This window comes from Bacillus sp. 2B09 (assembly GCF_003946835.1).
In the GTDB taxonomy this organism is placed as follows: Bacteria; Bacillota; Bacilli; order Bacillales; family Bacillaceae; genus Bacillus; species Bacillus altitudinis.
This window is the reverse complement of record NZ_RPSG01000003.1, coordinates 57,672-115,342: the sequence shown is the minus strand read 5'-3', so window position 1 is coordinate 115,342 and position 57,671 is coordinate 57,672. Positions and strand designations below refer to the sequence as shown.

56 protein-coding genes and 1 other RNA gene (1 of these 57 only partly in view) are annotated in these 57,671 nt (G+C 41.1%); 12 read left to right on the top strand and 45 right to left on the bottom strand.

Going from position 1 to position 57,671, the window contains the following annotated elements; all coding sequences use genetic code 11:
• Positions 1-49: 49 nt before the first annotated feature.
• The 6 genes from EBQ12_RS08090 to EBQ12_RS08065 all read right to left on the bottom strand — a co-directional run bounded on the left by EBQ12_RS08090 (position 50) and on the right by EBQ12_RS08065 (position 7,618).
• Positions 50-919: an ROK family protein gene (locus tag EBQ12_RS08090; protein ID WP_008347123.1), complete on the bottom strand. Its 870-nt coding sequence runs from the start codon at positions 917-919 to the stop codon at positions 50-52.
• Positions 920-982: 63 nt separating this feature from the next.
• Entirely contained in the window at positions 983-2,998 is a 2,016-nt protein-coding gene (locus EBQ12_RS08085; RefSeq protein ID WP_017359242.1) for a Na+/H+ antiporter, read from the bottom strand.
• A gap of 320 nt (positions 2,999-3,318) precedes the next feature.
• Positions 3,319-3,930 (bottom strand): trimeric intracellular cation channel family protein, encoded by a 612-nt coding sequence (locus EBQ12_RS08080; protein WP_007500242.1) that lies wholly within the window; start codon positions 3,928-3,930, stop codon positions 3,319-3,321.
• A 345-nt stretch (positions 3,931-4,275) separates the two neighbouring features.
• Complete coding sequence (locus tag EBQ12_RS08075; protein ID WP_007500241.1) at positions 4,276-4,689, bottom strand: disulfide oxidoreductase; 414 nt, start codon at positions 4,687-4,689, stop codon at positions 4,276-4,278.
• Entirely contained in the window at positions 4,686-5,402 is a 717-nt protein-coding gene (locus EBQ12_RS08070; RefSeq protein WP_008347618.1) for a DsbA family protein, read from the bottom strand. The genes EBQ12_RS08075 and EBQ12_RS08070 overlap by 4 nt, the downstream gene beginning before the upstream one ends.
• Before the next feature lie 116 nt (positions 5,403-5,518).
• A complete protein-coding gene (locus EBQ12_RS08065; protein WP_039168260.1) occupies positions 5,519-7,618 on the bottom strand; it encodes a heavy metal translocating P-type ATPase in 2,100 nt (699 codons plus the stop codon).
• 423 nt (positions 7,619-8,041) lie between these two features.
• Here EBQ12_RS08065 and EBQ12_RS08060 point away from each other — a divergent pair, with 423 nt between their 5' ends.
• Genes EBQ12_RS08060 through EBQ12_RS08050 form a run of 3 tightly spaced genes read left to right on the top strand, consistent with a single transcriptional unit; the run spans position 8,042 to position 10,609 of the window.
• Positions 8,042-8,785, top strand: coding sequence for a metal ABC transporter ATP-binding protein (locus tag EBQ12_RS08060; RefSeq protein WP_125589650.1), 744 nt, complete (start codon positions 8,042-8,044; stop codon positions 8,783-8,785).
• Positions 8,785-9,657: a metal ABC transporter permease gene (locus tag EBQ12_RS08055; protein WP_007500236.1), complete on the top strand. Its 873-nt coding sequence runs from the start codon at positions 8,785-8,787 to the stop codon at positions 9,655-9,657. The genes EBQ12_RS08060 and EBQ12_RS08055 overlap by 1 nt, the downstream gene beginning before the upstream one ends.
• Before the next feature lie 13 nt (positions 9,658-9,670).
• The gene (locus tag EBQ12_RS08050; protein WP_125589648.1) at positions 9,671-10,609 is read left to right on the top strand and encodes a metal ABC transporter substrate-binding protein; all 939 of its coding nucleotides are present in this window, start codon (positions 9,671-9,673) and stop codon (positions 10,607-10,609) included.
• 37 nt (positions 10,610-10,646) lie between these two features.
• Here EBQ12_RS08050 and EBQ12_RS08045 read toward each other — a convergent pair whose 3' ends face one another.
• A complete protein-coding gene (locus EBQ12_RS08045) occupies positions 10,647-11,195 on the bottom strand; it encodes a hypothetical protein (RefSeq protein ID WP_047945414.1) in 549 nt (182 codons plus the stop codon).
• 89 nt (positions 11,196-11,284) lie between these two features.
• Between EBQ12_RS08045 and EBQ12_RS08040 the strand changes: the two genes are divergently transcribed.
• On the top strand, positions 11,285-11,893 hold the full coding sequence (locus EBQ12_RS08040) for a TetR/AcrR family transcriptional regulator (RefSeq protein ID WP_125589645.1): 609 nt from the start codon (positions 11,285-11,287) through the stop codon (positions 11,891-11,893).
• Between the two features lie 13 nt (positions 11,894-11,906).
• On the opposite strand, the gene EBQ12_RS08035 is transcribed toward EBQ12_RS08040, so the two are convergent.
• The 10 genes from EBQ12_RS08035 to EBQ12_RS07990 form a co-directional block, all read right to left on the bottom strand.
• A complete protein-coding gene (locus EBQ12_RS08035; protein ID WP_024719819.1) occupies positions 11,907-12,839 on the bottom strand; it encodes a response regulator in 933 nt (310 codons plus the stop codon).
• Positions 12,836-14,152: an ATP-binding protein gene (locus EBQ12_RS08030; RefSeq protein ID WP_024719820.1), complete on the bottom strand. Its 1,317-nt coding sequence runs from the start codon at positions 14,150-14,152 to the stop codon at positions 12,836-12,838. The genes EBQ12_RS08035 and EBQ12_RS08030 overlap by 4 nt, the downstream gene beginning before the upstream one ends.
• Before the next feature lie 117 nt (positions 14,153-14,269).
• The gene (gene aspA / locus EBQ12_RS08025; RefSeq protein WP_024719821.1) at positions 14,270-15,715 is read right to left on the bottom strand and encodes an aspartate ammonia-lyase; all 1,446 of its coding nucleotides are present in this window, start codon (positions 15,713-15,715) and stop codon (positions 14,270-14,272) included.
• 16 nt (positions 15,716-15,731) lie between these two features.
• Entirely contained in the window at positions 15,732-17,009 is a 1,278-nt protein-coding gene (locus EBQ12_RS08020; protein WP_007500222.1) for a cation:dicarboxylate symporter family transporter, read from the bottom strand.
• Positions 17,010-17,251: 242 nt separating this feature from the next.
• Complete coding sequence (locus EBQ12_RS08015) at positions 17,252-17,449, bottom strand: hypothetical protein (RefSeq protein ID WP_024719822.1); 198 nt, start codon at positions 17,447-17,449, stop codon at positions 17,252-17,254.
• The gene (locus EBQ12_RS08010; RefSeq protein WP_125589643.1) at positions 17,446-19,881 is read right to left on the bottom strand and encodes a heavy metal translocating P-type ATPase; all 2,436 of its coding nucleotides are present in this window, start codon (positions 19,879-19,881) and stop codon (positions 17,446-17,448) included. Before EBQ12_RS08010 ends, EBQ12_RS08015 begins: the two co-directional genes overlap by 4 nt.
• Positions 19,882-19,965: 84 nt before the next feature.
• Positions 19,966-20,172: a copper chaperone CopZ gene (copZ, locus tag EBQ12_RS08005; protein WP_008347645.1), complete on the bottom strand. Its 207-nt coding sequence runs from the start codon at positions 20,170-20,172 to the stop codon at positions 19,966-19,968.
• A gap of 83 nt (positions 20,173-20,255) precedes the next feature.
• The gene (locus EBQ12_RS08000) at positions 20,256-20,561 is read right to left on the bottom strand and encodes a metal-sensing transcriptional repressor (protein ID WP_008347647.1); all 306 of its coding nucleotides are present in this window, start codon (positions 20,559-20,561) and stop codon (positions 20,256-20,258) included.
• Between the two features lie 97 nt (positions 20,562-20,658).
• Positions 20,659-21,114 carry a DUF6376 family protein gene (locus EBQ12_RS07995; RefSeq protein ID WP_017368061.1) on the bottom strand — a complete coding sequence of 152 codons (456 nt, stop codon included), beginning with the start codon at positions 21,112-21,114 and terminating at the stop codon, positions 20,659-20,661.
• Between the two features lie 255 nt (positions 21,115-21,369).
• Complete coding sequence (locus EBQ12_RS07990; RefSeq protein WP_125589641.1) at positions 21,370-22,968, bottom strand: histidine kinase N-terminal 7TM domain-containing diguanylate cyclase; 1,599 nt, start codon at positions 22,966-22,968, stop codon at positions 21,370-21,372.
• A gap of 308 nt (positions 22,969-23,276) precedes the next feature.
• On the opposite strand from EBQ12_RS07990, the gene EBQ12_RS07985 reads away from it, so the two are divergent.
• Complete coding sequence (locus tag EBQ12_RS07985; protein WP_241215625.1) at positions 23,277-24,011, top strand: hypothetical protein; 735 nt, start codon at positions 23,277-23,279, stop codon at positions 24,009-24,011.
• 332 nt (positions 24,012-24,343) lie between these two features.
• Here the strand turns inward: EBQ12_RS07985 and EBQ12_RS07975 are convergent, their stop codons facing one another.
• From EBQ12_RS07975 to EBQ12_RS07930, 10 genes are all read right to left on the bottom strand, one after another.
• On the bottom strand, positions 24,344-27,334 hold the full coding sequence (locus EBQ12_RS07975; protein WP_096881862.1) for a type I restriction endonuclease subunit R: 2,991 nt from the start codon (positions 27,332-27,334) through the stop codon (positions 24,344-24,346).
• 6 nt (positions 27,335-27,340) lie between these two features.
• On the bottom strand, positions 27,341-28,666 hold the full coding sequence (locus EBQ12_RS07970) for a restriction endonuclease subunit S (protein ID WP_096881863.1): 1,326 nt from the start codon (positions 28,664-28,666) through the stop codon (positions 27,341-27,343).
• A complete protein-coding gene (locus tag EBQ12_RS07965) occupies positions 28,663-30,675 on the bottom strand; it encodes a type I restriction-modification system subunit M (RefSeq protein ID WP_096881864.1) in 2,013 nt (670 codons plus the stop codon). The genes EBQ12_RS07970 and EBQ12_RS07965 overlap by 4 nt, the downstream gene beginning before the upstream one ends.
• A gap of 287 nt (positions 30,676-30,962) precedes the next feature.
• Positions 30,963-31,326, bottom strand: a transfer-messenger RNA (tmRNA) gene (gene ssrA / locus EBQ12_RS07960).
• Between the two features lie 181 nt (positions 31,327-31,507).
• Entirely contained in the window at positions 31,508-31,978 is a 471-nt protein-coding gene (smpB, locus tag EBQ12_RS07955) for an SsrA-binding protein SmpB (protein ID WP_008347658.1), read from the bottom strand.
• A gap of 139 nt (positions 31,979-32,117) precedes the next feature.
• Positions 32,118-34,457 carry a ribonuclease R gene (rnr, locus tag EBQ12_RS07950; protein WP_125589640.1) on the bottom strand — a complete coding sequence of 780 codons (2,340 nt, stop codon included), beginning with the start codon at positions 34,455-34,457 and terminating at the stop codon, positions 32,118-32,120.
• 19 nt (positions 34,458-34,476) lie between these two features.
• Positions 34,477-35,223 (bottom strand): alpha/beta hydrolase, encoded by a 747-nt coding sequence (locus EBQ12_RS07945; RefSeq protein WP_039963774.1) that lies wholly within the window; start codon positions 35,221-35,223, stop codon positions 34,477-34,479.
• Between the two features lie 123 nt (positions 35,224-35,346).
• A complete protein-coding gene (secG, locus tag EBQ12_RS07940) occupies positions 35,347-35,580 on the bottom strand; it encodes a preprotein translocase subunit SecG (RefSeq protein WP_003212746.1) in 234 nt (77 codons plus the stop codon).
• Between the two features lie 187 nt (positions 35,581-35,767).
• Positions 35,768-36,058: an AbrB/MazE/SpoVT family DNA-binding domain-containing protein gene (locus EBQ12_RS07935; protein WP_008347666.1), complete on the bottom strand. Its 291-nt coding sequence runs from the start codon at positions 36,056-36,058 to the stop codon at positions 35,768-35,770.
• Positions 36,059-36,095: 37 nt separating this feature from the next.
• Entirely contained in the window at positions 36,096-36,329 is a 234-nt protein-coding gene (locus EBQ12_RS07930) for a helix-turn-helix domain-containing protein (protein ID WP_008347669.1), read from the bottom strand.
• 154 nt (positions 36,330-36,483) lie between these two features.
• On the opposite strand from EBQ12_RS07930, the gene EBQ12_RS07925 reads away from it, so the two are divergent.
• The 3 genes from EBQ12_RS07925 to EBQ12_RS07915 all read left to right on the top strand — a co-directional run bounded on the left by EBQ12_RS07925 (position 36,484) and on the right by EBQ12_RS07915 (position 37,823).
• Positions 36,484-36,888: a helix-turn-helix domain-containing protein gene (locus EBQ12_RS07925; protein ID WP_007500204.1), complete on the top strand. Its 405-nt coding sequence runs from the start codon at positions 36,484-36,486 to the stop codon at positions 36,886-36,888.
• 130 nt (positions 36,889-37,018) lie between these two features.
• Entirely contained in the window at positions 37,019-37,420 is a 402-nt protein-coding gene (locus EBQ12_RS07920; protein WP_008347673.1) for a helix-turn-helix domain-containing protein, read from the top strand.
• Between the two features lie 82 nt (positions 37,421-37,502).
• The gene (locus EBQ12_RS07915) at positions 37,503-37,823 is read left to right on the top strand and encodes a winged helix-turn-helix transcriptional regulator (protein ID WP_007500199.1); all 321 of its coding nucleotides are present in this window, start codon (positions 37,503-37,505) and stop codon (positions 37,821-37,823) included.
• A gap of 81 nt (positions 37,824-37,904) precedes the next feature.
• Here EBQ12_RS07915 and EBQ12_RS07910 read toward each other — a convergent pair whose 3' ends face one another.
• The 4 genes from EBQ12_RS07910 to EBQ12_RS07895 are packed head-to-tail and all read right to left on the bottom strand — an operon-like array spanning position 37,905 to position 41,362.
• Entirely contained in the window at positions 37,905-38,594 is a 690-nt protein-coding gene (locus tag EBQ12_RS07910; protein ID WP_008347676.1) for an ABC transporter permease, read from the bottom strand.
• Positions 38,595-38,615: 21 nt separating this feature from the next.
• On the bottom strand, positions 38,616-39,533 hold the full coding sequence (locus EBQ12_RS07905; protein WP_008347678.1) for an osmoprotectant ABC transporter substrate-binding protein: 918 nt from the start codon (positions 39,531-39,533) through the stop codon (positions 38,616-38,618).
• Positions 39,534-39,546: 13 nt separating this feature from the next.
• Complete coding sequence (locus EBQ12_RS07900) at positions 39,547-40,200, bottom strand: ABC transporter permease (RefSeq protein WP_024719832.1); 654 nt, start codon at positions 40,198-40,200, stop codon at positions 39,547-39,549.
• A gap of 13 nt (positions 40,201-40,213) precedes the next feature.
• Positions 40,214-41,362 (bottom strand): betaine/proline/choline family ABC transporter ATP-binding protein, encoded by a 1,149-nt coding sequence (locus EBQ12_RS07895; protein WP_079920175.1) that lies wholly within the window; start codon positions 41,360-41,362, stop codon positions 40,214-40,216.
• A 269-nt stretch (positions 41,363-41,631) separates the two neighbouring features.
• Here EBQ12_RS07895 and EBQ12_RS07890 point away from each other — a divergent pair, with 269 nt between their 5' ends.
• Entirely contained in the window at positions 41,632-42,168 is a 537-nt protein-coding gene (locus EBQ12_RS07890) for a GbsR/MarR family transcriptional regulator (protein ID WP_017359221.1), read from the top strand.
• A 55-nt stretch (positions 42,169-42,223) separates the two neighbouring features.
• Here the strand turns inward: EBQ12_RS07890 and EBQ12_RS07885 are convergent, their stop codons facing one another.
• Entirely contained in the window at positions 42,224-42,859 is a 636-nt protein-coding gene (locus tag EBQ12_RS07885; RefSeq protein WP_024719834.1) for a MarC family protein, read from the bottom strand.
• Positions 42,860-42,977: 118 nt separating this feature from the next.
• On the opposite strand from EBQ12_RS07885, the gene EBQ12_RS07880 reads away from it, so the two are divergent.
• A complete protein-coding gene (locus EBQ12_RS07880; protein WP_096881867.1) occupies positions 42,978-43,442 on the top strand; it encodes a hypothetical protein in 465 nt (154 codons plus the stop codon).
• Positions 43,443-43,457: 15 nt separating this feature from the next.
• Entirely contained in the window at positions 43,458-43,922 is a 465-nt protein-coding gene (locus tag EBQ12_RS07875; protein WP_017359218.1) for a GNAT family N-acetyltransferase, read from the top strand.
• A 20-nt stretch (positions 43,923-43,942) separates the two neighbouring features.
• On the opposite strand, the gene EBQ12_RS07870 is transcribed toward EBQ12_RS07875, so the two are convergent.
• The 13 genes from EBQ12_RS07870 to EBQ12_RS07810 all read right to left on the bottom strand — a co-directional run bounded on the left by EBQ12_RS07870 (position 43,943) and on the right by EBQ12_RS07810 (position 57,456).
• Positions 43,943-44,224: a hypothetical protein gene (locus tag EBQ12_RS07870; protein WP_008347692.1), complete on the bottom strand. Its 282-nt coding sequence runs from the start codon at positions 44,222-44,224 to the stop codon at positions 43,943-43,945.
• Complete coding sequence (locus tag EBQ12_RS07865) at positions 44,225-44,590, bottom strand: zinc metalloprotease (RefSeq protein ID WP_125589639.1); 366 nt, start codon at positions 44,588-44,590, stop codon at positions 44,225-44,227.
• Positions 44,587-45,984 carry a hypothetical protein gene (locus EBQ12_RS07860; RefSeq protein ID WP_125589638.1) on the bottom strand — a complete coding sequence of 466 codons (1,398 nt, stop codon included), beginning with the start codon at positions 45,982-45,984 and terminating at the stop codon, positions 44,587-44,589. Before EBQ12_RS07860 ends, EBQ12_RS07865 begins: the two co-directional genes overlap by 4 nt.
• Complete coding sequence (locus tag EBQ12_RS07855) at positions 45,956-46,723, bottom strand: ATP-binding cassette domain-containing protein (protein WP_125589636.1); 768 nt, start codon at positions 46,721-46,723, stop codon at positions 45,956-45,958. The genes EBQ12_RS07860 and EBQ12_RS07855 overlap by 29 nt, the downstream gene beginning before the upstream one ends.
• A gap of 60 nt (positions 46,724-46,783) precedes the next feature.
• A complete protein-coding gene (locus tag EBQ12_RS07850) occupies positions 46,784-47,053 on the bottom strand; it encodes a hypothetical protein (protein ID WP_008347702.1) in 270 nt (89 codons plus the stop codon).
• A gap of 281 nt (positions 47,054-47,334) precedes the next feature.
• Positions 47,335-48,627: a phosphopyruvate hydratase gene (gene eno, locus EBQ12_RS07845; RefSeq protein WP_003212752.1), complete on the bottom strand. Its 1,293-nt coding sequence runs from the start codon at positions 48,625-48,627 to the stop codon at positions 47,335-47,337.
• A gap of 29 nt (positions 48,628-48,656) precedes the next feature.
• Positions 48,657-50,192, bottom strand: a complete 1,536-nt coding sequence (gpmI, locus tag EBQ12_RS07840) for a 2,3-bisphosphoglycerate-independent phosphoglycerate mutase (RefSeq protein WP_017359214.1) — start codon at positions 50,190-50,192, stop codon at positions 48,657-48,659.
• Complete coding sequence (tpiA, locus tag EBQ12_RS07835; protein ID WP_060832658.1) at positions 50,185-50,946, bottom strand: triose-phosphate isomerase; 762 nt, start codon at positions 50,944-50,946, stop codon at positions 50,185-50,187. Before tpiA ends, gpmI begins: the two co-directional genes overlap by 8 nt.
• A 30-nt stretch (positions 50,947-50,976) precedes the next feature.
• Complete coding sequence (locus EBQ12_RS07830; RefSeq protein WP_017359212.1) at positions 50,977-52,161, bottom strand: phosphoglycerate kinase; 1,185 nt, start codon at positions 52,159-52,161, stop codon at positions 50,977-50,979.
• 213 nt (positions 52,162-52,374) lie between these two features.
• Complete coding sequence (gap, locus tag EBQ12_RS07825) at positions 52,375-53,382, bottom strand: type I glyceraldehyde-3-phosphate dehydrogenase (protein ID WP_007500174.1); 1,008 nt, start codon at positions 53,380-53,382, stop codon at positions 52,375-52,377.
• Between the two features lie 31 nt (positions 53,383-53,413).
• Positions 53,414-54,451: a sugar-binding transcriptional regulator gene (locus EBQ12_RS07820; RefSeq protein ID WP_008347711.1), complete on the bottom strand. Its 1,038-nt coding sequence runs from the start codon at positions 54,449-54,451 to the stop codon at positions 53,414-53,416.
• 288 nt (positions 54,452-54,739) lie between these two features.
• On the bottom strand, positions 54,740-56,125 hold the full coding sequence (locus EBQ12_RS07815; RefSeq protein ID WP_051632367.1) for an amino acid permease: 1,386 nt from the start codon (positions 56,123-56,125) through the stop codon (positions 54,740-54,742).
• Between the two features lie 137 nt (positions 56,126-56,262).
• The gene (locus tag EBQ12_RS07810; RefSeq protein ID WP_125589634.1) at positions 56,263-57,456 is read right to left on the bottom strand and encodes an ornithine--oxo-acid transaminase; all 1,194 of its coding nucleotides are present in this window, start codon (positions 57,454-57,456) and stop codon (positions 56,263-56,265) included.
• Positions 57,457-57,665: 209 nt separating this feature from the next.
• Here EBQ12_RS07810 and EBQ12_RS07805 point away from each other — a divergent pair, with 209 nt between their 5' ends.
• A protein-coding gene (locus tag EBQ12_RS07805; RefSeq protein WP_125589632.1) for a sigma-54 interaction domain-containing protein crosses the window boundary here: on the top strand, positions 57,666-57,671 show its 5' portion. Its footprint extends 1,437 nt past the window's final position; only the first 6 of its 1,443 coding nucleotides appear in the window; its start codon is at positions 57,666-57,668; its stop codon lies beyond the right edge, outside the window.

Sequence of the window (57,671 nt, the reverse complement as noted above, 5' to 3'; positions counted from 1 at the left end):
TAGATTCCATCTTTTTCATTATCTCATGTTGCGTTTGAAAACTCTATTATCAGGCGTTTCTCTTCGCTTCAATCGCTAACAGCAAAGCACCTGTCATACCTGCCTTGTCCTCAAGTCCAGGAGAGACAATGTATGTATCAAGCGGCGGCATGTCGACATAATCATTGACATACGCAGCCAGCTTCTCTCGAATGAGCGGAAATAGCTGTTTTTGCTTCATGACGCCTCCACCCATTATGATTCGCTCTGGGCTTAATATCAGCGTGTATTGCATTAATGCCTGTGCTAAATAATCTGCTTCAAGAGACCAAACTTCTTCTTCTTCGGTAAGCTCTTTAGCCGGCTTCCCCCACCTTGCCTCAATAGCTGGTCCTGCCGCCAGTCCTTCTAAGCAAGTACCATGCGCCGGGCAGACACCTGCAAACTGATCTGATTCATGCTGCCTGACCAGGATGTGTCCCATCTCTGGATGTGAGTGACCGTGGAGAAGCTCATTTTTCACAACAGCCCCGGCACCAATCCCCGTACCGACCGTGATATACAGACAGCTGCTTAGCCCTTTGGCGGCCCCTTTTGTCAGTTCACCTAATGCTGCGGCATTGACATCTGTCGTAAAGGACACCGGTACGCCTAATTGTTTCTCCAGCTCAGGTATAAACGGGTAATGTTTCCATTCAACTTTCGGCGTATTCATGATGTAACCGTAAGAAGGATCGTCTTTCTGGACACAAATCGGTCCAAAGGAACCAACCCCTAATGCTGCAATTTCATGTTGCTGAAAAAATGGAATAAGTGATTGGATGGTTTTTTCCGGGTGCTCTGTTGGAATGGTCAATTCCTCTATGATATCACCATGTTCATTGCCAATGGCACAACAGAACTTTGTTCCCCCAGCTTCAATCGCTCCGTAATATGTCATCCTGCCTCTCCCCCTGCTCGTCTCTTTTTTTCATCATAAAACATAGGCGAGAAGATGACAACATCATGTATTGGTCAGTAAGACTGCTTCCATGTCGTTGATATACTCCCTTAAATGATGGGCAATATCACGATTGATTTCGCCATTTTCATATAAGGTTTGGATTTCATTACGAATCGTCTGTACGGCTTGGAAGTTAAGCTCTTTCTTCTTCCGGTCAAACGTACGATCCTTTTGCTGAAAGAAAGAAGGACCATGTTCACAGCGGAATATCACTTGATTGTAAAACCCAATGACTTGATGACACGTTTGTTGATTGTCTTCGGTCATATGGTGCTTAATAGAATCCACCGCAGCTTCAGCCGTTTTCTTACGGATTTGTTTATACGATTCCTCGTTTTCTAATATGCCGCTTGAAATACGCTGATTCGGACGCCATAGTTGAAGCCATTGTAGTAAGCGCAGAAACTTCACTTTTGAGAAACGAATTTTAAAGGAGTTGGAATAGAGCATTTCCAGCTCATGAAATCTCTCTTGCAGCTCATACGCTTCTTCTTTGTCGATTTTCTCTTCCTCAATCAACTGCTGAAGTTTCATCTGTTCTGCTTTAATGCCGTGTAGTCTGATTTTTCTCTCTTGTTTTCTCATACCAAACTGATACGGTTCCCGCTGAATATTTCTCAGCTTCATTCGGTAATCATTGATGAGTGCAAGGGAGACTTCTCGATTGTCTTCATTCATTCCTTCTTTTAGAGTTTTAATGGCACTTCTCAGCAGCTTCCGTTTCGCGTGCTGAATCTTTGTATCTAAGTCCACATCCACTTGCTTATCTTTTTTCTCCGATAAAATAGGCAGCAGCACACTCGCTAAAATGAGTGTACATAAAATGACGCCTGCTGCGAGGAAAATAATTAAATGACGCTCAGGAAATGGTGATCCGTCTGCAAGCGTAAATGGGATGGAGAAAGCACCTGCTAATGTAACAGCACCACGAACACCAGAGAATGTCATCAGCATGGAAGCACGCAGCTTCGGTTTTTTCGCGTTCTTCTTTTTCGATACACTCCAGTTTCCTGCCCAGAACAGCCATACCCATAGAAATCTGAGAATCATTAGACAGAATGTAATGATTAAAATGTAACTGATGACCTGCATATTATTAAAGGCTTCATCTTGGAAAATGACGGTCGATACATCAGGAATTTGTAACCCAAGTAAAACGAAAACAAGGCCATTTAAAATAAATAAAATAATATTCCACGTGTTTGAAGAAGCAATTTGCAGTTTTGCTAAATTCGCTTCCATTCGGTCTTGCTCGATGGCATGTGTCACACCACCGGCAACAACGGCTAAAATGCCGGATACGCCAATTTCTTCCGCTGCTAAATAAATCACAAACGGCGTGAGGATTTGCAGGATGATGTGCATTGTGACATCGTCCATGCCTAAACGGCGGAGAAAGTAGCGAAAACGAATGATAAAAAACGACAGAATAAATCCAGTCAATAATCCGCCAGCAGCAATAAGAACAAAGCTAAAGGATGCCTCTGCAATGGAAAATGCCCCTGTAACCGTTGCTGCAATAGCAAATTTAAAGGCAACAAGTCCTGACGCATCGTTCATCAGCCCTTCGCCTTCCAGCAGTCTCATGATCCCCTTTGGCATATTCACACGGCTGGAAAGTGCACTTACAGCAACCACATCTGTCGGTGATAAAATCGCTGCAAGCGCAAATGCAGCTGGAAGTGGTATGCTTGGAATCATCCAATGGATGGTATATCCTGCGACAATGACTGTCGCAAATACGAGCCCTAAAGCTAATAGAAGAATGGGCGCTCTTAATTTCCACAGCTCGTCCCTTGGGGTACGCTTCCCATCATTAAATAACAGCGGTGCAATAAATAAAACGAAGAATAGCTCAGGATTTAAAGAAATATGTAAACCTGAAGGAAAAGCTGCGACCAATATCCCTAAACCCACTTGGATTAATGGAACTGGAATAAAGGGCAGAAAACGATTGATAATATTAGATGATGCAATGAGTGCTAGTAGTACGAGCACTGCCAAAAAAATCTCCACTAGTACATGTCCCTCCCATTTCATTTTTTCCGTCATGTTTTGCTTACATGCAAAGATGTGTTCATTTCTTTCAGATCCATCCGTTCGGTCATGAGCGTTTCTTTAGTATCCCGCAAAAAGCGAAACCAACACATAACAATCCATCTAGGCAAAAAAAGACTGAATCTACATATTCAGTCAAATGACAACATTTTCATCTCGTGTATTGTTCCAATGATGAATAAAGAACCTACTTTTATTTTACACGAAAACAGCTTGACCTGCTGACATCAAGCTCGAATAACACATAAAAAAAAGAGCGACATCGCCCTTTTTTCGTTTTACCCTTTATTTAAAAAATAAGACCTTGCGGGAAGCCGCCATTTGAATAAGTAGGAACAAACCCTGCATATGACGAGGATGACAAACAGCAGATATAAAGCAAGCTCTCCTTGCGCTAAGCCGAGTCCGACGAGTAAGCCGCCTAGGGCTGCCCATACTGCGTAAATCTCTGCTTTTAGCACAAGTGGCTTTCGTCCTGCTAATAAATCACGCACAATGCCGCCGCCGCTTCCAGTCAAAATGGCTGCCACAATGACCGCACTGAGCGGGAGCTCTCTTTGTACAGCAAATAATGCACCTTGAATCGCAAAGGCTGCTAAACCGATCGCATCCGAGAAATTCCCCCACGTGCTCCAGTGCTTGAGCAAAAGCTTTGGAAATAGGAACACGATCGTAATGGATACAAGGGCAATGGTAAACATTTTGCCCTGCGACCATAAAGCAGACACCGGAAGACCAATTAATAGATTCCGAATCGCTCCACCGCCAAATGCTGTGACAATCCCTAAAATGTACACACCAAGAATATCGTACTCTTCCTCCATTGCGACAATCGCACCACTAATGGCGAATGCCACAATGCCTATAATACTTAAGACTTCCCATGCCATTTTCCGCTTATCTCCTTACCATTGTCTGATCATCTAACACTCTCCCCTTAATGTATATCTGACACAAATGAAAAGCAATACAAATTTTCTTTAAATTTTATCTTTTTGCAAAAATAAAAAATAGCCTGCTTAAAAGCAGGCTCAGATTGTTGACAAAGGGCTAAAATGAACTTGATTTTATCCCTTTGTCTTCATTTCAGCGTGATAGAAAACCTTTGCAGTCTAGGAAGGACGAGTACTGGCGCGGAGCGAATTTGACATTCGTGAGCACCAGCACGCAGGACTGACAACGAATGCGAGGGTTTGTCTACACGCTGATAGCCTGCTTAAAAGCAGGCTATCTCCTCAATCTTCTTTTGCATTTAAAAGTAGCATACTAATGATGATCAGAATAAATGCAATAAGAGCTAAGAGTGGAATGGTGATAAAACCAAACCAGTTCAGATAATCAACGGAACAAGGAATACCGCTTAGACAAGGACGAATCGATGCAAAGCCTGGAATCTTTTGTTCCATATAATGATAGATGGAAAAGCAAGCACCAATTCCGGCCAAAGGGAGAACGTAGTACTTCACTTTGACATCGCCACGGAATGTAGCAATTCCAAGTAAAAGCACAAGCGGATACATGAAAATGCGCTGAAACCAGCACATATCACATGGAATAAACTTCTTTACTTCGCTTAAATACAGGCTGCTCATCGTCGCCACAATCGACACGATCCAAGCGCTGTATAAGTAAATCAGTTTATTCTTCATGATTTTTTCCCTTTCAGCTCTTGATCAATTAATTCTTTGATTTCATCATAGTCATAAAAGTTTTGGACTTGTTTATTGTTAATGAAAATAGTTGGTGTTGCATTTACTTTGTATTGATTCACCAGCTGATCATCTGTGTTCAACTGTGGCTGATATGTTTTCTTTGATAGGTTATCTTTCAGCTTGTCCGTATCAATTTTCGTTGTCTTCTTCGCCAATTCGGTGAGCTTTGCTGGCGTTACCCATTCTGCTTCACTATCTGGTTGTGCGTTGTAGACCGCTTCATGAAATGCCCAGAAGTTTTTCGGATCTTCTTTCCACACTTCTTCAGAAGCCAGTGCTGCTAATACCGCACCGTCCCCATGAACAGGCAGTGGTAAGTTAATAAATGAGAAGGATACATCGCCATTATCTATGTAGTCTGCTTTCAATTTTGGGAAAATGTCTGTCTCAAATGATTTACATGATGGACATTTGTAGTCCCCAAACTCAACAACTTGCACTTTTGCCTTTTGATCTCCCATGACAGGCTGTCCTTTAATAGACGGCTTACTGTCGACTGTTTGTGCTTCTTGGCTGTTGTTGTTACCGATCACAACGAAAATACCGATGAGAAGAGCTGCAATGATGGTTAATATAACTGCAAACTTGATGGATGAAGATTGATTATTTTTTTTACTCACAAAAGCACCTACCTTATCTTTTTCATTCATTCCTTCACAAAGAAAAAGGATAACAGCTCAGGAAAATGCCATTATCCAACTTCTTCTATTTTAACAAGAGGGGGTCTATTATGAAAGACGCTATTCATGAATTTTTCCTTACAATTTTATTTCATGACCCTCATCGCATTTAAAACAGCCAGTACAGTGACACCAACATCCGAGAAGACGGCTTCCCACATCGTTGCAATACCGAATGCACCAAGTATGAGAAAGACGGCTTTCACCCCAAGAGCAAACGCAATATTCTGCCATACGATGGCTCTCGTTCTTTTAGCGACAGCAATAGCTTCCGCTACCTTCGATGGCTGATCTGTCATAATCACAATATCAGCCGCTTCAACTGCTGCATCTGAACCAAGTCCACCCATGGCAATACCTATATCCGCTCTTGCCAAAACCGGCGTATCGTTTATGCCATCACCAACAAACAATAATTTGTCTTGAGATGCTTTTTTCTCATACATGTCTTCGATTTTGGCGACTTTATCCTGTGGCAATAATTCAGTGTGAACTTCGTCAATGCCGATCTGCTGTGCGACTGCATTTCCTACTTGCGAAGCATCCCCTGTAAGCATCACGGTTTGAATGCCCGCAGCTTTTAGAGAAGATATCGCTTCAACTGCATCGTCTTTTACTTCATCTGCAATCAAGATCGATCCCGCAAACTCACCGTCTATTGCTAAATACACAACCGTTCCGCTTCGTTTTTCTTTTTCAAAAGCAATGCCCTCTCGTTCCATAAGGCGATGGTTACCTGCCAATACATGAGCTCCGCGAATTGTCGCTTTGATCCCATGACCCGCAATATCCTCGTAAGATTCGATCTGGCTCTCATCAAGAGACGCTCCGTAAGCCGCCTTAATCGATTCTGCAATCGGATGCGAAGAATGCGCTTCTGCCAGCGCTGCAAAAGAAAGCAATTCCTCTTCTGACCATTTCTCATTCGCTGCTTCGATATGAGTGACTGTAAAGTTCCCTTTTGTCAAAGTACCTGTTTTATCAAACACCGCATAGCGGACAGAGTTTAAGGCTTCTAAGTAATTACTGCCTTTCACTAAAATACCTCGTTTTGATGCGGCACCAATTCCGCCAAAGAAACCTAATGGAATGGATACAACGAGAGCACATGGACACGAAATGACAAGAAAGACAAGTGCCCGGTACACCCAATCAGACAATTGAGCTGATGGGATGAGAAGCGGTGGTACAAAGGCAAGCAATAAAGCTAGCACGACCACAGCAGGTGTATAATATTTAGCGAACTTTGTGATAAAGTTTTCTGTCTGCGCTTTACGGCTGCTTGCATTTTCGACTAAATCCAAAATCTTCGTAACCGCTGACTCACTGAGCTCTTTTTGCACTTCAATTTCAAGAATGCCGTTTTGGTTCACAAATCCAGCAAGCACTTCTTTTCCTGCTTCCACATCTCTTGGAACAGACTCCCCAGTTAGTGCAGAGGTATCCACAAGAGAATAACCGTCTATCACACGTCCATCCAAAGGAATTTTTTCACCTGGTTTGACGACAATACGGTCACCAGCTTTGACTTCTTCCGGCTTTACCTTTTTTGTTTCTTGCCCCACTTTGAGGTTTGCGTATTCTGGACGGATATTCATTAATTCGCTAATTGATTTTCTAGAGCGGTTCACAGCTGCCCCTTGGAACAGTTCTCCAATTTGGTAAAACAGCATGACTGCCAGTGCCTCAGGATACTGCTGAATCACAAAAGCACCAACTGTAGCTATGGTCATTAAGAAGTTCTCATCAAATACTTGACCACGCACAATATTTTTCAGTGCTTTCAAGACAACATCTCCGCCAACTAGTAAATACGCGGCGAAAAACATGATGAACTTCAGTAAGCCATTGTCAGGTATAAAATAAGCCGCCGTTCCAATGACTGCACCACCAATTAATTTCAGTACAATCGTTTTTAAATTCTTTGTTCCATGATCGTGATCGTGGTGATGTCCTTCTTCTTTTGGTGATACACTCACATGAGGTTCAATGGACTGAACGGTTTTTTCAATACGCTTTGACATCGTTTCTTGTGCATCAGCATGTGTCACAGTTAATGTACCCGTCGCAAAATTAATTGAGCAAGCTTCCACTCCTTCGAGTTTGCTGACACCTGTTTCAATTTTACGTGCACAGTTTCCACAATCGAGACCGCTTAATACGTATTCATCCTTCATCTTTTTCATGTTCTCACCTTTTTCTATATAAGTAGCCTTCCCTGATTCAATCAAACCTATCAGCTGCTGCAGATATTATATATGAGCACATATTCATATATTGAATTACCCTTATTATATGAGGAGTTCTTACAAACTGTCAATCATTTATAAGCAAATGTTTGAGATTTTTCGTAATCAAGGATGTCACGTGAATTTTCAATAATCCATGCTCATGTCCCCTCTTCGTTGCATAACATAAAAACGATCGCTTGATGGGAATATTTCAGCATTTCTCTTTACAAAAGAAGGACATACGATTAGAATAAGATAAAAGTTTCCTTAAGGAAACAAATTAGCGTTAGAGAATCATTTCATCCTTTAGTCAAAATTATTAAATGTATGCATATATTTTTAGGAAACGCAATTGATGATCGAAAGGGGCCTTAAGAGATGTCATATGCTTTAACAATCGACCGCCTGTATGTCTCATACCACGGACAGGATGCACTAGAAAACGTCTCTCTTTCCATACAGGAAGGAACGATGACTGGAATCATTGGTCCAAATGGTGCTGGTAAATCGACTTTATTGAAAGCATGTTTGGATTTAATTGAAAAGGATCAAGGCGACATTCGTTTTTTTGAACAACCCTTTAAACAAGTGAGAAAACAGATCGCCTATGTACCGCAAAGAAATGACCTAGACTGGACGTTTCCTATCCATGTACTGGATACCGTACTGCTTGGCACATACCCAAAGCTCGGATTGATCAAACGACCGAAAAAAGAAGACCGTGCCTATGCGTACCATTGCTTAGAAAAGGTCGGGATGCAGGACTTTGCCAAAAGACAGATTGGGGAATTATCCGGCGGTCAGCAGCAGCGTGTCTTCCTTGCGCGAGCACTCGCTCAAAACGCACAGCTCTTTTGTTTAGATGAACCATTTGTCGGAATTGATATGGCAAGTGAAGAAACGATGATCGGCATTTTGAAGGAATTACGAGATGAAGGAAAAACCATTCTGGTCGTCCACCATGACTTAAGTAAAGCCGATGATTACTTCAGCCATCTCGTTCTTCTAAATAAGAGGCTGGTCAAAGCAGGGCCTGTCGATGATATTCTTCGTCCTGAGGTCATGCTCCAAGCATACGAAACACAGCTGCCATTTTTAAAATCAGCAGGAGGAGACGCGTAATGGAATTCTTAACCGGACTTTTTGAATATGCGTTTTTACAAAAAGCTTTATTTACATCCGTTATGGTAGGGATCATCTGCGGCGTCATTGGCTGCTTTATCATTTTACGGGGAATGGCTTTGATGGGAGATGCGATTTCACACGCTGTACTTCCAGGTGTCGCCATCTCTTATATGCTCGGCATTAACTTTTTCTTTGGTGCGGTTCTAACTGGTGTACTGACAGCCATCGGCATCGGATATGTCAGTCAAAACAGCCGCATTAAAAATGATTCTGCCATCGGGATCGTATTCACTGCTTTTTTTTCCATTGGGATCATTTTGATTACATTTTTAAAAAGTTCCAGCGATTTATATCATATCTTGTTTGGAAACGTACTAGCCGTTCGTTCATCTGATATGTGGATCACGCTTGGCATCGGCATTTTCATTTTACTGGCTGTCATTGTTTTCTACAAAGAACTGCTCATTAGTTCATTTGATCCAGTGATTTCTTCCGTTTACGGTTTACCAAATCGCATGATCCATTATTTCCTCATGACCTTATTAACCTTAGTGACCGTGGCATCCCTGCAAACTGTAGGTATTATTCTTGTTGTTGCAATGCTTATTACACCAGCTGCCACCGCTTATTTATTGACAGACCGGCTATGGATCATGATTTATTTATCTGCTTTTTTTGGAGCAGTTTCAGCCGTCGTAGGACTTGGGCTCAGCTTTACGTATAACTTGTCGTCTGGTGCTTCCATTGTGCTGGTCGCGACCATATTATTCGGCAGTGCCTTTATCTTTTCACCGAAACAAGGGATATTGTGGAGATCCTTAAAATCGAAGCGAAAACGAACACAGTTAAAAAAGGAAGCGTCTATGTAAAAGGAGGACATATATGAAGAAGGTATTAGCAATCCGTTTGACCGCAATATGTATTGCCCTTTTGGTCATCGCAGGCTGTTCTACTCAGCAAAAAAGTTCCGGAAAAGATGACGGTAAATTAAAAGTTGTCACGACCTACTCCATTCTTTATGACATTGTGAAGGAAGTAGGAGGACAGCATGTCTCTATTCACAGCATTGTTCCCATTGGTACAGACCCACATGAATTTGACCCACTGCCAAAGGATGTTCAGTATACGACGGATGCAGACCTTGTTCTATCTAATGGCTTGAACCTTGAAACAGGGAATGGCTGGTTTCAAAAACTGCTTGAATCGAGCGGCAAGGACGGGGATGATGCACCTGTAGCCGAACTGAGTAAAGGTGTCAAAGTGAAGCATTTGTCTTCAAAAGGGCTTGAAAGCCAGCAGGACCCACACGCATGGCTGAATGTCGAGAATGGGATTCTTTATGCGCAAAATGCCAGAGATGCGCTCATTCAAGCAGATCCTGAGCATAAAGAGGATTACGAGAAAAATGCTGAAACCTATATCAAAAAGCTTCAAACGCTTCACGATGAAGCAAAAGACAAGTTTGATCAACTGCCAAAAGACAAAAAACTCCTTGTCACAAGCGAAGGGGCATTCAAATATTTTGCGGATGCGTATGGACTGAAAGCCGGCTACATTTGGGAAATCAACACAGAAAGTGAAGGAACACCTGGACAAATGAAGCGCATCATTCATTTTGTCAAAGACCATCAAGTTCCTGCCCTTTTTCTTGAAACAAGTGTAGATAAGCGCAGCCTTGAAAGCCTATCTGAGGAAACCGGAGTTCCGATTAAGGGGAAAGTATTTACGGATTCTATTGGCAAAGAAGGTGAAGATGGGGACAGCTACTATAAGATGATGAAATGGAATATTGACACCATTTATAAAGGACTGTCATCATAAGAAAAGACAGGTGGAGTAAATCCGCCTGTCTTTTTTGTCATCCTGCTATATTCTCCGGGTGTTTTTTCGGCCAAATGACGTAGCTGATGCTAATGATGAAATCAATGGTTAAGACCATCCCCCACACACTGACAAGCTGCATCAGAGATTCCGTTCGTTCTGGTGCTTGGATGAGATAGGTCAATCCATATAATAGCCCCGCTCCGATGACATAAGAGATGAAATGACGCGTCCAGCCCACCATTTCATACAAAGACCGCTCCTTCCCGTACTTTGGTTTTCCCTTCGGCTTAGGGCCTCCTGCAAAACGATAAGCAAACTTAGCATCCGCCCATTTCACCATTTGATGTCCAAAGGCCAGACTCACACCAATATAAACAGCCGCAAGCCCGTGAATGACGCTCGCCACAGCCCCTTGCTTTAAATCTATATAAGTAGCCGCAAGAAGGATGAGATCTAAAACCGGCGTACAGACAAGAAAGAAAGCACCCCATTTTTTCTGTTTAAACACATAACGCAGTGTTAAGCCCATAAGAATAAACAGCCAAAAACCAATTTCACATGCCACAATCAATAAACCGACCAATTTTCCCCACATCCTTTTTAATACGATTGTATTAAATAAAAAATAACACAACTGTGTTAAAAAAACAATAGCTGTGCTAAAATCAAGGTATGCCAAAAATCGTCGATCACCATAAACAAAAACAAAAGGTCGCTCAAGCTGCTATGAGAGTGATTAAACAAGAGGGATTGGAAAGCGCTTCTGTACGAAAAATAGCCGTAGAAGCTGGCATTTCAGCCGGCTCTATGCGTCATTATTTTTCCACACAGCAAGAATTATTTCTATTCTCCATGAATTTAATTCAGGAAAGAGTGAAGGAGCGAATTGCTAAGCTTCCATTAAACGGTTCAACAGAGGAAAATGTATTCACTTTATTGGAGCAGGTTCTTCCACTAGACGAAGAACGAATATTTGAAATGGAGGTGTGGCAGGCTTTTACAGTCAAAGCACTGACTGAACCAGATTTACAGCCGCTCAATGCAAAGATGTATGACGAGCTTTTTCAAACCGTTCAATTTTGCATAATGAAATTGAAAGAGGATGAGCTACTGCTAGATCATATCGATCTTTTATTAGAAACTGAGCGGCTTTATGCGGTCATCAATGGGCTTGCATTGAATGGAATCGTACAGCCCCATCGTTTACCGCCTCAGCTTATGCGCTCCGTGCTGCAGATGCATCTTCAATCCATCACAAAAAAAGACATGCCCTCCTTATAGAGAGCATGTCTTTTTAATCTTCCATAAAAATTCGTTTTGCCTCGTAATAAAGCACCTGCACAAATTTCTTCACATTGATACGTGTGTGCTCTTCTCTTCCACTTGTCTCTTTTGTGAGTTCACTCATTTTCTTACGCACAATGGTAAAATCGAAAAATTTTGATGCATAGTTTTCAAAGGTTGGGTGAGAAAAATCGGTTAACCCGAGCGAGGCGATGTGTTTCAATGATTGGTTGATCGCACGTCTTACCCGCTGTTCCGCTGCTTTTGCTTCTCTTGCGATGTCTGCTGATGTAAAAGGTTCGTTTAATTTATCCTCTGTGATGCCAGTAAAAATCACTTTTAATGAAGGAAAAGAGTCGTGCTGATCGGCATGTAACGCTAAATACTGATCTGTGAAAAGAATCATATCTAGTAAATCCTTAGACCCCTTTTCACCGACAATCCCAAGCTCCGCGAGCAAAAACTGACCTGCCTCTGCAAGACTTTTCCCGCGCTGCTTCGTTTTCGTCTGTCCGCGCTGCTGGAACTGCATGACCGATTTGAGCGAATGCTGAATATTTTCAATTGAGTGCTCTAAATGCAGTCGTTCAATCATGAGATGGAGCACACTTAAGACCTCTACTCGATTGATCGGCTTTGTCACATAATACTCGACACCGAGCGTATATGCCTGGCCGATGAGTTCCTTTGTTTCTACTTGTGACAGCATTAAATATTTCCCATGAAATTCATCCTTGATCGCTCGAATCGTCTCAAGACCGTCCCTTTCTGGCATCAGAAGATCAATACACAAGATATCAATATGCAAATCATTTAAGTAGCTCGCTGCTACTTCAGCACCATCCTCTGCTTCCCCTGCCACAATGCCAAGCTCTTCATCTTCAATGAGCTGTGCCAGTGAAGAACGAACAGCTTCATCATCATCAACAATAAAAAATCTCATCTCCCATTCCCCTCTTTTCTGCTGACTTGATCAATTGGTATCGTTAAAGTGAACATCGTTTGTTGATTTGGGACACTTTTCATTTCAACACTTCCGCCAAGCTTCTCGGCTGTGTCTTTCACATAGGAAAGACCGATGCCGCTTGATGGGTTCCCGGCTTGGTCGTATTTTAAAGTGAAGCCCGGTTTAAAGATCACATGATGGTTACGCTCTTTAATGCCTGGCCCGTTGTCACTGATTTGAAAAATCACATCATTTTCTTTCCGCAAAATGGATAGTGATACCTTTCCATTCACCGGAATGGCTTCAACGGCATTGGATACAATGTTATTTAATAAAGATAGAATGGTATACACGTGATAAGCGGGATGCTGCCCATCTTCATCATAATGAAAAACGATGTGTTTTTTAAGAGATTCCGCGTAATTTTCATGGATACGAATCACAAGTCCAGCGATATGAGCAGGACTTGCATACTCCTGAAAGTTTTCCTCATGAATCAGTTTTGATAAGGCAGAAAAAATCCGCTGATTATCCTTTTTGATTTCGTGTACCTCACCTGCAATTTGCAGGGCTGTTTTTCCGAGTTTTTTCAAATCTAATGATTCCGTATCCTTTGCATGATGCAGAGATTGATACAATTGATATGAAGTAGCTGTAATGTGCTCAGCATGTGCAAGGGTTTTATAAAAATATGTAGATTCCGTATAAAGATTTGACAGCAGCATCAACAGGTGTTCCTTTTCCTTCTTCATTTGGCGCTCTCTCGCCTGTTCTTCGTATAATCGAATCATCGTATAACAAGCCAATACGAAAAAGCTTCTGAAAATCGCCAATACAAATAGTTGAAACAGCGTTCTCACTGTTAAAATTTCATCAATGGCTCCCCTGAGTGCAATCATTTCGACTACACTTGCACATAGTTCCATGATGATCCCTGTTGCCCCAATGAGCCAAGGCTTATCACGGAAACGTCTGACCTGTAATACATAAAAAAGCGTACCATAGACGACGTAATACAGCAGGGAAGGAAATCTTAAAGAAACGGCCTCTTCCAGCGCTAAGTGGCCTGACACAGCGGTATCAAGAAGCACCCGGAATGCAAACACTGATCCCCCCGCAATGATGCCGCTTGCCCATGCCGGGAATTTTTTCATTTGAAGCAGGATAAAGAAAAAGACAACGGTTCCAAAGCTGACCCGAAAGCTATCCTCAAATGGATAAAATTTCAGCTCTCCCCCAATCGGAGTCAGAACAATGAGCATGATAATTAAATAAGGCTCTGTATTCAACCATTTTTTCAGTAGATTCAAACGCAGTCACATCCCTAATAATTGACGATAGTATACTATGTGAGCTTCAGAAAAACAAACAGTCCATGAAAAAACGCACACCGGACATTTGTCGGTGTGCGCTTCTCATGATGCTGCTTAATCTTCTAAACGATCCTTTTCTAAAAGTGATGCACCAGCAATACCCGGTTTCGTCATTTCAAAAGGATTTAAGATGACATCAAGCTCTTCCTCTGATAACACATCATTTTGCAGACAAAGCTCACGTACAGATACGCCTGTAAGAATCGCTTCTCTCGCAATTCGTGCAGCAGCTTCATAACCAATATGCGGATTGACCGCCGTCATGACACCAGCACTCTTTTCTACATATTCTTTTAATCTAGATTCATCTGCTTTTAGGTCACGCAAGCAGTTATCGACAAAGGATTCAAATACATTTTTCATCATGCTGAGAGACTGTAGTAAGTTGAATATTAAAACTGGCTCCATGACGTTCAGTTCAAGCTGACCAGCCTCTGATGCAAGGCAGATCGTGTGGTCATTTCCAATGACTTGGAATGCCACTTGGTTCATGACCTCAGGCATCACTGGGTTGACTTTCCCTGGCATGATAGATGAACCTGGCTGTCTCGGCGGCAAGTGCAGCTCACCAAAGCCTGCTCTAGGACCTGAAGCCATCAAACGAATATCGTTTGCCATTTTGGACATATTCATCATACATACTTTCAGTGCAGCTGATACTTCTGTATAAGCATCTGTATTTTGCGTAGCATCGACCAAATCTTCTGCTCCAACTAACGGCAATCCGCTAATGTCAGCTAGATAACCAACTACCTGGCGAATATATTTAGGATCAGCATTCAGTCCTGTTCCAACTGCTGTTGCGCCCATATTGACTTCATATAAATGCTGTCTAGACTGCTTGATTCGTTTAATATCACGAGCAAGAACCTTTGCATATGCACTAAACTCTTGACCAAGTCTGATTGGAACAGCGTCCTGAAGATGCGTACGTCCCATTTTGATGACATGATCGAATTCTTGCGCTTTTTCTGTCATGACTTGATGCATGTTTTCCATCGTATAAAGTAGTTTTTCAATCATATTCAATGTTGAAATATGAATCGCTGTTGGGAAAACGTCGTTTGTTGACTGCGACATGTTCACATGCGTGTTTGGACTTAGCTCAGTGTAAGCGCCTTTTTCCTTTCCTAGTAGTTCAAGCGCTCTGTTTGCAATGACTTCATTGGCATTCATATTCATTGAAGTGCCAGCCCCGCCTTGAATTGGATCGACAATAAATTGATTGTTCCATTTTCCTTCAATAACCTCATCTGCGGCTTGAACAATTTTTTCTCCAAGACCAGCATATAGTCGCTTTGTATCCATATTTGCAAGTGCGGCTGCTTTTTTGACAATCCCTAATGCTTTGATGAGTTCCTCATGAACATGGTAGCCAGTAATTGGAAAGTTCTCTACTGCACGTAATGTTTGAATTCCATAATACGCTTGAGTTTCTACTTCCTTTTCACCTAGAAAGTCTCGTTCGATACGAACTTGCTTGTCCTGTAGCTTCGTCATTTGAAAAGATCTCCTTTTACGCTGCTTTTGTTTGTTGTTTTAATTCCTCAATATACTTCTTCGATTTCTCTTGATCAAACACTTTTTCCCACTTAGACATGACAATGGCTGCAAGTGAGTTACCAAATACGTTAACAGTTGTACGAACCATGTCAAGGATACGGTCGATCCCAACGATGAAGGCAAGTCCTTCAAGTGGAAGTCCCATTGCTCCAAGTGTTGTGATGACAACAACGATCGATGCACCTGGTACACCAGCCATTCCTTTTGATGTGAGCATTAAGATTAATAGTAACGTAATTTGCTCATAGATGGAAAGAGGCATGCCGTACATTTGTGCAACAAATATGGCGGCAATGGATTGATAGATGGCACTTCCATCTAAGTTAAAGGTATAGCCTGTTGGGATAACGAACGACGTGATCGCTTTCGGGCAGCCGAACTTCTCCATTTTATCCATTAGTCTAGGCAGTACAGCTTCTGAACTTGCTGTTGAGAATGCAAGAATGATTTCTTCTTTTAACACTCTAAATAGTGTAAAGACGCTTGTTCCAGCTAATTTTGCGATAATGCCAAGTACGACAATCACGAAGAATGCCATTGTGCCGTAAACGACAAGTACCAGTTTACCTAGCGGGAGAAGCGCTCCGACCCCGAATTTGATCACCGTCACACTGATGAGCGCGAATACACCAAATGGTGCAAACTTCATCACTTTATTGGTCACCCAGAACATCGCTTCGAGGATGCCCTCAAAAAATCCTAACACTGGTTTTCCTTTGTCTCCAACTGCTGCAATTCCTAATCCGAATAACACTGTAAAGAAGATTGTTGGTAATAGATCACCTTCTGCAATGGATTGGAACACGTTTGTTGGCACAAGATGCACAATCGTTTCAGAGAAACTAGCTTTTTCGGCAGAAGACTTAGATGTCTCTTCATATTTAGAGATATCGCCTTTCTCCATGTTGCTCATATCAATTCCTGTACCAGGATGGAAAACGTTTGCCGCAAGCAGTCCAACTGCTAATGCAATCGTTGTCACAATTTCGAAGTAAAGAATCGTTTTCCCACCGAGTCTTCCGATGGTTTTCATATCGCCTACACCTGCAACGGCTACAATCAATGCAGCAATAACAATTGGAAGAACGATCATTTTAATTAAGTGGATGAATATATCGCCAATCGGCGTTAACACATTAATAACGGTTTCATTTTGATAAAATAGTGCTCCTACGACAACACCCAAAACAAGTGCGATGAGTATTTGAGAAGCTAACCCTAACTTTTTCATACGTGGACCCCCTTTTTTTGATAACGCTTTCTTTGTTACCTAATCGCATCTTAACGATGAACCTACAAAAAACGACAAAAAGGAACAAAAAGAAGTGAATTTTTTATGAAAAATCTTTTAAAAGGTGGGTTTTTCCACAAAATTGTTAAAAAAAGACTTCGCTTTTGGCGAAGTCTCAGGTTGTTGAGAAAGAGCTAAAATGAACTTTATGTTAGCTCTTTGTGATAGAAATCCATTGAAGTCTAGAAAGGGCGAGTACCGAAGCGCAGGACTGACACCGAATGCGAGGACTTCGCTTCTGATGAAGTCTCATGTTGCATATGATCAGCTGGCGGCTCTTGAAGAGGAGAAAGTTCGACATAAACCGCATAGCCTATCAGTACAATGGCTACATAAATCACAGCACTCAACGTCCACACCCATTTGACATTCAGCTTCATTTTGCCACACCCTCTCTGACAGGTTTCAATCGCTGTAATCTTAGTGCGTTCAGCACAACCGATACAGAACTAAAGGCCATTGCCGCTCCTGCAAGCCATGGTGCCAGGAACCCAAATGCGGCGACTGGTATGCCAATACAATTGTAAGCAAGTGCCCAAAATAGATTCTGTTTAATGTTTCTCATCGTTTTTCTGCTAAATTCAAGTGCATCTGCAATGGCATGGAGATCTCCTGTCATGAGCGTAATATCTGCCGCTTCCATGGCAACATCTGTACCTGTTCCGACAGCCATCCCGATATTTGCTGTTGCAAGGGCAGGGGCATCATTGATGCCGTCTCCAACCATCGCCACTTTTTTTCCTTGTTTCTGAAGCGCTACAATATGAGCCGCTTTTTCCTCTGGAAGAACTTCAGCAATGACATGATCTATGCCTGCCTCACTCGCAATCGCTTCTGCTGTGCGTTTGTTATCTCCTGTCATCATCACGACGTGAATCCCTTGCTCTTTGAGACGAGCGACCGCTTGAGAAGAAGACGATTTGATTGTATCAGCAACGGCAACAATACCTGCTGGCTCGCGGTCAATGGCAATGAGCATCGCCGTTTTTCCTTGTTCTTCAAGCTCAGTCACAACTGCTTCTAGTGCTTCGCAGCTGATATGATGTTTCTTTAGGAGCTTCCGTGTGCCAATCAAAAGCTCATGTCCTGCAGCTCTTGCTTCAATTCCATGACCAGGATCTGCTTGAAAAGCTTCTACCTCTACCGCTTGGAGACCCCGGTTCTTCATGCCTTCTGTAATCGCTCTGGCAAGTGGATGCTCTGACTGCTGTTCTGCCGATCCTGCTAACTGAAGCAGCGTATCTTCTGTCCAATTGGCAGACGCGATCACATCTGTAAGACTCGGCTCCCCTTTTGTCACAGTCCCTGTTTTATCTAGCACTACTGTATCTAGTGATTGGGTTACCTCTAAGTGTTCTCCGCCTTTAAACAAAATCCCTGATTCAGCTGCCCGGCCGCTGCCTGCCATAATAGAGGTCGGTGTAGCAAGACCAAGCGCACAAGGACATGCGATGACGATGACCGCTATAAAGGTCTCAAGGGCTGCTGTCACATTTCCTGGATCAACAAAGATATACCAAATCAGAAAAGTGAGCACAGCCAATCCTACAACAATGGGGACAAATATCCCTGAAATTTGATCTGCCATTCTTTGAATTGGTGCTTTTGAGCCTTGCGCTTGTTCGACGACTCGAATGATTTGTGAAAGAGCCGTTTCTTTTCCTACTTTTGTTGCTTTCACTTTCACAAATCCATTTTTATTGATGGTTGCCCCGATGACTGTATCTCCTGTGGTTTTATCAACTGGCAGACTTTCACCTGTAATCATGGATTCGTCGATCGCTGTTGTTCCTTCGATGATTTCTCCGTCTACCGGGACTTTTTCACCCGGCTTGACGAACACAAGATCATTCACTTTCACTTCAGAAATAGGAACGGTCATTTCTTTCCCATCTCGTTCTATCACAGCTTCTTTCGCTTGTAAACCCATCAGTTTTTGAATCGCTTCTGATGATCTTCCTTTCGCTCTTGCTTCCATTAATTTTCCGAGCACAATTAGCGTAATGAGCACAGCACTCGTTTCATAATAGAGGGCCGCCTCATGTGTGCCTTGAACCGCTGACTGAATACTTTCATATAAACTATAGAAAAAAGCAGCTGATGTCCCTAATGCCACAAGGACATCCATATTGGCACTTTTATTTTTCAACGCTTTATAAGCACCTACATAAAAAGGCCAGCCGACAATGAACTGGACGGGCGCTGCTAATGCGAGCTGAACCCATGGATTCATAAACGCTTCTGGCAGCCAAATAAACGATGTGAAAGAAAAATGACTGACCATTGCCCAAAGAAGAGGCAATGACAAAATCATCGAGAACAAAAAGCGTGCCGTTTGTTTCTCAATCGCTACTTGGCGATGGTCTTTTTTTCCTTCCTCTGCATGCTCTTCGGCTGGTTCGATTAATGAATACCCAATGGATTTCACAGCCTCTTTTATGTCACTTGGAGATATTTGCCCAGGATGATACGTCACCTGAAGTGATTCAAGCGCAAAGTTCACTGATCCTTTATCAATACCGTCCATCCGGTTGACTTTTTTCTCAATTCGGTTTGCACAAGCCGCACATGTCATTCCCTCTATATCAAATTCGGCTTGCTCCATCACCACATCATAGCCAAGAGATTGAATTTTTTGTTTTAGATCCTCTGCTGTGAGTTGTTCTGTTTCATACACAATGTGGGATGTTTCAAGCGCTAAGTTCACACTGGCGTCGTCCACACCTTCCAACCTGTTCAAGCCCTTTTCAATGCGGCCTGCACAGGCGGCGCAAGTCATTCCCGTAATTTGAAAATCAATTTCTTTTTTCATTTATCTCACCTCTCCACATACTCCATGGGGGTATTGTTATTTTTAAAAAAATACGTGCTGTCTTATGCAGCACGTATGCTCATTTTATACGACATCATATCCCTGTTCTTCAATGACATCAGAGATCTGGTGTAACGTGATTTGATCTGAGTGAAAGGAAACCTCCACCTGACCCTTATCTAAATGGACTTTCACAGATTCAACACCTGCTAATTCTCCTACATTTCCTTCGACTGCTTTCACACAATGTCCGCAAGACATGCCTTGCACTTGTAGTGTTGCTTGTTCCACTTCTCATCGCCTCCATCAATCATTTTCTATTTTTACTATACCCTAGTAGGGTATCATTGTAAACATAAATGATCCGCTTTTTGCTACGATTTTGTCAGCTTCGTGAAGACATTCATTAACTCCTCAATCGCTTCATCCCCATTACCGCTCTTAATGGCATCCGCTACGCAGTGGTGTGTATGCTTTTCCATTAATTGAAGACTCACTTTTTTTAAAGCTGCATTGACAGCAGAAATTTGATTCACGACATCTATGCAGTAACGATCGTTTTCAATCATTTGCTGAATCCCTCGCACTTGACCTTCCACTCGTTTTAAGCGATTGATTAATTGCTCTTTTTCCTTCTCAGCTCTAGGCGAAGCGATATGTCTTTCTTCTTGTTCTGTCATCTGATCACCTTTTTTCTATCATACTTGTCTTACATTCAATTAAAGCATATCTTCACCTGAAAAGGCAAAGATATGCTGTGATCACCGTTTGTTTATCCTAGTTTGTCAACTGTTCAATATCTTGCAAAAGGTTGACAGATTGCTGAAGCTGCTTCATGAGGCCTTGCTGATCCTCTAAAATAGCTGCAGCATCGAAGTTGTCCATTTTCAATTGCTGTAAATAGGTTTGAATCTCCTCTGACAGCACTTTATTTTTCTCTATGATTTGTGCATGCAGGTCTTCTGCTATTGATGGGGCTGTGAGTTCATTAAATTCTTGAATGTCTGCTTTCAATGATTCCAGCTGCTGCGTCAAATCTGCTCTTTTGGCAACATCTTGTACAGCTTCTTCCGCAAGCTGTGGAAAATCCTCTGTGAATTGCTGAATATCTGTCACATACTCATTTGCCTCTGTGACATATGTCGTTGTATCGTTTACTTGGTCTAGCAGTCCAGAACATCCACTTAACAAAAACGTACCGGTAAATAGAAACGCCATCACATATTGTTTCAAGATCCATCATCCTTTCATCTGCTATGTTGAAACCCCTCATTTGTCCAGCTCCCAACCACACAGATGCAAAAAGACCTTAAAAAAAGCCAGACCTTTGCCTCAAGTGTGATAGGCAAAGGTCTGGCTAACATGTTCATGCCGGAATGGCCGAGAAACAACGGATGTTTCTGTAATGACGACCAAACCGTAAAAGCTACTCCCCTTTAGGAAACCGTTCAAATGTTATGTTTATCATATCTAAATGAAGGACAACAGTCAATGAGAAGCAGGCGGAAGATCCTGCTTTTGGTACAGCATATAGTCCGAACCAGTTGATGCATAAATCCGATTACGTCCCTGGCGTTTTGACATATACAAGGCTTGATCTGCCTCAAATAGAAGCGTTTCTAATATAGAGGGATCATTCGCTGTATGGGCGACGCCAAAACTTGCTGTCACTCTTACTTTTTTCTCATCTGTCTGAAAGAAACTCACTTCAAATGAATGTCTCATTTGTTCCGCAATATGACATGCCTCTTCAAATGAATGATGCGGCAGACAAATGGCGAACTCTTCTCCGCCATATCGCCCAAATAAATCATCCATCTTCAAATGTTGCTGACAAATGGACACAACATGACGCAATGCCTCGTCTCCAATGTGATGTCCGTGCGTATCATTGATTTGTTTAAAGAAATCAATATCAAATAGCAATATCGCAGTATCCTGCGCATCCTCTTCCAATAACATCTGCGTTCGTTCAATAAAGGAAGACCGATTGAAGATATTCGTCAAACCATCAATATATGCTCGGCGCTCCAGCTCTTCCTGCAATAGTCGCTGCTCAGTAACATCGCTGATCACAATTTGCCTGCCTTCGACTTCGCCTCTTCTATTAAAAAGAGAAGAAGCAGTGAGATGATAATAGAAGGGCTGCTCTTTTTCCCACATTAAATCATACTGTGAATGATCCTGCGGAGAACGCAGCCACTGGATAAACGCCGGCTCTTTGATGATCCCTGAGAATATATCATCGATTTTATAGCCGATTCCCTTTTTAGCGAGCACAGGAATGATCAATGCAGCCGCAGGGTTATAATCAATCAGTGTTCGGTATCGATCCAATAGAAGAACACCTTCTGACATATGTTCAAACACACGCTCCATCGCAATGGGAGAGAGCTTAAAGAGATGAAAAGACATAATCGCCCATAAGTAGAGTGCGTTGGTTAAAAACATCACCACTGGTACTGGGTCAATGTGAAAAGGCGTGACACCTAATAAATAGATAAAAGAAGTCGTGATCGGTAATAATATCCCAACGAGCAAGATCAGAACCTGTTTCAAATAATCTTTCTTCACACGTAAAAACCAAAGCAGCATAAAAATAGCGAGCATGGAACAACCAAATGTATAGACCCCATGAATGATATACCAATAACCAATGGTAAAATCAGCTAATAAAAAGCCGTCTACTGTATTCATCGTTATGCTTCGGTAAAAGAGTGAATGAAAAGAGTTGGTGAACACCAGAATGGTGGTTAAAATTGGAATCAACAAGAAGAGAAGCACGCGGCGCTTTGTTACATATTGATGGAAACCAGTAAACTGCAGCACAATCATCAGACTGAACGGTGCAATAAACGGAAGACCTATGTATTGAAAACTAACCCAGAATGTAATTTCTTGAGGGGTGCGCGCCAATAATTCAAATGTATGTCCAAAAATATAAATCGCAGTTGCTCCAGACATATACATAAACAATTGACAGCCAATATACCGATGGCGATTTGCATGAGCAATGATTGATAATATTACGGACAGAATGCCAGAAACACTCATGATCACAATAAAATGTAAAACAATCGAATCCATGTAAACGCCCCAATTTCAGTTATTTAGAACTAGTCTAATCTTACTATATATGAGGACGTCTCAAATGGGAAGATGTGATTTTGAATTGGTTGGCGGTTTTTAAGATCTTTATGACATTTGTTTATTCTTTTTTCACGACACACTCCACAAGAGTCATAAGACATCTTTTTGACTAATTAAAAATTCGCCGAAAATTAACTCCCAGCTCAATATAAAACCTACTTTTTTCCCCTTTTTTATAATAATTACCACATCATATTTTTTTTACAGTACAATGATGACAGCATTAAACGGGAGGGAAAAACTTAATGAAGAACAACAATTGTAGTAAAATTTCTAAATTTTTTATAGTCTTGTTAACTATTATAATATCCACAACGTTCTTTTCTAATGTAAGCTCTGCGGAAGTGAAAAAATCAGATGATAACAACTCTGAAAAAAATCAACCTGTTAATTCTGAACAAAAAGACGTTAAAAAGACAAAAGTCAGTATGAAAGACATAAAAAAGATAGAATCATATCTATATTTATCTAAAAAAGGAACTCTTATTTTAAAGTCAGATTATACTGATTTGAATCTAGATCATTCAATAATTAATGAAGTAAAGGCGTGGCTTAAGTATAGTAACCAATTAGTACTTGAAAAGAAAGCTGTTATTCAACCTGATTTTAGTATTAAAATCCTAGATGAATCTAGCACTAATTCACTTGATCATAAGGTATCAACATTATCTAAAGGATGTGGGAAGAACGGTCACAATGTTTATTGGTGGGGATACAACTTATACTTTGATTGCAATGAAACCAGATCTTTATATCAGTCTTTCAAAGCTGGAGGGGGCGCTACTAGTGGAATCGCAGCCATTTCTAGATTTATACCCGTTCCTCCTACTCAACTAGCTAGTGCTATTGCCGGAGTAATAGGAGGAGGGCTTGTAGGCTTTGGTCAAATGATTCAAGATGAACATGAAGGACATGGCGTAAGAATAAGATTTACTGGATTAGGTTATGCGGCAGTTCCATCTGGTGTATTTCCACAATAACTAAGGAGGTAAAATAATGACCTTCATCATTATCATGGCAGGTTTATTTATGCTCATTCTTTTAGATAAACCGTTTCAAAAAAGGAAGTCTGGTTTATTATTCTTAGTATGTTATTTATTACTCATTTCATTGTATATCATTAATACTACGTTCATGAAATTTGTATCAAATAAACTTTTACTTATTATAGCTATTTTTGTAGTTAGCCCTTTGTTTATCCGATTCCTGAAACCTTCACAAAAAACTGAACAGTAACTACTATAAAAGAAAAAGATGACGGTCCGTCATCTTTTTCTTTTAGGACTTATACTGTGATATTTCGATAGAATTATCATCGATTCACTTCTCCATATACCTCATTCAACATGTCTTCCATAATATAAGACTTAAATTCATCGTTTTCTAAAATTTTCATAAAGAATTCCTGATTGCTACTCATTCTGTCGATAACAAAATTCATAAATGTTTTTTCGAAAGCAAATTTGAAGTTTTCTTTTGTATTGTTTTTCGCTTTCTGACGAAGATCATCATCATTCAACATGTCCTCTTTCACTTGTTCACGAGAAAGAAAATCTGTTTCTGTAAATGTTGTACCAAAGCGCTCATTTAACTTTTCTAACACGCTTGATAAGCGCACCTTCTCATCTTCAGCTACACCACCAGCACCATGCTTCTGTGGATCAAGTTCAATGCCACCCGTTTTTTCCAACTCGATGCTTCCTTCGAATACCTTTTGATTTCGATAGTATTCAAGTGCGATATCATCAGCTAAATAAACGTCCTTATCACCAGTTGTACGAGGTAGTTTGCGCAACAAGTATGTTAAATAAATATATTGCTTGTGTAAGCTTAGATCAATAAATGTTACAACTTGTAGCACAAAACTATACGTACGAATAAATTTTGTTGCGGCTTGTTTAAAATCAACCTGTTCTTCTTCTGAAAGCTTTTTATATCGCTCTACACCTTTGTCAAGAATTGCATTTAACTCTGTTTGCGCCCTAGTTGACTTTTTCACACCGTCTTTTACTTCAAGTTCATTAACCCTTTGCACCTCATCTTCTTTAAATACTTGATGAGGCTCGATGTCAGCCTGCATATCATAAAGGATATTTGGGTCCGTAATTTCAGATAGGCTTGTTGATTCGTAATATGGTTGGAACGAAGCTTTCATAACCTCTGGTTCATTTACAAAATCGAGTACGAATGTGTCCTCTTTACCTGGGCAAGTACGATTTAAACGAGATAGGGTTTGCACCGCTTTAATACCACTTAATGGCTTATCTACATACATCGTATGCAACAGTGGTTCATCAAATCCCGTTTGATATTTCTCAGCTACAAGCAATACCTTAAATTCATCTGAATTGAATTTATCAGGTAGCTCTTTTTCAGAGAAACTGTTCATGTCCGGCTCCGTGTAATCTATTCCACCGTCTTTTACAGTACCTGAGAAGGCCACAACTGTTTTTAAATCGTTATATCCCTTTTCATGGATATACTTATCAAAAGCAATTTTATAACGTACTGCATGTAAACGGCTTGCTGTCACGACCATTGCCTTGGCACGTCCACCAATTTTCCGCTGTACAAAATTCCGATAATGTTCAATGATAATTTCTGTTTTTTGTTCAATGCTGTGCGGATGCAATGAAACGTATTGAGCAAGCTTTTTGGTGGCTTGCTTCTTCGATACCTCCGGATCATCATCGACAGTCTTGGCAATTTTCCAGAACGTTTTATATGTCGTGTAGTTTTCAAGTACATCTAAAATAAACCCTTCTTCAATTGCTTGGCGCATTGTGTATTGATGAAAGGCCTCTGGCTTACCATCAATACCAACCGTACCAAACTTTTCTAACGTCTTGGGCTTGGGCGTCGCTGTAAATGCAAAAAACGATACGTTATCCTGTTTTCCACTTTTCAAAATGGATTCCACAATTTTCTCGTCTACATCAACTAAGTTTTCTTCGGCAATCCGGTCTTCTTCATATGCTGCTTCTAACGTCTTATCTGATAGAACATTTGTTAACGCAGTAGATGCTTTACCACCTTGAGATGAGTGCGCTTCGTCGATAATAACTGCATATTTTTTTCGCTCTAAACCCGCTACTTTTTCCAAAATAAACGGGAACTTTTGGAGCGTTGTAATAATAATACGTGTTTCACTATTAATAGCACGTGCTAATTGCTCTGAGTTTTTATCGACTGGTTCGACCATTCCTGCTTTATGTTCTAACTGATACACTGCGTCTTGCAATTGCTTATCTAACACTCGGCGATCGGTAATCACAATCACACTACTAAAGATCGATTCATTTTTCTCGTTATGTAGCTTAGCTAAACGGTGTGCAAGCCATGAGATCGAGTTCGTCTTACCAGATCCCGCAGAGTGCTGAATTAAATAATTATGACCGACAAGTTTTTGTGCAACATCTGCTTCTAACTTACGTACAACATCAAGCTGATGGAAACGAGGAAAAATGAGCATTTGACGCTCACCTATTGTTTCACCGTTTGAATCTTTAATGTCGTCTTTCTTAATAAAGATGAAGCGATATATAATATCGAGCAAGCTATCAGGTGCTAAAATGTCATCCCATAAATAATGCGTTCGATAGTTGTCACCGTAAGTTAACGGATTGCCTTTCCCACCATTATTGCCTTTGTTAAATGGGAGGAAGTACGTTTTGCTCTTATCAAGCTTTGTTGTCATAAACACTTCATCTGGGTCAACGGCAAAGTAGACAGCAACACGCTCATTAAATTTAAACAGTTGCTCACGTGGATTACGGTCTGTCTTTAACTGCTTCATCGCATGTTCAACGGTTTGATTTGTTAATGGATTTTTTAGCTCCATCACAACAAGGGGCAAACCGTTTAAAAATAGCACCATATCTAAGCTATTGTTATGCTTATCACTGTAATACACTTGGCGAGCAACGTTAAAGCGGTTTTTCCCATACTGCTCATTTAATGTTTTATTCATATCCGTAGGTGGCTTATTATACGCAAGTTGTAATGTCACGCCACGATCTTTAATACCTTTACGTAGACATTCGACCAAACCTTGACGATGTAGCTGGTCTTTAATACGTTTTAAAACTTCTTCTTTATAAGAAGGACCATACGATTTCTCTAGCGTACGCATACGTTTTTCCTGCGTATCCTCCAAAAAAGCAAATAGCTCTTCTACGTCGATAGCATGCTGCTTAAAAGCAGCACTCCCTTCTCCTTCTAACACACGCTTTTTATAGCCATTCGCAATTAATGCTATTTCAATATTCGTTTCAAAACCTTTTTCTGAAGTATCCACAGCCATCAAAACTCACCTCACTTCAAGGAGTTCCATTTCACTTACATCGATTTTGCCGGTTACCGCTTCGTAGATAAGGGACTGGCGGTATTCTTTTAATTTTTCGATTTGGATCTTTACTTTTTCGAGCAAGGAATCATTTTCCTTTAGTTTATCTACAAGATATTTAGCAATCTGTTGTTGCTCAATAATAGGCACAATTAAAATAGGAGTATTTCTCAAAGTCTCTAAGGATAGATTTTTAATCGTAGTGCCAGCAAAAGATTTAGTAAAATAATTTTCTACATGTATACTTTTCAACCAATAGTAAACATATAAAGTTTCAATATTATTTTTCAAATTAATAAATCCCGCACTCTTACTTAACATGATTTTTTCATTATTATAAATAGATACGTTGCCTATGGTACCATTCAAGGAAACCAAAATTGTATTTCCACCTATTTTCTGACCATGTGATATAAATTCAGCCTTATTAATTTTATTGGTTTTTTCATTAAATCGAATAGATATATCACCAAGATTATTCCCATTAATAAAATGGTACTCGCCTTGATCATCATATACAGGTGTTCCGTGTAAACCGTCTCCAATTCTTACAGCATGATATTTTAACTTACTTATCTCCCAATGCTCAGGAATCTCACCAATCCACTCAATACCTGAATCTTTCATTTTCACATTCGGATTTAAACCTTTTGTAACAGCTTCTGTGATGATTGATTGGCGTTGTTTTTCCAAAAGTGTCATCATGTTTTCCTTATTTTTAATAACTTCATCTACTAGTTTAATTTTACGATTTAAAAACAAACTTATTTTTTTTTGCTCTAATCGTGTAGGTAAAGGATAAGAAAAATTTTCAAATGTTTCTTGATATAAATGTTTAATTGTTGAACCTGTTTCAAAGAATTTAATATATTTATCGAAGACTTGAGAATTAAGCATCCAGTACATAAAATCAACTTCATATTTACCTGATCTCGTTACAAAAATGCCACTATTTAAAATAGCTTTATCTGGCATATCTCTAACAATAGCTGTTTTACCAATGGTTCCATCTTTAGTAATTAATAAATCATCTTCTTTAAGTTGAATAGGTGGGGCTTCATGATATCTCTCCTTTGAAATATGATGACAACTCCCCCAATCAATTCCTTTTCCAATAAAATTCGTTCCTGTAACTAAATAAGGTCCTTCATCGGTAAATTCATCAGATTTTAAACCTTGCCAACCAATTCTACCTTTAACATACGTTGTATACTTGATTTTTTCTACAGACCAGTTTGCTGGTACTATTCCTATCCATTCTACTCCTGAATCTTTTAACTCTCTGCTCATCCCATCACCTTCTTCAACTGCTCAGCAAGCTCCGCTTCTAACGCACGAATCTCTTCCATAATTTCAGCTGAGCTGCGTAGTGCTGTGTATTTATAGAACTGGCGAGTGAATGGAATTTCGTAGCCGACCTTTGTTTTTGATTCATCAATCCATGCATCTGGTACATGTGGTAATACTTCACGTGCAAAGTAGTCATGAATGTTTTCTTTTAACGGTACATTTTCAGTATCACGTAAATCTGTATCTGGTTCGATATCTGTTTTGTTTTTCATGCATACATCGGCTGTTTCATCTTTTTCTGATAGACCAGCTAAAATTGCTTTTAATACAGGTGCCCCAATAGTAATACCCGCTTGCTTCAATGCACCTTTTAGTACAATCGTGAACTCCTCACGATTTTTATATACTGTATCGCTTTCTAACGTGCGTAAGACATATAAAATTTGCGTTTGTAGCTTCTTACCTTCTTCAATTTCAAAGTGACCTGCATCGCCTTTTTTCTTCGATATTGCTAAGTTCTCAAAGCCTTTTTGCTCTACTACACGTGCCAAACGCTCCTCATTTACTTGGAAGTTTAAACGTAATGGACGTTCTACTGTAATTTTCGAATAACCAAAGTCTTCATTCTCAAAAATTTTCACGTACTCATTTGGCTGTGCATCACCGTATAAACGAACAATCTCATTCATTTGCTCTTCCGTAATTTCGTTACGCTTGCTACCCATCGACTTTTTCATCTTTTTCGAGAAGTCTATTGCATTGACTAACCGCACTTTCCCTTTATGAAGAGGTGCTTTATTGTTTGTTAAAATCCAAATATACGTTGCAATGCCTGTATTGTAGAAGAGATCATTTGGCAATGCGACAATACCTTCTACTAAGTCGTTTTCAAGCACATACTTTCGAATTTCACTTTCACCAGAACCTGCATCACCTGTAAATAACGGCGAGCCATTCATAATAATGGCTAATCGAGAGCCTTGAGGATTTTCTGCTGTGACTGGCTTCATTTTTGAGATTAAGTGCATGAGAAATAATAGTTGGCCGTCACTTGTACGAGGCGTACCAGGTCCGAAACGACCATCAAAACCTTGTTTCTCATGTTCGTTTTTAATTGCTTTCTCATATGATTTCCAGTCTACTCCGTAAGGTGGATTTGAAATTAAGTAATCGAATGTATCATTTGGGAATTGATCGTTTGATAACGTGTTTCCTAAACGAATGTTACGTGCATCTTCACCTTTAATAAGTAAGTCTGCCTTACAAATTGCATAAGATTCAGGGTTAATCTCTTGGCCGAAAAATTCTAAATGTGCTGTTGGATTTTGATTAAGTAAATATTCTTGGGCAACTGAACCCATACCACCTGTACCAGCTGCACAGTCATACAATGTTTGTGTTAAACCTGGCTTCGTTAAAATGCTCGCATCATCATGTAAAAATAATAAATGTGTCATTAAACGAATAACTTCACGTGGCGTGTAATGATCTCCTGCTTCTGCATACTCATTAAAACGACGAATTAGTTCCTCAAATACATAGCCCATCTCAATATTTGAAACTGTTTCTGGATGTAAATCAATTTCACTAAAGCGTTTAATCGTTAAATATAATAAGTCATTTTGATCAAGTTTATCGATTTGGCGATCGAAGTCGAAGTGATCCATAATATCACGAGCCACTTTTGAGAAACCATTGATATAATCACGTAAGTTATCTGCAATGTTATCAGAGTCTGTTAATAACTTGTTGAAGTCATATTTACTTGTGTTGTGGAAGTTCTGCTTGGACACACGATTTAAAATCTGATCACGTGCTTCATCCGTCATATTCGGATACTGCTCTGCCTTCTCTAACACTTCTTCTTTTGTACTTTCTAATACGCAGTCAAAGCGGCGTAATACAGCTAATGGCAAAATAATTTCACCGTAATCTTCTGGCTTATATGGCCCACGTAAAATCTCTGCAATTGACCAAATGAAGCTTACTTTATCTTGGAAGTTGATCATGTTATGTACCTCATTCTAAATTTATTTTCCCGACAATAACCTTGTAAATATAATGCAATATTACATTCAATTATAAATGTTCCAACAACAAAACGTAACTGCAAAAAATAGAAACTTTAACCAAAGACATTGGAATTGGTAACTCTTCAGGCCAACCTGATATAAAGAACACTTATTATTTGATTGCTCTCTACATTGTAAGTTTTATAAATCACCGACAATAGAAAAAAGCCAAAACCCTTAATATGAAAGGACTTTGACCTCATTGATTTCCTTTGAAATCATATGTATGGAGACGGTGGGAGTCGAACCCACGTCCAGAGACATCGATTACTTAAGCGTCTACGAGCGTAGTCAACATATTTAGGTGTTCACTCATCCTCATGCCTGCTGACGGGCGCTTGGAGAGCTAGTCTGATGGATCTCTTCTTACGTCCTCAGACGAAAACGTAAGCGTAGCCTACTTCATTGGGCTCCTCACAGACACATAGGCGATGTCAGGAAGAGCTCGCTGCGCTTATTAGGCAGCTAGTGCTAAGTTTTGGTTAAAACTTTTAGTTTTGCCAGTTACATTTAGGTGCGTGTTAACGAGATCGCCTCTCGGCTCGCAGCCTAAGCTCGAACCATCCCTGTCGAATCCGTAACGTCCCCTTGTAAAAGGGATATACGGGATGGAAACGTTCTTTAGCTTAACTGCTTCCGTATATGACTATTATAACAATCTCATCGCTCGAAACAACTGGTGGTTTCTGTAAAAAGACGACAATGATTGTTTACTGCATAACATATTGTAGCATAATGCTTCCGCTCTCAGCAAGCCATCTGCATGCGTCTAGAATTGCTTTTGCCGGTCACGGAAAGCTCGCTCGATTTCACGTTTCGCATCTTTTTTCTTCAGATCTTCACGTTTATCATATTTCTTCTTCCCTTTACCGACTCCAATTAGCACTTTGGCAAAGCCATTTTTCAAATAGAGTTTAATGGGAACAAGTGAGTAGCCCTCTTCCTTTGTCGCACCAATCAATTTGCTGATTTGTTTGCGGTGGAGCAGCAGCTTTCTCGTTCTGAGCGGATCATGGTTATAACGGTTCCCCTGCTCGTATGGGCTCACGTGCATGTTGTGAAGAAACACTTCTCCCCGTTCGATTTTGGCAAAGGAATCTTTTAAATTCACTTTTCCTGCTCGAATGGATTTGATTTCAGTTCCTTGTAATACAAGGCCGGCTTCATATGTTTCTTCTATAAAATAATCATGGTTGGCTTTTTTGTTTTGGGAAACAACCTTTCCCTCTCCCTTTGGCATTGGCGTACACCCTCCTTTTGACACAGACACGGTCCAAATCGTACGGATTATTTTATCAAACAATCCAGCTTTCGACAATGCTGCTGCCACGTGGTCAAAAAGCAAATAGAGCGTGATGCCCTATTTGCTTTTTGTCACGTTACTTTTTCTTTTTGCGCTTTTGTTTCGGTGCGTTATCAAATACGCGTTTTTTCTTTTTCTTCTTTTTACGACCTGTAAACCAGTCGCCGCCTTTATCCTCTTTGCCTTTTTCCGCAGAGGCCTTTTGACCTCCGCGTCCTTTTTTGGCTGGTGGATCTGTCCGTTTTTTGAACTTGAAGTCTTTTGGTGATTTACGGCGAGTGCCTTTCATCCCGACGATTTCAAAATCAATGGAATGCTCATCTTTATTCACACTCACCACTTTGACAGTAATTTCGTCACCGATACGGTAGACATTCCCTGTACGTTCACCAATCATGGCAAAGTGCTGTTCATCAAAACGATAGTAGTCGTCAGTCATGTAGCTCACATGGACAAGACCTTCTATCGTATTCGGCAGTTCAACGAATAGTCCGAAATTCGTGACAGAACTAATCATTCCATCAAACTCTTCACCGATTTTATCAAGCATAAACTCTGCCTTTTTCAGGTCATCTGTTTCGCGCTCAGCATCAACAGAGCGGCGCTCCATTGTAGATGCATGATCTGCGATTTCTGGCAGCAGTTGGCCCCACTTTTCAAGGGTCGCTTCGTCTGTCTTTTTCTCTATTAAATAGGTTCTGATCAGCCTATGCACGATTAAGTCAGGGTAACGGCGGATTGGCGATGTGAAGTGTGTATAAAATTCGGTAGATAATCCAAAATGTCCAATGCTTTCTGGATCATACTTCGCCTGTTTCATTGAGCGAAGCATCACAGTTTGAATCACAACTTCTTCTGGTTGATCACGGACGGCATCAAGTACACTTTGAAGTGCGCGCGGGTGAATGTTCGTTGACGTCCCTTTGACGATGTAACCAAACGTCGTCACGAACTCTAAAAAGCGCTGAAGCTTCTCAGGATTTGGTTCTTCGTGAATTCGGTAAATGAACGGAACATTCATCCAGTGGAAATGCTCGGCAACTGTTTCGTTTGCCACCAGCATGAATTCTTCAATTAGTTTTTCGGCAACAGAACGTTCACGAATGACTACGTCTTTTGCTGCGCCTTCATCATCTACAAGCACTTTTGCTTCCTTGAAATCAAAGTCGACTGCTCCGCGCTCCATTCGCTTGTCACGCAGAATTTCTGCAAGCTTCTCCATCTCTTGGAACATTGGTACTAACGGCTCGTATTTGTCTAAAAGCTCTTCATCTTGGTCAACTAAAATCTTATTCACATCGGAATAGGTCATTCTTTCCGTCGTTTTGATCACACTTTGGAAAATTTCGTGTTTGACGACTTTCCCACTTCGATCAATGATCATTTCACAAGAGAGTGTAAGACGATCTACCTTCGGATTCAATGAGCAAATGCCATTTGACAGGCGATGAGGAATCATTGGAATGACGCGGTCGACAAGATACACACTCGTTCCGCGCTCATAGGCTTCCTGATCAATCGGCGAATTCTCTGTAACGTAATGAGAAACGTCTGCAATGTGCACGCCGAGCTTATATTTGCCATCATCGAGCTTTTGCACAGTTACGGCATCATCTAAGTCCTTTGCATCTGCACCGTCAATCGTCACGATCGTTTCATTGCGCAGATCACGTCTACCTTCAAGATCCTTTTCATCGATCGTTTCAGGTGTGTCTGCTGCCTGCTGGAGCGCTTCTTCCGGAAACTCACCTGGTAGACCGTGTTTATGAATAATCGACAAAATATCGATGCCAGGGTCATTTTTGTGACCAAGGATTTCCGTCACTTCACCCTCTGCGCTCATTCTACCTTCTGGATAACTTGTCAGCGTGACAACGACTTTATGACCTTCAACCGCTCCGTTTTTAGCGGATTTTGGAATAAAGATATCGTTTGTGATTTTTTTATCATCAGGGATGACAAAACCAAAGCTTTTCGTTTCTGTATAGGTACCGACAACCGTCTGAGTATTACGCTCTAGTATACGGATGACCGTTCCTTCTTTTTTGGTGCCATTTGATTTGTGGCTGACACGAACCATGACGGTGTCGCCATTCATTGCTGTGCCTAGCTCATTTGGCGGAATGAAAATATCATCCTGTCCAAACTCTTCTGGTGTCACAAATGCAAATCCTTTTGCATGAGCAGACAGCTTCCCTTTTACCAAGTTCATTTTTTCCGGTACACCATAGCGGTCGCTGCGGGTACGGACGATAAGTCCCTGATCCTCTAATATCACAAGTGCTTTGACGAGCTCTTTATAATCATCTGGATTGGTAATTTCCATCATGACTTCTAATTCCTGCACCGTTAATGGTTTGTACGCCTCTTCTTGCATAAACGCAAGTAATTCATCCATAAATTCTTCTTTTTGCACACTCTAACCCCCTATATATTTAAATTGACCAATCGAGTGATTCTAAGAATGCATATACATCCTGATGAACCTTCTCTCGCTCTTTATCAAGCGTGATAACATGGCCCGATTCTTCATACCACTTTAAATGTTTTTCATCTGTCTCTACTTCGTTATAAATAATGTTTGCACTGTCTGTATTAATCATATGATCATGACGTGCCTGAACAACAAAAGTAGGTGAATAAATCATGTCAACATTGTTTCTGACATCTGCAATGAGTTCTTGAAGGCCTTTGAGCGTACCCATTGGTGTTTTCTTGAACTCTTCCATCTCTTGCTCAATTTGATCCTCTGACTTACCCTCGAATTTTTTATAGTTACGGGCATAATCTAGTACACCCTGGTACATGACTTCTTCACTTTTTATGTACATAGGTGCACACATAGGTACAATTCCCTTTACAGGTACAGTGTAACCTAATTTCAATGAAAAAACTCCTCCGAGGGATAGTCCGCAGACCGCAATTTCCTCATAGCCTTCGTCTTTTAAAAATTGATAGCCTTCTTCTACATCTTTCCACCAATCTGTAGGACCTGTATGAACAAGCTCCTCTGGCGGTACACCGTGTCCTTTGTATTGAGGTGCATGGCATGTATAGCCTCTTTCATTCAAATAACGCCCAAGCATGCGAACATCGGCTGTATTCCCAGTAAAACCGTGAAGAAGAAGCACCGCCTTTTCTCCACCTTTAAACGTAAATGGTTTTGGTGTAACAACTTTCATGATGTGACTTCCTTTCCTTCTGATATGGTTTATATTTTCCACTTGTATGTATGAAACAAACACAAAAGAGTGCTGATAATAAAAAAAGGTCTGAAAAAAGATCAGACCTTCTGTTACTCGCGCCTACACGCCTAAATATGCCAATGCAAGTGTTAAAATGAAGAAAAGCACTGACAAAATGACAGTTAATCGGTGAAGAATCAAGTCAAGACCTCTCGCTTTTTGCTTACCGAAAAGCTGCTCGGCTCCACCTGAAATAGCGCCTGACAGTCCTGCACTTTTACTTGATTGTAATAATACAACGATGATAAGTGCGATACTGACAATTACGAGTAATGTGATAACAAATGCGTGCATGAAAACACCTCCAGACAAACTGGTACACATAACTTTATTTTACATGAAAACAAGGTGCATGTCACGAAACATCAAAATAAAGATTTCCTATATATTGTCGACTTTATTTGTCATTTTGATTCAATTTCGCTCCAATGGATTGTATGCAGCATTTTTTATATGCAATTTTTGAGGTTAAAAAGCGTTTTTAGCGAGTTGCTTCTTCTTTTAAGAGCTGTTTTAATTCTACTAACAACCGTTCAGCTCCTTCAGGACTCAGCACGACGTTACCATTTCCATAGCTTTTGTTGTATTTCGTTATTTGGCCAGTTAATAAGCAGCTCTTATCTGCATCATATTTTTTCAGCATAATGGTTTGATCTTCGATGAAAATTTCTAACAGCTGCTCTTCTTTTATATTGAGTACCTTTCGCATTTCTGAAGGCAGAACAATTCTGCCAAGCGAATCGATGTGTCTTACCATTCCAGTTCTTTTCAATGAAGCCGCCTCCTTAATGATCATACAATGATTTCATTTATTGACTTTTGTCAACATCTTCATAGTAAAATAAATCTTCAAATTTTTTATCAAAGTAATGAATCATTTTGCCAATGACAAGCTGTCCTGGCTTCCGGTGACCATTCAATACCCTGCTGAGTGTGGCAGGAGAGATGCCAATTTCATCTGCGAGCTGATTTAAAGACATATCGTTTTCGATCATATACTGCATCACAAAAGCCCGCCTGATCTGAATCTTTTCGACCATCATTACAACCTCCTATAGGATCAATATGTACAACATGTAGGATTCTCACATCTCTCGGATTCATTAACTTATGTCAACACTTTTACGCCCTTTCTATTTCCTTTGGTCAATGATCATACTAAAATAAGTCATATACTGAAATGTGAGGTTCGATGACATGAATCACTTTGGTGAACAATTACGCATTTTAAGAGAGAATAGAAAGATGTCTGTCAATCAACTCGCCATGTATTCAGGCGTAAGCGCTGCCGGTATTTCTCGGATTGAGAATGGAAAGCGTGGTGTGCCAAAGCCTTTAACCATAAAAAAATTAGCACGCGCTTTGAAGGTGCCTTATGAGGATTTAATGCTGCTTGCCGGTTATATTGAACAGGAAAAAGTGCATGAAATGAAACCGAAATATGAATCCATATTAAAAATCTATCAAACGGCGCTTCAAAAGGATGTAGAACATCTCCCTATTTTCGATGGAGACCAATGGGAAACACTCACCGCACAAGACATCAGCCAGCTGAATCAATACTTTCTCACGCTCATTAACCAAAAAAAGGCGAACAAATAGCGGGGCATAAACATAAGATACATCCACCATTAACTAATGTCAATATTTTCATGGTACACTTATTGCCAATAGTCAACAAATCGAGTACACTAGAGATAACTAATCTTTAACCATGTGAGGTTTTGAGTTGATGAACTTCGGTGCATATTTAAGAGCATTACGTGAGAAAAGGAAACTATCGGTGAACCAATTAGCGATGTATTCAGAGGTCAGCGCTGCTGGTATTTCTCGGATTGAAAACGGGAAACGCGGCATTCCGAAACCTCCTACAATTAAAAAACTAGCAGGTGCATTAAAAGTACCTTATGAGGACATGATGCAGGCTGCAGGGTATATTGAAGAAGCATCTTCTGCCTATGTCATAAAGGAAGAAGAAACGGCTTTTACCCAAATAAAAGAAGCAGCAGAGCAATATGAACTTGATGATCTAGAAATATTTAATGGGGACATATGGTCCACCCTTTCTAAACATGAAATAGAGGATTTAAACCGCTATTTGTTATTTCTACTAAACAGCCGTTCGTCATCGTAAAATGTTTTGATCATTGACAAGCTTTTTGCGCCGATTTTTGACAGAATTACGGTATAATGGGTTCAGATTGGAGTGAAGAAAGATGAATCAATCTGATATGTGCCCGCGGTTTGAAAAAGCAGTTGAGTTATTAAGTAAACGCTGGGTGGCACTGATTGTTTTTCAGCTTCTCTCAGGTTCGCAGCGCTTTAGTGAAATCGAAGCAGCTCTGACCAATTTAAGCGGAAGGGTTTTATCTGAGAGATTAAAAGAGCTGGAAGCAGCAGGCATTGTAAAACGGGAGGTTTTTGCTGAAACACCCGTGCGTATTGAGTATTCATTAACTGATATGGGGCGCTCACTTGCACCCGTTTTTGAGGAAATTGCGAAGTGGTCCTCTGAATGGATCACACTTGAATCATAAATGTCTCCTGTTGTGAGCCGCCTAATCATGATAAAAAAACCTCCCCTACAGATGTAGAGGAGGTTTTGTCTTTTCAAGCATTTATGCGGACGTCATGTTTTTTTCAGCTAATGCCTTGCTTTCTTTTTTCTTGTTGGTTGGGCTTAAATAGCGTTCAAGCCAGCCCATGACAAGGTCGGCAATAATGGCCATGAGCGCAGTTGGAATAGCACCTGCTAAAATAATGGCTGTTCCGTTTGTCGCGTTTGATCCTCTGATGATAATATCACCAAGTCCTCCAGCACCAACAAATGTCCCAATCGCTGTAATACCGATTGCGATCACAAGTGCGGTTCTTAAACCAGCCATAATGACAGATAAAGCAAGCGGTAATTCAACCATTCTCAGCACTTGCCATTTCGTCATGCCCATCGCTTTCCCCGATTCTAAATAGGCATGCTCAATGCTGACAATACCTGTGTACGTGTTACGGATAATCGGCAGAAGCGAATATAAAAAGAGTGATAAGATGACTGTATTTGCACCAAGTCCTAATACAAGCATCAACACAGAAAGCATCGCTAACGCTGGAATGGTTTGAATGACATTGGTTATCGCGAACACCCAATTGCTCAGTTTGCGGTAATGCGCCACAAAGATGCCGACTGGTATTCCGACAATTGCCGCAAACAATACCCCATACGCTGACATGAGGAAATGCCGGTAAAATTCTTCTAACACATATGAACCGTTCTGTTGATAATACGCCCATAATTGCTGTAGTGTGTCCATCAGCTCTGACACCTCCCAATCTTACTCAAAGTAATTGTGTTTCTTTAGAAAATCTCTCGCAACAGTCGCTGGTTCTTTTAGTTCTCCATCGACTTGATAATTGAGCTCTTGCATTTGTTCGGTATCGATTTTTCCAATCAACCTGTTGATCACCTTGTCCAGTCCTGGATTTTCTTTTAATACTTTCTCAGGGACAACTGGTGATGCATCGTATGGTGGGAAGAATCGTTTATCATCTTTTAAGATTTTGAGATTATACGCTTTGATCCGGCCATCTGTTGAATAGGCAAGCACAATATCCATTTTTTCATTTTTCAATGCGTCATAGACTAGACCGATCTGCATCGGAAAAGTGCTTCCAAATTCAATTCCGTATGTTTTCACAAACCCTTCGTAACCGTCACCTTTCTTTTTCAGCCAAATATTATCCACACCGAAGCGATAATTTTTGGCATTCTTTTTTAAATCAGAGACTGTTTCTAGGTTGTTTTCCTTCGCCATCTTCTGCGTCACAGCAAAGGCATACGTATTATCAAACCCATAGGAATCAAACCATTTGTAATCATAGCGTTTTTTGAATTCTTTCTGGACGATTTCCATTGCACGCTTTGGATCTTTTTCTGCATCCATTCCTAGCGTACTTGTTAAATCCGTGCCTGTATATCGTGTTGCTGAAATGTCGACATCACCGTTTTCCATTGCTTTTTGCTGCACCGTATTTGAGCCTAAATTCTTCACAATGGTTGTCTTTTTATCTGTGTAATGCTCAATGATGTCTCCCACCATATAGGCCATAATTTCTGATTCTGTAAAGTTTTGTGCACCGATTCGCAGCGTGCTCCCTGAAGAGCCGGCTAGTCCAGGAAGTGAACAGCCACTTATGAATAGCAAGCATCCGGCAAGCAGTGCACTGATCCATTTTGTTTTTCGATTCTTCACATGAGCCAACTCCTTATGAAACTTCCTTCAAACCTTTTAAGCCTTCTGGTGTTACTTTTTTCTCAAGCTTCATCAATGTAAGGTCAATGATGACCGCTAAAATAGTGACAGGGATTGCACCCGCAATAATGTATTCCGGCTGGTAAAGCTGAAGCCCAATTAAAATGTAGTCACCAAGACCGCCTCCACCGATAAAAGCAGCAAGTGTTGTCCACCCAATTAAATAAATCGTTGAGGTTCTGACACCTGCCATAATGACCGGAACAGCAAGCGGCAGTTCCACAAGACGAATTTGTTCCCATGTCGTCATGCCAATTCCTTTTCCAGATTCAAGCAAGTTTTTGTTCACACCTTGAACACCGGCATACGTATTTCTTAAAATAGGCAAAACGGAATAGAAAAATAGCGCAACGATCGCAGGTATTTTTCCAACTCCCAAAATAGGAATAAAAAATGCAAGAATCGCTAAACTAGGGAGTGTTTGAAAGATATTCACGATGCCGATGACAAAACCGGCGCCTCTTTTCATTCGTGTAAGAATGACGCCTAAAGGAACGGCCACGATAATGCCTAACACAACGGCAATTAAAGAAATGTATAAATGCTCCCACATTTTTGTGAGGAGTTCCCCACCATTTTTCTCAAGAAAATCGATGATTTGATCCATGTGTACACCTCCCTTAGTTCATTTCAGTGACAGCCTCCGGGGTATCTTCTCCCCAAATAGAGTCATATACGACATCTACAAGACTTGCACGTGTGACGATGCCTTTTAAGTGCCCTTTTGCATCGACAACCGGTACATATTTAATGCCGCGTATTAAGATCTTTCGGACAGTATCTCTAAGGAGTGCACCTTCTTGTACTGTATAAAATTCTGTATTTAAAATATCGCCAACGAAGGCTGCTTTTCTGCGGTTTGCATCGATGGTTTCAATGTCGATATAGCCTTTCAGCACATGATTTTCATCAACGACAAGCAGGGAATCAACCCGCTTTTCTCTCATAATAAAGATGGCATCTGTCAACGTTTTTTCGACGGTAATTGTGACTGGGGACGTGTTCATCATTTGTTCCACACGTTCCATATTCGGATTTGACTGAAGCAGACGTTCTTTCCCGATGAATTCTTCTACGAATTCGTTCGCAGGATTACGTAAAATATCATCAGGCGTGCCCACTTGGATAATCTCTCCATCTTTTAAAATGACAATGCGGTCTGCAAGTTTAATCGCTTCATCCATGTCATGTGTGACGAATACGATTGTTTTATTTAACGTTTTTTGCAGTTTCTTAAATTCTTCCTGCAATGAATCTCTTGTAATTGGGTCAAGTGCTCCAAATGGTTCATCCATCAGGATTAAAGGGGGTTCTGCTGCGAGTGCGCGAAGAACGCCGATACGCTGCTGCTGTCCTCCACTGAGTTCATGAGGGTAACGCTCTAAGTATTCCGGCCCCATGTCGACGAGTTTGAGCAATTCACGCGCTCGTTCTTTTCGTTTTTCTTCCGGCCACTTCAGCAGCTTCGGCACAAGGGAAATGTTTTGTGCGATGGTCATATGAGGGAAAAGTCCAATTTGCTGAATCACATAACCAATTTCTCTTCTTAATTGGACTGGATCTTTTTTCATAATGTTTTCTCCCTCGATGAATATGTTTCCTGAGGAAGGTTCAATCAGTCGGTTAATCATCTTCATGGTTGTCGTTTTACCACAGCCACTCGGTCCAATAAAACAAATAAATTCTCCTTTTGCTATTTCTAAATCAATATTTTTGACAGCTTTTTTTCCGCCTTTATACGTCTTAGATACATTCTCTAGTTTCAGCAAATGAGACACCTCCAATTAGTCGGATATATATTTTCAGAAAATTTACACCTTATTTATTATAGTGCAAACTTTATAAAATAAAAAGTTTACGATGTGTTTGTATTGCATAAGATTTATTTAAAATTTTCAGTTAACGGCCTGATATGTAGCGATCCCTCCTTTTTCCTCCAACTTACGAGCAAATACTCAATATTTATTGTTTTCATCAACAAACAGGTATATGATATATTGTGTTACAAATTGTCAGTCGTGAAGGGATGAAGCGGGGAATGGACAAGCAAGCGTTAGGCGCCATTCAAAAAGCACAGGATCATTATATTGAAAAAGCTGCCGAGAACATGAATGCCTTTGGTCTTTCTGCCACAGTGGGTAGAGTGCTTGGTATCATTCATATGAACCGTAAACCAATGACGCTCGGTGAGCTCTCAGAGGCGACCGGCATGAGCAAAACAAGAATGAGTCAAGTCGTTCGAGAAATGCTTGATTTGAATATTGCTGAAAAGGTTTATGAAAAAGGAATACGCAAAGATTTATATGACGTTGAGCAAGATCAATATCAAACCTTTATTTCATTGTTTGCAGCCAATTGGTCACGTGTTGTCAGCAAAAATCGCAAGGCACATAAGAAGACATGCAAGGAATTGCTGGAGCTGCTTGAACAAGATGACCTGCCAGAAGAAACAGTAGATAAAATCAATCTTCTTCTTTCAGAAATCAAGGAAAGTCTCGATTATTATGACTGGATTAGCCGTTTAATTGAGTTCTTTGAAAGTGAAGAAGTATTTCAACATGTGCCAAAACCTTAAAAAAAGCTGTTTTATTTTACAATTTTGTAGAAAAAAACAGCTTTTTTATATACACTTATGACATCAGCATTGGGAACATCCCTTTGATGCCTGCGCCTATCATCTCAACTGCCACAACAGCTAGAATCAATCCCATTAATCGTGTCACGACATTCATCTCTGTTTTCCCCATTTTTCGCATAATGAAACTCGAATAATGAAATGCATAATAGGTCATGGCAAGTACGACCACAATGCCAATAAGAATTGCAAGCAGATGAAGCGTTACTTGGTGGCTTCCTGGGGTTAAGCTCATGACGGTCGCAATTGTACCAGGTCCTGCAATGATCGGAATGGCGAGTGGGGTCACCGAAACATCAGCCTTCTCTTTGCTTTCTGCCTTTTCATCCGAATGAGGGTTTTGAACATGTGATTCTTTTGCATTTAGCAAATTGTAAGCGATACCAAAAATAAAAATACCTCCGGCGATACGGAGTGCATGGATATCAATGCCAAACAATTTGAAAATGAGCCTGCCTGCCAAAAGAAAGGCAATCAAAATCATAAAAGACACAACAATCGCTTTTTTGGCCGTCTGGGATCGTTCTTTTTCTGAGTAGCCTTCTGTTAAAGTGATAAAAAGAGGCACGTTTCCAATGGGGTTTGAGACAGCAAATAGTGACACAATGACATGAATCATAAAGGAAATCAACAGACACCCTCCTTTTTTCATAGTGTCTGCTAATCTGATCCGAATATTCCCTTGTTCTGTTAAAACCTGGTTTGTTTTAACCGATGATAATAGAGGTTTAACGAAAGGGGAATAGAACATGAAAAAAAACATCACGATCATTGTCTTGTCTGTGATCATCCTAGGTGCAACTGGCTGGATTGTGTGGCAGCAGCAGTCGCTCACCGCATCAGAGAATAAACACCAGCAAGAAATGAGAAAGAATGATGAGCAGCTGACACAATTAAAGTCAGAAGGAACGGATATGAAAGATGAAATGGATGGTCAAAAAAAGGAATTGTCCACCGTCACAAACAAGCTGAAGAAAGAAAAGAAGGCGCATCAAAAAGAAATCAAACAGCGTAAAGCACTTGAATTGAAAATAGACCAGCTTCAAAAAGAACTGGCATCAGCGAAAGCAACGGCTCAAGCGAATAAGCAGGCAGCACAAACGACTAGGAAAGCCACTGTCAAAAAAGACCCAAATGTCACCCATCATCCTCCTTCTCAATGGGTGCAGGATCAATATGATTGGGGTGTTAAACAAGGGTATATCAAAGAATAGAGAGGATGAAATGATTTGATACAGATTCGGCCATTGTCTCATGATCAATCTGTTCCTATGGATCTTTTACTATTAGCTGACCCTTCAACTGAAAAAGTCCTTGCCTATGTACAATCTGGTTCTTGTTATGTTGCTTTTCATAAACAGGACATGATTGGTGTGTATGTTCTTACGCCTCTGTCTCAGCAGACAGTGGAAATCATGAATGTCGCCGTGAAGGAGTCATGGCAAGGTAGAGGAATTGGGAAGCAGCTGATCCGCCATGCTATTTCAGAAGCCAAGGCAGCTGGCTTTCATACAATTGAAATTGGCACAGGCAACTCTAGTATTCAGCAGCTCGCCCTTTATCAAAAATGCGGTTTTCGCATGGCGTCTATCGATCACGATTTCTTTCTGAAGCACTATGATGAACCGATTTATGAGAACGGTATTCAGTGTATGGATATGGTGCGGTTGTCACTCGTTCTTCAAGCAGACTGACTTCATTCAGCCTGCTTTTTTTATGTTCTGCTCTTTTTCACTGCATGAATCACATATTGAATCAAGAAGTAGAGAGCGGCACCCGCTAAAAAACAGACCACGCACCCAAAGAGCGTTGCCTCTGAGCTGAATTGATACTGTTCAATTTTCATGATATAAAATGGCATACCAAAGAGAGTTGGACTTGATTCAACATGATGAACCTCTAGCAGCATTAAAAATACTGGCGTCATAAACACAGCAAACACATAAAGCATCGCAAGCGTTAAGCCGCTAGAAAACGAATGAAATACTTTAACCATTTAGTTCTCTCCTTTCATCTCTTTTAAACTGGTGATGATATTTTTCCCGTCTGGGCAAGCTGGATGCAGCATCACTGTATTTAATAAAGAAAAAAGCAGCAATGGATGCGTCAATGGATGCCCCCACATGAAGAAAAGCACACCCGAGCAGATCACTGGAAACACAGGACCTGCAAGTGCCACCATCACATTAAAACCCGGCCGTGAAAATTTCTCATGGACAATCGACACGTGCTTCCAATCGATCATCACCACATAATCAAAGATGGGTCTTTTTTCGATTTTGTTGCACACCATCACCATCAGGATATGTCCGAGTTCATGAATGAGCACAACGGCTATTAAGCAAAATAAAAGCGTCATCATCGCACAATCGGCCTCTTTAGCATGGCAGCATATATGAAGATGAAGAATGCGGCTGAACAAGCCATATAGGCAGTTGAGAGCAGCTGAGTATTTGCTGAAAGCCACTGGACTAAAAGCATATCCAACATACTGAACACAGCAATCATCATCACGATCACAAACAGTTTATTAAAATCACTAATCTTCACGACAAACCCGACACATGCTGCCATGACAGTAATCAATAAAATGGACAAGCTTGCCAAACCGTGCCCTTCACTTTCAACCCCAATCATGAAATAAGCAAGCCCGATATAGACAAAATAAATCAATATATTCATTGTGTAATAAAATAAAATTCTTGATAATAAATAGGCACCCTTTGATGTATTTAACATAAAAATGGCTCGCTGATGGAGATGATATTCCCTGCCAATCATGAGCGGTAGCATAATAAGGATCTCCTTTAAGGCAAACTGCACAATAAAAGCATACAGCCAGCCAGTCTCTGCCGGAGTAAAGATGAATGGGAGACCTATCGTGAAACAGACAAGAAACAGGAACAAAATACCTTGTTCTTTAAACACAGCTGATCGGCTAAAATAAACAAGCTCCTGCCGCAGATGTGTGAAAAATGAAGAATCCGATCTAATTTTTTGGTAAGAAAACGACTTCACCTCTACCTTTAGCTGCAAAAACATCCGATTGACATAACAAGCCGCCAACCCTTTCAGCCAAAACCACCCTGCACATAGAAAGATCATCAGAAATACAAGATAGATAGACGGCCATACGTGAATCATCTCAACCGCTTTTTGAAAAAGGAGAAACACGAAAGCACCGAGCGTCACAAATCCAATCGTTTGCAGCAGTAAATGCTCTTTTGTTTTTGATATAAAATGGCTCACACCAATGCGTATCAGCATCCAAGAAGCAAGCGTATAGAGCGCCAATCCACTGCAAGTGATCCCCACCACAATGATCCAATACAAAGATAGTGTAACGCCGCTAATGATCAGTCCTAATAGGATGGGTAAAAAAAGCAGACCAAGCATGATGAAACAAAACAGCACTGGAAAGAAATACACACAAAGGACAAATGAGACACTTTGCATCGCACTATTCAAAAAGAAGAACTGATACTCTTGACGCTTCATTTTATGACGGGAAAAGACAATACCTGCTCCCAAAAGCAGCAGGGTCATTTTCACAAATTGAAGGTATAAAGCAACTGGTTCGCTCTCCCCTACTTGCATAAAAAAACGCAGGCTCATGACAACGTATATGGCGTAGATCAGCAATAAAAAAACGGCTGCGGCGAGAAGCTGCAAAGGATATTTTTTGCCGAGCTGCTTGATTTTCGTTGTGAGCATGCCCCATTCTATTTTATGAAGAACGTGTCGTGTCCAAGTCATTGAGCAACCTCTCCACCTGCATATAGTAATCTTGATTCACTTCTTTATAAATATCCTCAAGTGCTTGATGAGGGAATGTTTTGTTTGTTTCTTGACGTGACATATCCAGCTTGATATCACCGTTTCTTAAGATCATAAGGTGGTCATACAATGTCTCACCAAAGCCCAAATGATGGGTTGAAATGAGGATGCCTGCCCCTTGATCTCTCAGCTTCATGAGCACCTTTTTTAAGATGATCATCATATCTGGATCAAGTCCATTTGTTGGCTCGTCGAATACATAATAATCACAAGGCCTAAGGAGCTGTGAAATGATTTGGGTTTTCTTTTGATTGCCATGAGACAGCTGGGCAATTGGCTGATCCATATAAGGTTTCAGCTCAAAAAGATCGATGAATGTCTCTTCTCGAGGTCCATTTAATTTATCTGGAAGCTGGAGTAAATGGAAATATTCTCTCGGCGTTAAATAATCAAACAAAGCATGATCATCAGGAATATAGGAAACATGTTCTTTCAAAAAGGAGATATGTGCTGAGGATTGAAAATTCAGCTGTTTACCATGTAAAGAGACAACCCCCTTAAATGGTGTCAGTCCAAACATAGACTGAATCATCGTGGTTTTTCCTGCACCATTATGCCCCAAAAGCAGAAGCATACATCCTTTCTCCACATTTAACTGAATATTGCGGAGAGAAAAGGTGCGGCTATACGTTTTTTCTGTTAATTGTAATGACAGCATCATGTCCCTCCATTTATTTCAGATAGAACAGATGACCCCGCATCTGTTCTCATCCATTTGTTAGAAGCCGCATTTGATTTTAATATACAGGCCTAAAAACTTGAACTCTCCTAAAAATTTCGAGCCTTTTCCAAATGTTTTGCATGCCCAAATCAAAGCTGCAGCTGTCACAATGCCTAAGATAGCGGCAAGGACATAAATCCAAAATGCATTTTTCTGTACGTTCTTAGAAGTTAGAATTCGTTGCTTCCTTTCATCATATGCCGCCAGTAGGTGAAGGACATACATGTACACGCCTACTGGAAAACGAAGGCTAAAAGGATTCAGCATCTCATCACCCCCTAATATATGTAAAATGATACCACCCCTATGCAAATAGCATAAGTTCAATTCAGATCATATTTTTAGTAGAGTTTTCATGATTTAATGCTTATAAATCATCAAGCACATCGTTTCTCCTCTGACTGAAGGATGATTTTTTACAAAAATAGGATATGACAAAGGAAGCAGAGCTAATTCGCTTGAGCTAGCTTTGCGTCTTTATTTCAACATAAAAAAAAGCGCTGCGATACGCTCTTTTCAAAAGAGCGCACGCAGCGCGTTGCTTTACATTACTTATTCAAGTTGTAGAATGTAGCAATGCCGTGGTATTGAGCTGTTTCAGCCAATTGATCTTCGATGCGAAGTAATTGGTTGTATTTCGCCACACGGTCCGTACGAGATGGAGCACCTGTTTTGATTTGTCCAGCGTTAGTTGCAACTGCAATGTCTGCAATTGTGCTGTCTTCTGTTTCACCAGAACGGTGAGAGATAACAGCTGTATAGCCTGCACGTTTCGCCATTTCGATTGCATCAAATGTTTCAGTTAATGTACCGATTTGGTTTACTTTGATGAGGATTGAGTTACCAACGCCGTTTTTGATTCCTTCAGAAAGCTTCTTCGTATTTGTTACGAACAAGTCGTCTCCTACTAGCTGAACCTTGCTACCAAGACGCTCAGTTAATAGTTTGTGACCTTCCCAGTCGTTTTCATCAAGACCGTCTTCGATTGAGATGATTGGGTATTTCGATACCATATCTTCATACCAGTCAACCATTTCAGCAGATGTTTTCACAACACCTTCACCTGATAAATGATATTTACCATCTTCTTTGTTATAGAACTCAGAAGATGCAGCATCCATCGCAAGTTTCACTTCTTCACCTGGTTTGAAACCAGCTTTTTCAATCGCTTCTACGATTGTTTGAAGTGCTTCTTCGTTAGAACCAAGGTTTGGAGCGAATCCACCTTCGTCACCTACAGCTGTGTTTAAGCCTTTTGCGCTTAATACAGATTTCAGGCTATGGAAGATTTGAGCGCCCATGCGAAGTGCTTCACGGAAGTTTGGAGCACCTACAGGCATAATCATGAATTCTTGAATGTCTACGTTGTTATCCGCATGCTCTCCGCCGTTGACGATATTCATCATCGGTACTGGAAGCGTTTTGGAGTTGAATCCACCAAGGTATTGGTAAAGTGGAATTTGTAAGAAATCAGCAGCCGCACGTGCTACAGCGATAGATACGCCAAGGATTGCGTTTGCGCCTAATTTCCCTTTGTTTTCAGTTCCGTCAAGCTCGATTAACATTTTGTCAATTGCTACTTGTTCAGTGACATCAAAGCCTAAAAGCTCTGGTGCAATGATTTCATTTACGTTGTTTACAGCTGTTAGAACACCTTTTCCAAGGTAACGGTCTTTGTCTCCGTCACGTAGTTCTACTGCTTCATATTCACCAGTAGAAGCACCACTTGGTACTAGTGCACGGCCAAAGCCGCCAGATTCTGTGTAAACTTCTACTTCAACTGTTGGGTTACCGCGAGAGTCTAATACTTCGCGTGCATATACGTCAACAATGTATGGCATCGTTATTTCTCTCCTTTTGAATCAATTTGTTATTTTTGAATCAATGATGTTCCTGTCATCTCTTTTGGTTTTTCAAGTCCAAGTAAGTCTAAAAGCGTTGGAGATAGATCAGCTAAAATGCCGCCTTCTCTAAGCGTCGCACCTTTTTTCGTTACGATGACTGGCACAGGATTCGTTGTATGTGCAGTATGCGGCTTTCCTTCTTCGGTAATGAGCACGTCTGCGTTACCGTGGTCTGCCGTGATGATGGCGTGTCCGCCTTTTGCAAGGATTGCGTCGACTACAGCTCCTAAGCACTCATCTACTGCTTCAATGGCTTTGATTGTTGGCTCAAGCATTCCTGAATGCCCCACCATATCTGGGTTAGCAAAGTTCAGAATGATCGCATCATGCTTGTCCGCATTGATGTCTGCAACAAGCGCATCCTTTACCTCATAAGCGCTCATTTCTGGCTTGAGGTCATAGGTTGCGACATCTGGTGAATTGATTAAGATGCGGTCTTCTCCAGGAAATTCTTCTTCACGTCCACCACTCATAAAGAACGTCACGTGAGGATATTTCTCTGTTTCAGCAATCCGCAGCTGCTTCAATCCATTTTGAGAAAGTACTTCTCCTACTGTGTTATCCAAATTCACTGGTTTGAAAGCCACATAGCCATCTACCGTTTCACTGAAGTGTGTGAAGCAGACGAAGTGTAAATCCTTCGGATGTGCTTCCCCGCGGTCAAACGAGCGGAAATCTTCATTTGTGAATGTGTTTGAAATTTGAATCGCACGGTCTGGACGGAAGTTATAGAAAATCACAGAGTCGCCGTCGTTTACTTTTGCAACCGGCTCACCATTTTCTCTCGTAATGACAGATGGAATAACGAACTCATCGTAGATTCCATTTTCATAGGAGTCATCAACGACATCATAGATGTTTTGATAACTTGGGCCTTCACCATACGCCATCGCGCGATATGCTTTCTCCACACGATCCCAGCGCTTGTCACGGTCCATTGAGTAATAGCGTCCAGAAAGTGTTGCAACTTCTCCGACACCGATTTCTTTGATTTGTTCTTCAAGCTGTTTTAAGTACACTTTCGCTGTCTTCTGACCAACATCACGTCCGTCTAAGAAGCCGTGAATGTATACTTTTGTTAAGCCTTCTTTTTTCGCTAGTTTCAGCAAGGCAAAAAGATGCTGGATGTGGCTGTGCACACCGCCGTCTGACAAGAGACCGAATAAATGAAGCGCCTTGTCATTTTCTTTTGCATAAGTCATTGCATCTAGGAACGTTTCGTTTTTCTCAAATTCCCCATCACGAATGGCCACATTCACTCTTGTTAAGCTTTGGTACACGATGCGTCCTGCACCGATGTTCAAATGCCCAACTTCAGAGTTCCCCATTTGACCTTCTGGGAGGCCCACTGCCTCACCTGAAGCCGTTAAGGTTTGATGCGGGAATTCGTTCCAGTAGCGGTCGAAGTTCGGTTTCTTTGCTTGGGCAACAGCGTTACCGACTGTTTCGCCTCTTAAACCGAATCCATCTAAGATGATTAATGCAGCTGGTTTCTTACTCATATTGACCTTCCTCCAATAATTGAACGAAAGACTGAGGTTCTAAGCTTGCGCCGCCTACCAAAGCACCGTCAATATCGGATTCTGCCATATATTCTTTAATATTCGCAGGTTTCACGCTTCCGCCATATTGAATGCGAAGGCTGTCTGCCGCTTCTTGACCAAATTCGCTTGCAACCGTTTGGCGAATGTGCGCACAAACATCGTTTGCATCTTTTGCTGTAGAAGATTTACCTGTACCGATCGCCCAGATTGGCTCATAGGCAATGACAGATTCAGCGACTTGCTGCTTCGTTAAACCAGCTAGTGCTTTCTTCACTTGATCAGCGACAAGTTCGTTTGTTTTGTCTGCTTCACGTTCTTCAAGCGTTTCACCTACACAGATGATTGGAACGATGCCATGCTTGAATGCAGCATGTGCTTTTTTGTTCACTGTTTCATCTGTTTCAGCGAAGAATTCGCGGCGCTCTGAATGACCGATCACTGAGTAGCCGATGCCAAGATCTTTAAGCGCAGCAGGGCTGATTTCACCAGTGAATGCACCATTTTCTTCAAAGTGCATGTTTTGCGCACCAATTTTAAGGTCTGTTCCGTTAGAAAGGCTGTTCAGCTTTTCAAGGAAAAGGGCTGGTGCACAGACAATAGATTCCACTTTGTCAGGAGATGGAATAGATGATTTGACTTCTTCAACGAAACTTACAGCTTCACCAAGTGTTTTGTTCATCTTCCAGTTCCCAGCTATAATTGGTTTTCTCATGATTGACACTTCCTTATAGCAGTTTTGGTCTTATTTATCGTTTAATGCAGTCACACCTGGAAGTTCTTTGCCTTCCATAAATTCAAGTGAAGCGCCGCCACCTGTAGAAATATGGCTCATCTGATCGGCAAGACCAAATTTCTCAACAGCTGCTGCTGAATCTCCACCACCAATGACAGAATATGTATCTTTTGCTTCTGCCAGTGCTTCTGCGATTGCTTTTGTTCCTTTAGCGAATGCATCGATTTCAAATACACCCATTGGTCCGTTCCAGACAACAAGTTTGCTGTTTTTAATGACATCAGCATACTTCTCTCTTGTCTCTGTTCCAATATCAAGTGCTTCTAGATCACTTGGAATTTCAGAGATTGGCACAATGCTTGTATTCGCATCATTTGAAAAGTCGTCGGCTACCAGAACATCTGTTGGAATCAGGAAGTTCACGCCTTTTTCTTTTGCACGGTCCATAAAGGATTTCGCTAAATCTACTTTGTCTTCTTCTAATAGAGATTTTCCTACTTCGTGGCCAAGTGCTTTGACAAATGTATAAGCAAGTCCGCCGCCGATGATCAGGTTGTCCACTTTATCAAGAAGACTTTCAATTACACCGATTTTATCCTTTACTTTTGCGCCACCGATAATCGCTGTAAATGGGCGATCAGGGTTTGAAATGGCTTTCCCTAGAACCTCAAGCTCTTTTTGCATGAGGAAGCCTGAAACAGCCGGAAGATACGCTGCAATACCAGCTGTGGATGCATGTGCACGGTGTGCAGCACCGAACGCATCATTGACATACACATCGGCTAAATCAGCAAACGCTTTTGATAATTCAGGATCGTTCTTTTCTTCACCAGGATAGAAACGAACGTTTTCAAGCACTAGCACATCTCCTTCTTTTAAGTCAGAGATTTGCTTTTTCACGTTGTCGCCGTAAGCTTCATCTGCTTTTTTCACTTCTTGTCCAAGAAGCTCTTGCAGACGTTTTGCTACAGGTGTCAGACGCAGTTCTTCAGTAACTTGACCTTTCGGACGACCCAAATGACTAGCTAGTAGTACCTTTGCGCCTTGTCCTGTTAAATACTCAATCGTTGGTAATGCTGCGCGAATACGAGTATCATCCGTCACTTTTCCGTCCTTCATTGGAACGTTAAAATCTACGCGGCAGAACACAACTTTACCTTTTACGTCAATGTCTTTTACTGATTTCTTATTCATGCTCGTCAGGAGATCCTCCTTTATTCTGGTTTCCTTACGCATTGGACAAGTCTCTCTTTATCCTTTTCCCATTTTGCCCTCATCAAAACGAGAAATCGTGCAGAACGGATAAATACAGAGAAAAAGGGAAAGGGATGCTTCCCCTTCCCTTGTCCGTCTTCATTATATCGTGTCTCTAGGAAAGAACCAAGTGAGTTCCTTCAGTGTGAGAAATTAAAGACCTTGTTTTGCAATGTAAGCTGCAAGGTCAACAACGCGGTGAGAATATCCACTCTCGTTATCGTACCAAGAAATGACTTTCACCATGCTGCCTTCCATTACCATTGTAGAAAGAGCATCGATTGTTGAAGAGTTTGCATTACCATTGTAGTCACCAGATACTAATGGCTCTTCGCTGTAGCCAAGGATTCCTTTAAGTTCTCCTTCAGCTGCTTCTTTAAGTGCTGCATTTACGTCTTCAGCTGTCACATCTTGATTTAATTCAGCAACAAGATCAACTAAAGAAACGTTAGGTGTTGGAACACGCATAGCGCCACCGTTTAATTTACCTTTAAGTTCAGGCAATACAAGTGAAACAGCTTTCGCAGCACCTGTAGAAGTTGGGATGATGTTTTCCGCAGCTGCACGAGCACGACGGTAGTCTTTGTGCGGAAGATCAAGAATTTGTTGGTCATTTGTGTATGAGTGAACAGTTGTCATCATACCGCGTTTGATACCAAATTTATCGTTAAGTACTTTTGCAAATGGAGCTAAGCAGTTTGTTGTACAAGATGCATTAGAGATGACATCGTGGCTAGCTGCATCGTATTTGTCTTCGTTTACACCCATAACGATTGTGATATCTTCTTCGTTAGCAGGAGCAGAGATGATAACTTTTTTAGCGCCAGCTTCTAAGTGTTTAGCAGCGTCTGCACGTTTTGTGAAGAATCCAGTAGATTCAACAACGATTTCTACGCCTTGTTTACCCCAGCTTAATTTCGCAGGGTCACGCTCAGCTGATACTTCGATTGTTTTACCGTTTACTACTAAGTTCGTACCGTCTACAGAAACCTCTGCATCTAGTTTTCCGTGAACAGAGTCATATTGTAAAAGGTGTGCAAGCATGTTAGCGTCTGTTAGATCGTTAACCGCTACTACCTCAACTTCAGGATTGTTTAATGCTGCACGAAATACGTTACGTCCAATACGTCCAAATCCGTTAATACCGACTTTTACTGCCATGATGTTTCCTCCTTTTATAGGTCACAATGTTTTATATTGAGGGATCGATTGACTCCCTTAATAACTCTTTTGCGGCTCCTTCGTCTGTGACGAGAACCGTTCGGCGGGGTTTTTTGAAATAAGCTTCAATGGCTCCAGCCTTTGATGATCCACCTGCAACAGCAATGATGTGTGGAATGCTTTCTAAATCATCTAGCTGCATGCCGACGGAGTGCACTTTGTGGACGACCTCGCCATCACGATTAAAGTAATAGCCAAAAGCCTCTGTCACTGCGTCATGCTCATCAATCTTTTTTAAATCTTCAGCGGGTGTGTTTCGTCTCATCGCCATTGTTTTTGCTTCACCGATTCCATGAATGAGCATCGTGGATGATTTAATCGTTTGAAGCACTTCTTTGACAGACGGCTCTTCAATAATGGAAGAGTAAGCACCTTCTGACAGCTGTCCTGGAACAAACAGCAGTTTGTAAGTACCGGAAGCTTTTTCAGCCATGTGGGCACAAATGGTGTTTGCCTGATTTTTTACATTCTCCCCAAGACCGCCTCTCGCAGGGACAAACATCATGTCTCTGTTTTTGGCATCAGGGGTCATCATTTCGGCAACAGCTTCCATCGTCGTTCCGCCAGTGACGGCGACGATATTATTTCCAGTAAACCTTTTTTTCATACACTGGACAGCAGCTCTTCCCATTTCTTGCTTCACCCACGGGGATTCATCGCTGTCACCAGAAACAATGATGACTTCTTCCAGGCCTAATTTCCTCTTTAATGTATTTTCCAAAAAGGTTAAACCTAAAACGTCCTTCATCATTCCTTCAAGCATTTCAAGCAAAGCATGACCTTCAGTCGTCAGCATCATACCGCTCGTTTTGACATCCAGCAGATTTTGTTCCTTTAAGAACTGAACTTCAGCTCTTAAAATACGTTCACTCAGACCAAGACTTGTCGCAAGACTTCTGCGACCAATTGGTTCAGCTAATCTGATGTACTGCAAAATGTCGTAGCGCTTTTGCATAACTGTGAGAAGATCTGGTAATAATTTTTTTTGAGCTTCCAATAAACGATTCATGGCTAACGACCCTTTCTTTTCACGTTGGACTAAAAACGTCCCACTGTGACAAAAAACGTCCCGCCACAGCCAAAAAAAATTAATCCCTGCTTTCTTTAATTATTTTAACAGGATAATCTTGCATTTTCAACTCTTACAAACACATTTAGACAAAAAATAGACACATTTTGACCGATAACCTGCTTGTCATCTAGCTTTCCGCTATTTTATTTTTTTCAAACTATTTATTTTCTTCTATATTGAATGCATTTGTCTTTGAAAAGGTGCAGGCGGTCAAAAGCCGCCTGCTTATGTTTTCGGTATCGTTTCTTTCTCTTCATTAAATCGTTTCGCATCTTCCTTCGGTTTAATCTTGAGGTAGTAAATGATGTAGCAGGCGGCCATAAATGGAACTCCGCAATAAAGACCAATCCGCTGATCCTCAATAAAGAATAAACTGATAAGAACAATGCCAAATGCGATAAAGCCTGCTAATGGCACAAATGGATAAAAAGGCGTTCGGAAGACAAGATTCTTTACATCTCCGCCCTCTTTTATGAATTGTCTCCTAAAGAAGTATTGGGATAAACAAATAGACATCCAAACAACGACAAGCACCATACCCGAAATGGATATGAGCCAGACATATACCGTTTTTGGTGCTACAACACTCGTGAGCAGTGATAGAGCGGATACACCCATTGTCACCAATAAGGCATTGATCGGGATTTTACGTTTGGATAATTTTTTCGTGAAAACAGGTCCTTTCCCGTCTTTTGAAAGCGCCCATAGCATACGTGATGATGCATATAATCCAGAGTTCGCTACAGATAAGACGGCTGTAATGATGATAAAATTCATGATATCTGCGGCGTATGGTATGCCGACCTTGTCCAATACCACAACAAACGGACTATCCACTGCGCCGGCGGTCTGCCATGGAAGAAGGGCTGCAAGAACCGCAATCGATAAAACAAAAAAGACCATCGTCCGCCAAATAATATTCCGAATAGAACGCGGGAGTGTTTTTTCCGGACTTTCACTTTCACCTGCTGCAATCCCTACAAGCTCTGTTCCTTGAAAGGAGAAATTGACTGTGACCATGGTTAATAAAATCGCAAAAACACCATTAGGAAAAAGTCCACCATGATCCGTCAAATGACGAAATAGTGGGGCAGGTTCCCCGCCTTTTAAGTGAATCATTCCGAAAATTGCGCCAATTCCAATGATAATAAACAATAAGATCGCAGCAACCTTGATGGCTGAAAACCAGAACTCTGTTTCAGCGAAACTGCGTGCCGAGATGGCATTGATGGAAAATAAGATGACGCTAAAGGCAAGACACCAAAGCCAAACAGGGATATCTGGGAACCACCTTTGGAGTAGAATACCTGCTGATGTAAACTCAAGTCCAATTGTACATGCCCAGCTAAACCAATAAAGCCAGCCGATCATAAAGCCTGTGGACGGACCTATATATTTGGTTGCATACTCCTGAAAGGAACCAGCTGTCGGCATCGCCACTGCTAATTCACCAAGACAGAGCATCACCAAATACATGAGCAATCCGCCAATGATAAACGAAAGAATGGCTCCCCCTGGGCCTGCCTGATGAATAATGAGTCCTGACCCAAGGAAAAGGCCTGTTCCGATGACCCCACCTAAGGCAATCATAAAGAGATGTCTGCTTTTCATGGAACGCTCTAATTCATTATGCTGTTCTGGCTTCAAATCCGCTTCCCCACTTTCACTCTTCTATTCATCAACCTTTGACAAAATTCGCCGTTCATTGAAAGAGAAAGGGAGAATTTGAAGTCTTCTCCCTTGATCATTTATGCTTGAAATAACGCTTCGATATGAGCGATTGCCCAATCCAAGTCTTCTTTTGAAATGGTAAGCGGCGGTGCAAATCGAATCACTGTCTCATGGGTTTCTTTGCATAACAGCCCCTCTTGCTTGAGCTTCTCACAATAAGGTCTAGCTGCCTCAGTCAGTTCCATCCCAATAAATAGTCCACGCCCGCGGACTTCCTTAATGACAGGACTTTGAATGCGTGACAGTTTGTCTTTGAAATATTGCCCTAGCTCCAATGAGCGCTCGGCAAGCTTCTCGTCGATTAAAACATCTAGTGCAGCTAGCGATACTGCGCACGCAAGAGGATTCCCGCCAAAGGTAGACCCGTGAGATCCTGGGTTAAACACACCTAAAATATCACGATTTGCTACAACACATGAGATCGGGAATACCCCGCCGCCAAGTGCTTTACCAAGAATCAGCATATCCGGCTCAATGCCTTCCCAGTCGCATGCAAACATCTTGCCAGTCCGCGCTAATCCCACTTGAATTTCATCTGCGATCAATAACACATGTTCCTTCTCACAGATCGCTTTTGCCTCTTTTATAAAGCCCTCAGGCGGCATGACAATGCCCGCTTCTCCTTGAATCGGTTCAAAGAGAAAAGCTGCTGTTTGCGGAGTGATCGCTTTGCGTAACGCCTCAATATCTCCATAAGGGATGAGCTTTATGCCCGGAAGCATCGGACCGAAACCTCTTTGATATTCTGCTTCCGAAGAAAGTGACACAGCCGTCATTGTACGACCATGAAAATTCCCGGTACATGCAATGATTTCTGCCCGATTCTCTTCGATACCCTTGACATCATAGCCCCATCGTCTCGCTGCCTTTATCGCCGTTTCCACAGCCTCTGCTCCTGTATTCATCGGCAATGCCATCTCTTTATTCGTTAATTTGCAAATCTTCTCATACCAAGGACCAAGCTGATCATTATGGAAGGCCCTTGATGTGAGTGTCACGCGGTCAGCTTGTGTTTTAAGCGCTTCTATAATGCGGGGATGGCGATGTCCTTGGTTGACTGCAGAATATGCACTGAGCATATCCATGTAGCGGTTGCCCTCAGGATCAGTCACCCACACTCCCTCAGCCTCTGAAATCACAATTGGCAACGGATGATAGTTCGCCGCACCGTATTGTTCTGTTTGATGAATCAATGCTTTTGTCTGTGTCATCGTGTATTCCTCCTTCTATAAGCTTGCCTCTTTTGATTGGGTTCATCTTCACTCTTATGTTATGCAAGGATCATGCCAACTTAGTGATCGCTCTGTGCCTAGGATTGTTCTCACCTTTAACGCAGAAATATTTTGCATATGCAAATTTTTTTAGAGGAAACCGCAAAATTTTTCATGTAAAATAGAGGTAATGTCTGGAGGTGGCGCAAGTGAAA

Coding starts and splice junctions, on each gene's coding strand:
- eno (WP_003212752.1), bottom strand. CDS start 48,627: ATGCCATACATTGTTGACGTATATGCACGCGAAGTATTAGACTCTCGC.
- EBQ12_RS07890 (WP_017359221.1), top strand. CDS start 41,632: ATGGACAAGCAAGCGTTAGGCGCCATTCAAAAAGCACAGGATCATTAT.
- EBQ12_RS07990 (WP_125589641.1), bottom strand. CDS start 22,968: ATGGATTCGATTGTTTTACATTTTATTGTGATCATGAGTGTTTCTGGC.
- aspA (WP_024719821.1), bottom strand. CDS start 15,715: ATGACGAAGCTACAGGACAAGCAAGTTCGTATCGAACGAGACTTTCTA.
- EBQ12_RS07975 (WP_096881862.1), bottom strand. CDS start 27,334: ATGGCTGTGGATACTTCAGAAAAAGGTTTTGAAACGAATATTGAAATA.
- gap (WP_007500174.1), bottom strand. CDS start 53,382: ATGGCAGTAAAAGTCGGTATTAACGGATTTGGACGTATTGGACGTAAC.
- EBQ12_RS07965 (WP_096881864.1), bottom strand. CDS start 30,675: ATGATCAACTTCCAAGATAAAGTAAGCTTCATTTGGTCAATTGCAGAG.
- smpB (WP_008347658.1), bottom strand. CDS start 31,978: ATGCCAAAGGGAGAGGGAAAGGTTGTTTCCCAAAACAAAAAAGCCAAC.
- tpiA (WP_060832658.1), bottom strand. CDS start 50,946: ATGAGAAAACCAATTATAGCTGGGAACTGGAAGATGAACAAAACACTT.
- EBQ12_RS07925 (WP_007500204.1), top strand. CDS start 36,484: ATGAATCACTTTGGTGAACAATTACGCATTTTAAGAGAGAATAGAAAG.
- EBQ12_RS07970 (WP_096881863.1), bottom strand. CDS start 28,666: ATGAGCAGAGAGTTAAAAGATTCAGGAGTAGAATGGATAGGAATAGTA.
- EBQ12_RS07930 (WP_008347669.1), bottom strand. CDS start 36,329: ATGATGGTCGAAAAGATTCAGATCAGGCGGGCTTTTGTGATGCAGTAT.
- EBQ12_RS07915 (WP_007500199.1), top strand. CDS start 37,503: ATGAATCAATCTGATATGTGCCCGCGGTTTGAAAAAGCAGTTGAGTTA.
- EBQ12_RS08015 (WP_024719822.1), bottom strand. CDS start 17,449: ATGAAGCTGAATGTCAAATGGGTGTGGACGTTGAGTGCTGTGATTTAT.
- EBQ12_RS08010 (WP_125589643.1), bottom strand. CDS start 19,881: ATGAAAAAAGAAATTGATTTTCAAATTACGGGAATGACTTGCGCCGCC.
- EBQ12_RS07865 (WP_125589639.1), bottom strand. CDS start 44,590: ATGATGACGCTTTTATTTTGCTTAATAGCCGTTGTGCTCATTCATGAA.
- EBQ12_RS07985 (WP_241215625.1), top strand. CDS start 23,277: ATGAAGAACAACAATTGTAGTAAAATTTCTAAATTTTTTATAGTCTTG.
- EBQ12_RS08060 (WP_125589650.1), top strand. CDS start 8,042: ATGTCATATGCTTTAACAATCGACCGCCTGTATGTCTCATACCACGGA.
- EBQ12_RS07910 (WP_008347676.1), bottom strand. CDS start 38,594: ATGGACACACTACAGCAATTATGGGCGTATTATCAACAGAACGGTTCA.
- EBQ12_RS08035 (WP_024719819.1), bottom strand. CDS start 12,839: ATGAGATTTTTTATTGTTGATGATGATGAAGCTGTTCGTTCTTCACTG.
- EBQ12_RS07920 (WP_008347673.1), top strand. CDS start 37,019: ATGAACTTCGGTGCATATTTAAGAGCATTACGTGAGAAAAGGAAACTA.
- EBQ12_RS07945 (WP_039963774.1), bottom strand. CDS start 35,223: ATGAAAGTTGTTACACCAAAACCATTTACGTTTAAAGGTGGAGAAAAG.
- EBQ12_RS08055 (WP_007500236.1), top strand. CDS start 8,785: ATGGAATTCTTAACCGGACTTTTTGAATATGCGTTTTTACAAAAAGCT.
- EBQ12_RS08065 (WP_039168260.1), bottom strand. CDS start 7,618: ATGAAAAAGATGAAGGATGAATACGTATTAAGCGGTCTCGATTGTGGA.
- EBQ12_RS07855 (WP_125589636.1), bottom strand. CDS start 46,723: ATGCTGTCATTACAATTAACAGAAAAAACGTATAGCCGCACCTTTTCT.
- EBQ12_RS08090 (WP_008347123.1), bottom strand. CDS start 919: ATGACATATTACGGAGCGATTGAAGCTGGGGGAACAAAGTTCTGTTGT.
- EBQ12_RS08070 (WP_008347618.1), bottom strand. CDS start 5,402: ATGAATGAAAAAGATAAGGTAGGTGCTTTTGTGAGTAAAAAAAATAAT.
- EBQ12_RS07810 (WP_125589634.1), bottom strand. CDS start 57,456: ATGACACAGACAAAAGCATTGATTCATCAAACAGAACAATACGGTGCG.
- secG (WP_003212746.1), bottom strand. CDS start 35,580: ATGCACGCATTTGTTATCACATTACTCGTAATTGTCAGTATCGCACTT.
- EBQ12_RS07815 (WP_051632367.1), bottom strand. CDS start 56,125: ATGAAAAGCAGACATCTCTTTATGATTGCCTTAGGTGGGGTCATCGGA.
- EBQ12_RS07830 (WP_017359212.1), bottom strand. CDS start 52,161: ATGAATAAGAAATCAGTAAAAGACATTGACGTAAAAGGTAAAGTTGTG.
- gpmI (WP_017359214.1), bottom strand. CDS start 50,192: ATGAGTAAGAAACCAGCTGCATTAATCATCTTAGATGGATTCGGTTTA.
- EBQ12_RS07880 (WP_096881867.1), top strand. CDS start 42,978: ATGAAAAAAAACATCACGATCATTGTCTTGTCTGTGATCATCCTAGGT.
- EBQ12_RS08040 (WP_125589645.1), top strand. CDS start 11,285: ATGCCAAAAATCGTCGATCACCATAAACAAAAACAAAAGGTCGCTCAA.
- EBQ12_RS08000 (WP_008347647.1), bottom strand. CDS start 20,561: ATGACAGAACAAGAAGAAAGACATATCGCTTCGCCTAGAGCTGAGAAG.
- EBQ12_RS07860 (WP_125589638.1), bottom strand. CDS start 45,984: ATGACTTGGACACGACACGTTCTTCATAAAATAGAATGGGGCATGCTC.
- EBQ12_RS08050 (WP_125589648.1), top strand. CDS start 9,671: ATGAAGAAGGTATTAGCAATCCGTTTGACCGCAATATGTATTGCCCTT.
- EBQ12_RS08080 (WP_007500242.1), bottom strand. CDS start 3,930: ATGGCATGGGAAGTCTTAAGTATTATAGGCATTGTGGCATTCGCCATT.
- EBQ12_RS08020 (WP_007500222.1), bottom strand. CDS start 17,009: ATGAAAAAGTTAGGGTTAGCTTCTCAAATACTCATCGCACTTGTTTTG.
- EBQ12_RS07870 (WP_008347692.1), bottom strand. CDS start 44,224: ATGGTTAAAGTATTTCATTCGTTTTCTAGCGGCTTAACGCTTGCGATG.
- EBQ12_RS08075 (WP_007500241.1), bottom strand. CDS start 4,689: ATGAAGAATAAACTGATTTACTTATACAGCGCTTGGATCGTGTCGATT.
- EBQ12_RS07820 (WP_008347711.1), bottom strand. CDS start 54,451: ATGAATCGTTTATTGGAAGCTCAAAAAAAATTATTACCAGATCTTCTC.
- EBQ12_RS07900 (WP_024719832.1), bottom strand. CDS start 40,200: ATGGATCAAATCATCGATTTTCTTGAGAAAAATGGTGGGGAACTCCTC.
- EBQ12_RS07850 (WP_008347702.1), bottom strand. CDS start 47,053: ATGCTGAATCCTTTTAGCCTTCGTTTTCCAGTAGGCGTGTACATGTAT.